The sequence below is a fragment of the Agrobacterium sp. NPDC090283 genome (genome assembly GCF_044769685.1).
Classification (GTDB): Bacteria; Pseudomonadota; Alphaproteobacteria; order Rhizobiales; family Rhizobiaceae; genus Agrobacterium.
The window spans coordinates 56,372-113,023 of the sequence record NZ_JBIVYG010000017.1 but is presented as its reverse complement, the minus strand read 5'-3'; the positions used below and the strand labels follow the sequence as shown (position 1 = coordinate 113,023).

55 protein-coding genes (2 of these 55 only partly in view) are annotated in these 56,652 nt (G+C 59.6%); 40 read left to right on the top strand and 15 right to left on the bottom strand.

From position 1 onward, the window contains the following. From ACIQUH_RS21805 to ACIQUH_RS21780, 6 genes are all read left to right on the top strand, one after another. Nucleotides 1-165, top strand: the 3' end of a protein-coding gene (locus ACIQUH_RS21805) for a sugar ABC transporter permease (protein WP_400818845.1). The gene continues 804 nt to the left of window position 1, outside the view; 165 of the gene's 969 nt are visible here — the last part of the coding sequence; its start codon lies off the left edge, out of view; its stop codon occupies nucleotides 163-165. Nucleotides 166-176: 11 nt separating this feature from the next. Next, on the top strand, nucleotides 177-1,019 hold the full coding sequence (ugpE, locus tag ACIQUH_RS21800) for a sn-glycerol-3-phosphate ABC transporter permease UgpE (RefSeq protein WP_400818842.1): 843 nt from the start codon (nucleotides 177-179) through the stop codon (nucleotides 1,017-1,019). A 10-nt stretch (nucleotides 1,020-1,029) separates the two neighbouring features. After that, nucleotides 1,030-2,130, top strand: a complete 1,101-nt coding sequence (locus ACIQUH_RS21795) for a sn-glycerol-3-phosphate import ATP-binding protein UgpC (protein ID WP_400818839.1) — start codon at nucleotides 1,030-1,032, stop codon at nucleotides 2,128-2,130. A gap of 109 nt (nucleotides 2,131-2,239) precedes the next feature. Further along, entirely contained in the window at nucleotides 2,240-2,752 is a 513-nt protein-coding gene (locus tag ACIQUH_RS21790; RefSeq protein WP_400818836.1) for a cupin domain-containing protein, read from the top strand. 241 nt (nucleotides 2,753-2,993) lie between these two features. Further along, the gene (gshB, locus tag ACIQUH_RS21785; RefSeq protein WP_003520105.1) at nucleotides 2,994-3,953 is read left to right on the top strand and encodes a glutathione synthase; all 960 of its coding nucleotides are present in this window, start codon (nucleotides 2,994-2,996) and stop codon (nucleotides 3,951-3,953) included. 183 nt (nucleotides 3,954-4,136) lie between these two features. Further along, entirely contained in the window at nucleotides 4,137-5,669 is a 1,533-nt protein-coding gene (locus tag ACIQUH_RS21780) for a YifB family Mg chelatase-like AAA ATPase (RefSeq protein ID WP_400818833.1), read from the top strand. A 198-nt stretch (nucleotides 5,670-5,867) separates the two neighbouring features. Here the strand turns inward: ACIQUH_RS21780 and cysK are convergent, their stop codons facing one another. The 3 genes from cysK to dut form a co-directional block, all read right to left on the bottom strand. Beyond that, nucleotides 5,868-6,836, bottom strand: a complete 969-nt coding sequence (cysK, locus tag ACIQUH_RS21775) for a cysteine synthase A (protein ID WP_400818830.1) — start codon at nucleotides 6,834-6,836, stop codon at nucleotides 5,868-5,870. 141 nt (nucleotides 6,837-6,977) lie between these two features. Beyond that, a complete protein-coding gene (locus tag ACIQUH_RS21770) occupies nucleotides 6,978-7,595 on the bottom strand; it encodes a LysE family translocator (protein ID WP_003520102.1) in 618 nt (205 codons plus the stop codon). A gap of 152 nt (nucleotides 7,596-7,747) precedes the next feature. Next, nucleotides 7,748-8,218 carry a dUTP diphosphatase gene (dut, locus tag ACIQUH_RS21765; protein WP_400818826.1) on the bottom strand — a complete coding sequence of 157 codons (471 nt, stop codon included), beginning with the start codon at nucleotides 8,216-8,218 and terminating at the stop codon, nucleotides 7,748-7,750. A 90-nt stretch (nucleotides 8,219-8,308) separates the two neighbouring features. Here dut and ACIQUH_RS21760 point away from each other — a divergent pair, with 90 nt between their 5' ends. From ACIQUH_RS21760 to ACIQUH_RS21750, 3 genes are read left to right on the top strand one after another with little or no spacing between them, the layout of a single operon-like run. Continuing rightward, nucleotides 8,309-9,892 (top strand): peptide chain release factor 3, encoded by a 1,584-nt coding sequence (locus ACIQUH_RS21760; protein ID WP_400818823.1) that lies wholly within the window; start codon nucleotides 8,309-8,311, stop codon nucleotides 9,890-9,892. A gap of 59 nt (nucleotides 9,893-9,951) precedes the next feature. Next, a complete protein-coding gene (gene coaBC / locus ACIQUH_RS21755) occupies nucleotides 9,952-11,157 on the top strand; it encodes a bifunctional phosphopantothenoylcysteine decarboxylase/phosphopantothenate--cysteine ligase CoaBC (RefSeq protein WP_400818820.1) in 1,206 nt (401 codons plus the stop codon). Then, nucleotides 11,154-11,528 carry an MmcQ/YjbR family DNA-binding protein gene (locus ACIQUH_RS21750; protein WP_400818817.1) on the top strand — a complete coding sequence of 125 codons (375 nt, stop codon included), beginning with the start codon at nucleotides 11,154-11,156 and terminating at the stop codon, nucleotides 11,526-11,528. Before coaBC ends, ACIQUH_RS21750 begins: the two co-directional genes overlap by 4 nt. A 7-nt stretch (nucleotides 11,529-11,535) precedes the next feature. On the opposite strand, the gene ACIQUH_RS21745 is transcribed toward ACIQUH_RS21750, so the two are convergent. The 3 genes from ACIQUH_RS21745 to ubiE form a co-directional block, all read right to left on the bottom strand. After that, entirely contained in the window at nucleotides 11,536-12,450 is a 915-nt protein-coding gene (locus tag ACIQUH_RS21745) for a sterol desaturase family protein (RefSeq protein ID WP_400818814.1), read from the bottom strand. A gap of 164 nt (nucleotides 12,451-12,614) precedes the next feature. Then, complete coding sequence (gene ubiB / locus ACIQUH_RS21740) at nucleotides 12,615-14,189, bottom strand: 2-polyprenylphenol 6-hydroxylase (RefSeq protein ID WP_400818812.1); 1,575 nt, start codon at nucleotides 14,187-14,189, stop codon at nucleotides 12,615-12,617. Between the two features lie 36 nt (nucleotides 14,190-14,225). Further along, a complete protein-coding gene (gene ubiE / locus ACIQUH_RS21735; RefSeq protein ID WP_400818810.1) occupies nucleotides 14,226-15,002 on the bottom strand; it encodes a bifunctional demethylmenaquinone methyltransferase/2-methoxy-6-polyprenyl-1,4-benzoquinol methylase UbiE in 777 nt (258 codons plus the stop codon). Nucleotides 15,003-15,145: 143 nt separating this feature from the next. On the opposite strand from ubiE, the gene mutM reads away from it, so the two are divergent. The 4 genes from mutM to dnaA all read left to right on the top strand — a co-directional run bounded on the left by mutM (nucleotide 15,146) and on the right by dnaA (nucleotide 19,640). Then, a complete protein-coding gene (gene mutM / locus ACIQUH_RS21730; protein ID WP_400818807.1) occupies nucleotides 15,146-16,042 on the top strand; it encodes a bifunctional DNA-formamidopyrimidine glycosylase/DNA-(apurinic or apyrimidinic site) lyase in 897 nt (298 codons plus the stop codon). 43 nt (nucleotides 16,043-16,085) lie between these two features. Then, the gene (locus ACIQUH_RS21725; protein ID WP_400818922.1) at nucleotides 16,086-16,847 is read left to right on the top strand and encodes an enoyl-CoA hydratase; all 762 of its coding nucleotides are present in this window, start codon (nucleotides 16,086-16,088) and stop codon (nucleotides 16,845-16,847) included. A 195-nt stretch (nucleotides 16,848-17,042) separates the two neighbouring features. Beyond that, nucleotides 17,043-17,309: a 30S ribosomal protein S20 gene (gene rpsT / locus ACIQUH_RS21720; protein ID WP_269341670.1), complete on the top strand. Its 267-nt coding sequence runs from the start codon at nucleotides 17,043-17,045 to the stop codon at nucleotides 17,307-17,309. 870 nt (nucleotides 17,310-18,179) lie between these two features. Beyond that, a complete protein-coding gene (gene dnaA / locus ACIQUH_RS21715) occupies nucleotides 18,180-19,640 on the top strand; it encodes a chromosomal replication initiator protein DnaA (protein ID WP_400818805.1) in 1,461 nt (486 codons plus the stop codon). A gap of 70 nt (nucleotides 19,641-19,710) precedes the next feature. On the opposite strand, the gene hemW is transcribed toward dnaA, so the two are convergent. Genes hemW through rph form a run of 3 tightly spaced genes read right to left on the bottom strand, consistent with a single transcriptional unit; the run spans nucleotide 19,711 to nucleotide 22,294 of the window. After that, nucleotides 19,711-20,910: a radical SAM family heme chaperone HemW gene (hemW, locus tag ACIQUH_RS21710; protein ID WP_006310172.1), complete on the bottom strand. Its 1,200-nt coding sequence runs from the start codon at nucleotides 20,908-20,910 to the stop codon at nucleotides 19,711-19,713. A gap of 5 nt (nucleotides 20,911-20,915) precedes the next feature. Next, nucleotides 20,916-21,560, bottom strand: a complete 645-nt coding sequence (gene rdgB / locus ACIQUH_RS21705) for an RdgB/HAM1 family non-canonical purine NTP pyrophosphatase (RefSeq protein ID WP_400818802.1) — start codon at nucleotides 21,558-21,560, stop codon at nucleotides 20,916-20,918. A gap of 17 nt (nucleotides 21,561-21,577) precedes the next feature. Continuing rightward, nucleotides 21,578-22,294, bottom strand: a complete 717-nt coding sequence (gene rph, locus ACIQUH_RS21700; RefSeq protein ID WP_065114696.1) for a ribonuclease PH — start codon at nucleotides 22,292-22,294, stop codon at nucleotides 21,578-21,580. Between the two features lie 135 nt (nucleotides 22,295-22,429). Here rph and hrcA point away from each other — a divergent pair, with 135 nt between their 5' ends. Both hrcA and grpE read left to right on the top strand, forming a co-directional pair. Next, nucleotides 22,430-23,521 (top strand): heat-inducible transcriptional repressor HrcA, encoded by a 1,092-nt coding sequence (gene hrcA / locus ACIQUH_RS21695; protein ID WP_400818800.1) that lies wholly within the window; start codon nucleotides 22,430-22,432, stop codon nucleotides 23,519-23,521. Between the two features lie 113 nt (nucleotides 23,522-23,634). Further along, nucleotides 23,635-24,270, top strand: a complete 636-nt coding sequence (gene grpE, locus ACIQUH_RS21690; protein ID WP_400818798.1) for a nucleotide exchange factor GrpE — start codon at nucleotides 23,635-23,637, stop codon at nucleotides 24,268-24,270. Between the two features lie 82 nt (nucleotides 24,271-24,352). Here the strand turns inward: grpE and ptsN are convergent, their stop codons facing one another. The 6 genes from ptsN to lptC form a co-directional block, all read right to left on the bottom strand. Next, complete coding sequence (gene ptsN, locus ACIQUH_RS21685; RefSeq protein ID WP_003503792.1) at nucleotides 24,353-24,814, bottom strand: PTS IIA-like nitrogen regulatory protein PtsN; 462 nt, start codon at nucleotides 24,812-24,814, stop codon at nucleotides 24,353-24,355. An 82-nt stretch (nucleotides 24,815-24,896) separates the two neighbouring features. Continuing rightward, nucleotides 24,897-25,469: a ribosome hibernation-promoting factor, HPF/YfiA family gene (gene hpf, locus ACIQUH_RS21680; RefSeq protein WP_026363803.1), complete on the bottom strand. Its 573-nt coding sequence runs from the start codon at nucleotides 25,467-25,469 to the stop codon at nucleotides 24,897-24,899. A gap of 234 nt (nucleotides 25,470-25,703) precedes the next feature. After that, nucleotides 25,704-27,254: an RNA polymerase factor sigma-54 gene (gene rpoN, locus ACIQUH_RS21675; protein ID WP_400818793.1), complete on the bottom strand. Its 1,551-nt coding sequence runs from the start codon at nucleotides 27,252-27,254 to the stop codon at nucleotides 25,704-25,706. A 153-nt stretch (nucleotides 27,255-27,407) separates the two neighbouring features. After that, nucleotides 27,408-28,217 (bottom strand): LPS export ABC transporter ATP-binding protein, encoded by an 810-nt coding sequence (gene lptB, locus ACIQUH_RS21670; RefSeq protein WP_003520083.1) that lies wholly within the window; start codon nucleotides 28,215-28,217, stop codon nucleotides 27,408-27,410. Between the two features lie 9 nt (nucleotides 28,218-28,226). Beyond that, the gene (locus ACIQUH_RS21665; RefSeq protein ID WP_400818791.1) at nucleotides 28,227-28,790 is read right to left on the bottom strand and encodes an LptA/OstA family protein; all 564 of its coding nucleotides are present in this window, start codon (nucleotides 28,788-28,790) and stop codon (nucleotides 28,227-28,229) included. 13 nt (nucleotides 28,791-28,803) lie between these two features. Further along, nucleotides 28,804-29,469, bottom strand: a complete 666-nt coding sequence (gene lptC / locus ACIQUH_RS21660; RefSeq protein WP_400818918.1) for an LPS export ABC transporter periplasmic protein LptC — start codon at nucleotides 29,467-29,469, stop codon at nucleotides 28,804-28,806. Between the two features lie 234 nt (nucleotides 29,470-29,703). Here lptC and sppA point away from each other — a divergent pair, with 234 nt between their 5' ends. The 25 genes from sppA to ACIQUH_RS21535 form a co-directional block, all read left to right on the top strand. After that, nucleotides 29,704-30,657, top strand: coding sequence for a signal peptide peptidase SppA (gene sppA, locus ACIQUH_RS21655; protein WP_400818916.1), 954 nt, complete (start codon nucleotides 29,704-29,706; stop codon nucleotides 30,655-30,657). A 2-nt stretch (nucleotides 30,658-30,659) separates the two neighbouring features. Then, nucleotides 30,660-30,986 (top strand): integration host factor subunit beta, encoded by a 327-nt coding sequence (locus ACIQUH_RS21650; protein WP_219256707.1) that lies wholly within the window; start codon nucleotides 30,660-30,662, stop codon nucleotides 30,984-30,986. Between the two features lie 66 nt (nucleotides 30,987-31,052). Beyond that, nucleotides 31,053-31,394: a LapA family protein gene (locus ACIQUH_RS21645; protein WP_269341688.1), complete on the top strand. Its 342-nt coding sequence runs from the start codon at nucleotides 31,053-31,055 to the stop codon at nucleotides 31,392-31,394. A gap of 91 nt (nucleotides 31,395-31,485) precedes the next feature. Beyond that, nucleotides 31,486-32,619 (top strand): class I SAM-dependent methyltransferase, encoded by a 1,134-nt coding sequence (locus ACIQUH_RS21640; protein ID WP_400818788.1) that lies wholly within the window; start codon nucleotides 31,486-31,488, stop codon nucleotides 32,617-32,619. Continuing rightward, a complete protein-coding gene (locus ACIQUH_RS21635; RefSeq protein WP_080810964.1) occupies nucleotides 32,616-33,476 on the top strand; it encodes an RNA methyltransferase in 861 nt (286 codons plus the stop codon). The genes ACIQUH_RS21640 and ACIQUH_RS21635 overlap by 4 nt, the downstream gene beginning before the upstream one ends. Continuing rightward, nucleotides 33,476-33,964 (top strand): signal peptidase II, encoded by a 489-nt coding sequence (gene lspA / locus ACIQUH_RS21630; RefSeq protein WP_400818785.1) that lies wholly within the window; start codon nucleotides 33,476-33,478, stop codon nucleotides 33,962-33,964. Before ACIQUH_RS21635 ends, lspA begins: the two co-directional genes overlap by 1 nt. A gap of 55 nt (nucleotides 33,965-34,019) precedes the next feature. Then, the gene (locus ACIQUH_RS21625) at nucleotides 34,020-36,260 is read left to right on the top strand and encodes a hybrid sensor histidine kinase/response regulator (RefSeq protein WP_400818782.1); all 2,241 of its coding nucleotides are present in this window, start codon (nucleotides 34,020-34,022) and stop codon (nucleotides 36,258-36,260) included. Nucleotides 36,261-36,354: 94 nt separating this feature from the next. Next, nucleotides 36,355-37,236 (top strand): GNAT family N-acetyltransferase, encoded by an 882-nt coding sequence (locus tag ACIQUH_RS21620; RefSeq protein WP_400818914.1) that lies wholly within the window; start codon nucleotides 36,355-36,357, stop codon nucleotides 37,234-37,236. A gap of 126 nt (nucleotides 37,237-37,362) precedes the next feature. Further along, nucleotides 37,363-40,077, top strand: a complete 2,715-nt coding sequence (gene mutS, locus ACIQUH_RS21615; RefSeq protein ID WP_400818781.1) for a DNA mismatch repair protein MutS — start codon at nucleotides 37,363-37,365, stop codon at nucleotides 40,075-40,077. Between the two features lie 96 nt (nucleotides 40,078-40,173). Then, on the top strand, nucleotides 40,174-43,002 hold the full coding sequence (locus tag ACIQUH_RS21610) for a [protein-PII] uridylyltransferase (protein ID WP_400818779.1): 2,829 nt from the start codon (nucleotides 40,174-40,176) through the stop codon (nucleotides 43,000-43,002). 7 nt (nucleotides 43,003-43,009) lie between these two features. Beyond that, nucleotides 43,010-44,599, top strand: a complete 1,590-nt coding sequence (gene murJ, locus ACIQUH_RS21605; RefSeq protein WP_400818777.1) for a murein biosynthesis integral membrane protein MurJ — start codon at nucleotides 43,010-43,012, stop codon at nucleotides 44,597-44,599. Further along, a complete protein-coding gene (locus ACIQUH_RS21600; RefSeq protein WP_400818775.1) occupies nucleotides 44,599-45,003 on the top strand; it encodes a VOC family protein in 405 nt (134 codons plus the stop codon). Before murJ ends, ACIQUH_RS21600 begins: the two co-directional genes overlap by 1 nt. A gap of 103 nt (nucleotides 45,004-45,106) precedes the next feature. Further along, nucleotides 45,107-46,171: a tryptophan--tRNA ligase gene (gene trpS / locus ACIQUH_RS21595; protein ID WP_400818772.1), complete on the top strand. Its 1,065-nt coding sequence runs from the start codon at nucleotides 45,107-45,109 to the stop codon at nucleotides 46,169-46,171. Nucleotides 46,172-46,285: 114 nt separating this feature from the next. Beyond that, nucleotides 46,286-46,777: a universal stress protein gene (locus tag ACIQUH_RS21590; protein WP_003503758.1), complete on the top strand. Its 492-nt coding sequence runs from the start codon at nucleotides 46,286-46,288 to the stop codon at nucleotides 46,775-46,777. 145 nt (nucleotides 46,778-46,922) lie between these two features. Then, entirely contained in the window at nucleotides 46,923-47,486 is a 564-nt protein-coding gene (locus ACIQUH_RS21585) for a NifU family protein (RefSeq protein WP_400818768.1), read from the top strand. Nucleotides 47,487-47,507: 21 nt separating this feature from the next. Next, nucleotides 47,508-48,176, top strand: a complete 669-nt coding sequence (gene tsaB / locus ACIQUH_RS21580) for a tRNA (adenosine(37)-N6)-threonylcarbamoyltransferase complex dimerization subunit type 1 TsaB (RefSeq protein ID WP_400818766.1) — start codon at nucleotides 47,508-47,510, stop codon at nucleotides 48,174-48,176. Nucleotides 48,177-48,236: 60 nt separating this feature from the next. Continuing rightward, nucleotides 48,237-48,731, top strand: a complete 495-nt coding sequence (locus ACIQUH_RS21575; RefSeq protein ID WP_400818764.1) for a GNAT family N-acetyltransferase — start codon at nucleotides 48,237-48,239, stop codon at nucleotides 48,729-48,731. 64 nt (nucleotides 48,732-48,795) lie between these two features. Next, entirely contained in the window at nucleotides 48,796-49,224 is a 429-nt protein-coding gene (locus ACIQUH_RS21570) for a Fur family transcriptional regulator (protein WP_003503749.1), read from the top strand. A gap of 30 nt (nucleotides 49,225-49,254) precedes the next feature. Then, complete coding sequence (locus tag ACIQUH_RS21565) at nucleotides 49,255-50,049, top strand: lysophospholipid acyltransferase family protein (RefSeq protein ID WP_400818762.1); 795 nt, start codon at nucleotides 49,255-49,257, stop codon at nucleotides 50,047-50,049. Nucleotides 50,050-50,199: 150 nt separating this feature from the next. Beyond that, a complete protein-coding gene (miaB, locus tag ACIQUH_RS21560) occupies nucleotides 50,200-51,603 on the top strand; it encodes a tRNA (N6-isopentenyl adenosine(37)-C2)-methylthiotransferase MiaB (RefSeq protein WP_400818760.1) in 1,404 nt (467 codons plus the stop codon). Between the two features lie 40 nt (nucleotides 51,604-51,643). Further along, nucleotides 51,644-52,699, top strand: coding sequence for a PhoH family protein (locus ACIQUH_RS21555; protein ID WP_400818757.1), 1,056 nt, complete (start codon nucleotides 51,644-51,646; stop codon nucleotides 52,697-52,699). 9 nt (nucleotides 52,700-52,708) lie between these two features. Further along, entirely contained in the window at nucleotides 52,709-53,215 is a 507-nt protein-coding gene (gene ybeY / locus ACIQUH_RS21550) for an rRNA maturation RNase YbeY (protein ID WP_400818754.1), read from the top strand. A 15-nt stretch (nucleotides 53,216-53,230) separates the two neighbouring features. After that, the gene (locus ACIQUH_RS21545) at nucleotides 53,231-54,376 is read left to right on the top strand and encodes a hemolysin family protein (protein ID WP_400818753.1); all 1,146 of its coding nucleotides are present in this window, start codon (nucleotides 53,231-53,233) and stop codon (nucleotides 54,374-54,376) included. Nucleotides 54,377-54,597: 221 nt separating this feature from the next. Beyond that, nucleotides 54,598-56,187 carry an apolipoprotein N-acyltransferase gene (gene lnt / locus ACIQUH_RS21540; RefSeq protein ID WP_400818752.1) on the top strand — a complete coding sequence of 530 codons (1,590 nt, stop codon included), beginning with the start codon at nucleotides 54,598-54,600 and terminating at the stop codon, nucleotides 56,185-56,187. Between the two features lie 133 nt (nucleotides 56,188-56,320). Beyond that, nucleotides 56,321-56,652: the 5' portion of a helix-turn-helix domain-containing protein gene (locus tag ACIQUH_RS21535; protein WP_400818750.1), read on the top strand. It continues 88 nt past the right edge of the window; the window shows 332 of its 420 coding nt (coding positions 1-332); it begins with the start codon at nucleotides 56,321-56,323; the stop codon falls past the right edge of the window.

The following is a 56,652-nucleotide window of genomic DNA, read 5'->3' as shown; positions in this document are numbered from 1 at the left end:
GCGGCCAACAACCCGATCACGCTGGTCTACAAGGTGTTTCTGGATGGTTTCCGCGGCAATGACATCGGTGGTTCTTCGGCCCAGTCCGTCATCCTGATGCTGGTCGTCTTCGTCCTCACCATCATCCAGTTCCGCTTCATCGAGAAGCGCATCCATTACAATTGAGGGAAAAGACGATGTACAAGACAAAACCCCTCGATCATCTGGTGCTGATAATAGGCGCGTTGTTCCTGATATTGCCTGTCGTCGTGGCTTTCATGACCTCCACGCATACGGCGGCGGAAATCCACCGCAGCGGTCTAGCCATCATTCCCGGCGACAATTTCGTCGAGACCTATGAAAAGGTTTTGACGCAGAAAGGTGGTTTCACCGGTCAGATCACCGGTCTCAACATGGTGATCAACTCGCTGATCCTCGGCATTGGCTTTGCCGTTGGCAAGATCGTCCTGTCGATGACGGCGGCCTATGCCATTGTCTATTTCCGCTTCCGCTTTGCGACGCTGGCCTTCTGGATCATTTTCACGACGCTGCTCCTGCCGCTCGAAGTGCGCATCATGCCCTCCTATGAGGTGATGAGCAAACTCGGCCTGTTGAACTCCTATACCGGGTTGATCGTGCCGCTTCTCGCCTCCGCGACGGGCACCTTCTATTTCCGGCAGTTCTTCAAATCCATTCCGGAAGAATTGCTGGAGGCTGCCCGCATCGACGGGGCAGGGCCGTTCAAATTCTTCATCGACGTGATCATCCCGCTGTCGCGCACCATGATGGCGGCGATCTTCATCATCATGTTCGTGTATGGCTGGAACCAGTATCTCTGGCCCATGCTGATGACGACGGATGAAAGTTTCTTCACCCTGATGCGCGGCATCAAGTCGATCCTGCAGGTCTGGGTCGGTTCGCAAATTCCCGATTATAACGAAGCTTTCGCGCTTGCCGTTCTGGCCATGCTGCCGCCGGTGCTGATCGTCGTCATTTTCCAGCGCTGGTTCATCAAGGGCCTCACCGAGAGCGATAAATAAGGAGACCGAAATGGCCGCGATAGAAATCAGTCAGGTCTGCAAGGATTATCATGGCGGCGTGCGCGCCGTGCATCACGTCGATATCGACATCAGGGACGGCGAGTTCATCGTTCTCGTCGGCCCTTCCGGGTGCGGCAAGTCCACGCTTCTGCGTATGGTGGCCGGACTGGAGGACATATCCGAAGGCACGGTGAAAATCGGCGACCGGGTGGTCAATCAGGCCGACCCCGCTGACCGCGATATCGCCATGGTGTTCCAGAATTACGCGCTTTATCCGCATATGTCGGTGCGCCAGAACCTCGAATACGGGTTGAAGAACCGCAAGACACCAAAGACGGAGATCGATGCGCGTGTGGCCGAAGCCGCCCGCATGCTGCAGCTCGAACCCTATCTGGACCGCAAGCCGCGCGCGCTTTCCGGCGGTCAGCGGCAACGTGTCGCCATGGGCCGCGCCATCGTGCGTAAGCCTGCGGCCTTTCTGTTCGATGAACCCCTGTCCAATCTCGATGCCAAGCTGCGTGTTTCCATGCGCGGTGAGATCAAGCGTCTGCAGAAGCGCCTCGGCACCACGTCGATCTACGTCACCCACGATCAGCTGGAGGCCATGACGCTGGCCGATCGTCTGGTGGTGCTGAACGGCGGCCGTATCGAGCAGATCGGCGCGCCGCTCGATGTCTATCACACGCCCGCCTCCACCTTCGTCGCGAGCTTCATCGGCTCTCCCGCCATGAACCTTCTGAATGGCGAATTGCATGGTGACAGCCTCGCGATTGGTCCGTCGCTGTTTGGGCTGAATGGTTTTGCGCCTGCCTCCGGGACGGTGACGGTAGGCATGCGCGCGGAAGATTTCCGCCTCGCTGCGGCAGGTGAGCAGGGTTTCACGCTCCGCGTCGACTATATCGAGGAGCTGGGTTCCCAGCGCCTGGTGCACGGGGCGATCGGCGACCAGACCTTGACGGTGGCTTTCCCGCCGGATGTCGACATTCCCGCCGTTCTCTCGGTCACGATCGCGCCGGAAAAGCTGCACTTCTTTTCCAGCGAAACCGGCAAGCGTATTGCCGGCAAGACGGAACAGGTTGGCGCGCAGTCCGCTCAGTTGGCTACGGCCTGAGCGCATCGCAGAAATCGGCGCGATGACTAAAATTGCGCCGATTGTCAAAACCGCTTTGTTACGATCCTGATGATAGAAGACCTCCAATATTTCACGGGGGTTTTCTAATATGTCCTTCAAAATGATGTTTGCCGCCGCGGCAACCATGGCGATCCGCACGGTACCGATTTTGCCGGCCTATCTGCGCCGGTCAAAAGACGAGGCCGTCGTCAGCGCCTCCTGCACCGATCTGCGGCTTCAACCGGCCCCCATCAATCCGGACTGGATCATTTCCGGCAACCCCCAGGCGCGCGCGGCGGATCATTCCCGAAGCGGCGACCGCGCTTCCAGCACCGCCATGTGGGATTGCACGGCAGGTGAGTTTCGCTGGTTCTTCGGCTGGGATGAAACCGTCTATATTCTCGAAGGCGAAGTGCATGTAACGGCGGAAGACGGTTCGATCAGCATCCTTCGGGTCGGTGATGTCGCTTATTTCCCGGCGGGAACATGGGCCACCTGGCGGGTGGATGACTATGTCCGCAAGGTCGCTTTCATGCGCCGTCCGTTCCCCAAGGCGCTGGCTCTGGCCTACCGCGTCAAGAACAAGCTGTTTGCCGGCCGTTCCTATAAGCTGGCGGCCTGAACCGATAAAACATTCCGGTTGGCGGGGCCTGCACGGCTCCGTCCATGGAATTGTGAAGGTTCAATAAAACTCACACAAACCACCGCTTGCAGCAGTTGCCTTTGAATGGTCGCTGCCCTACATCTTCAGGGTTTTCTGCAGCATTTACGGGTTTCTCCCGGTCCTGCAGGAAACTTGAAAAGGCGAAGCAATGGGCATGGCGGGCCGGAAAGCGTCCGCATGCTGCAAGAGGAACATGCGCATGGCGAAGATCAAGAACGTCGCGATCCAGATGGATCATGTCTCCGGCATCAATATCGCCGGCGACTCCACCTTCGCCATGAGCCTTGAGGCGCAGGCACGCGGATACCGGCTGTTCCATTATACGCCCGAACGTCTTTCCATGCGCGATGGCAAGATTTACGCCACTGTCGAACAGATGGAGTTGCGCGACATCAAGGGCGACCATTTCTCCCTGTCCGAACCGGAGCGCGTCGATCTCTCCACGATGGATGTCATCCATCTGCGTCAGGATCCGCCCTTCGACATGGCTTACATTACCTCCACCCATCTGCTGGAACGCATTCATCCGAAAACGCTTGTCGTCAACGATCCCGCCTGGGTGCGCAATTCGCCTGAGAAGATTTTCGTCACCGAATTCGCCGATCTGATGCCGAAGACGCTGATTACCAAGGACGTGGCCGAAATCGCCCGTTTCCGCAACGAAATGGGCGATATCATCCTCAAGCCGCTTTATGGCAATGGTGGTGCGGGCGTCTTCCATTCCGCGCGCGACGACCGCAATTTCTCCTCGCTGCTGGAAATGTTCGGCCAGATGTTCCGCGAGCCTTACATCGCCCAGCAATATCTGCCTGACGTCCGCAAGGGCGACAAGCGCATCCTGCTCGTGGATGGCGAGCCGGTCGGCGCCATCAACCGTGTACCGGCGGAAAACGACGCCCGCTCCAACATGCATGCCGGCGGCCGGCCGGAACCGACGGAACTGACGGCGCGCGAGAAAGAAATCTGCCGCCGCATCGGTCCGGCATTGCGCGAACGCGGTTTCCTGTTCGTCGGCATCGATGTGATCGGCGACTATATGACGGAAATCAACGTCACCTCGCCGACGGGCATTCGCGAAGTGCGGAAATTCGGCGGCGCCGATGTCGCAAGCCTGTTGTGGGACGCGATAGAGAAAAAGCGGGAAGCTCAGGATTTCTGACGCGGCCTTTCGCCGATCCAGCTTTGTTCCGCGAGCACAACTAGATACAACTAAAATACATCGCCAGCGAGAAATTGTTCGCTGAATGTTCTTGTTTTATTCTTTGCGCTGTGGCACGTTGCTTGCGGGTGGCCGCCGGAGCATGAAGCTCCTGTTGGCGCGGCCGGTTTGCGGGGGCAGGCCATGGTGGCAAAGGTCAATACGGTTGCATTTCAGGGCATAGAGGGCGTGCCCGTCGAAGTGCAGGTCATGGTCGCACCGGGAAAGGTGGGCATCCAGATTGTCGGCTTGCCCGACAAGGCGGTGGCCGAAAGCCGTGAGCGGGTGCAGGCCGCCCTGCATGCCTCCGGTCTGGCGCTGCCGGCAAAAAAAGTCACCGTCAATCTCGCGCCTGCCGATCTGCCCAAGGAAGGATCGCATTTTGATCTTCCCATTGCGCTTGGCCTCATGGCCGCTCTGGGGGCGATACCGGCAGAAATGCTGGGACGTTATGTGGTTCTCGGCGAACTCAATCTTGATGGCACCATTGGTATGGTTTCGGGCGCCTTGCCGGCGGCCATCGGCGCCAATGCGCTCGGCAAGGGGCTGATCTGCCCGGCTGAAAGCGGGCCTGAAGCGGCCTGGGCCGGAGCCGGTATCGATATTCTCGCCCCGCGCAGCCTGATTGCGCTTGCCAATCATTTTCGCGGCACCCAGCTTTTGTCGCGCCCCACACCCGCCATCCGCGCCAATCCGGTCAATCTGCCGGATTTGGCTGACATCAAAGGACAGGAGAGTGCCCGGCGCGCGCTGGAGGTGGCAGCGGCCGGCGGCCACAATCTGCTCATGGTTGGTCCGCCCGGCTCGGGCAAGTCCATGCTCGCAGCCCGCCTGCCTTCCATCCTGCCGCCACTGGAGGCGGCGGAATTGCTGGAGGTGTCGATGGTTCATTCCATCGCTGGCCAATTGTCCGGCGGCAAGCTGTCGGATCGCAGGCCGTTCCGCACCCCGCACCATTCCGCCACCATGGCGGCGCTGATCGGAGGGGGGCTCCGCGCCAAACCGGGTGAAGCCTCGCTTGCCCATCACGGCGTTCTTTTCCTGGATGAGTTCCCGGAATTTTCGCCGCCGGTGCTGGATGCGCTTCGCCAGCCGCTGGAAACGGGTGAATGCATCATTGCGCGGGCCAATCATCGCGTCAGCTATCCGGCGGAAATCCAGCTCGTTGCGGCCATGAACCCCTGCCGTTGCGGCATGGCGGGAGAGCCGGGTTTCACCTGCGCTCGAGGCCAGCGGTGCGTGACCGATTATCAGGCCCGCATTTCCGGACCGCTGCTGGACCGTATTGATATCCGTATTGACGTGCCCGCTGTTTCCGCGGCCGATCTCATTCGCCCCGTCGCGGCCGAGCCGAGTGCAGTGGTGGCCGCCCGTGTTGCCCGGGCGCGCCTTGCGCAGCAGGAGCGTTATGCCGCGGCCGGGTTTCCTGCTATTCGCACGAATGCCCGCTGTACGACCACCCTGATAGAAAAATATGCCGAGCCGGATGCGTCCGGGCTGCAATTACTGCGCGATGCGGCCGAGCGGCTGAAGTTTTCCGCCCGGGGTTATCATCGCATACTCAAGGTCGCCCGCACCCTGGCCGATCTGGATGGCAAGCAGACGGTCGGCCGCATCCATGTGGCGGAAGCCGTATCCTATCGTATCGCAGGCGAAAGGCTGACAGCGGCGGCATAGACCATATCTGGCTGTGTCCGCTTGGAAAGAAAGTACATGCCGCATGCGATTTGGCGCAAAGCGAGCAAAGCTATTTCAAAGGCTTGTGATGCAAGTGCGGCATGCCAGACATCGTAAAACCGACATGCCGCCAGCTAGGCCGGCGGCGTATCAAATAGTCGTTTATTGCTCTACAACTGCGCAGAGCAGAGGGCATCGTTAAAGCCCAAGGCCTTCGAAAAGCGCCGTCGAAAGGTAGCGTTCCGCAAAGGAAGGAATGATGACGACGATGTTCTTGCCGGCATTTTCCTCACGCGCACCGACTTTGATCGCGGCCGCCAGCGCAGCGCCTGAGGAGATGCCGACCGGCACGCCTTCCAGCCTTGCCGCCAGACGCGCGGTTTCGAAAGCCTCGTCATTGGTCACGGTGACGATCTCGTCATAGATACCGGTATCGAGGATGGCGGGCGCAAAACCGGCGCCGATGCCCTGAATCTTGTGCGGGCCGGGGTTGCCGCCGGAAAGCACCGGGCTGTCGGCGGGCTCGACCGCAATGACCTTCACCTCGGGTTTGCGGGATTTTAGCACCTGACCCGTGCCGGTAATCGTGCCGCCGGTACCGATACCGGAGACGAGAATATCGACCGTGCCTTCAGTGTCGTTCCAGATTTCTTCCGCCGTCGTCTTTCGGTGAATATCGGGATTGGCGGGGTTTTCGAACTGCTGCGGAATGATGGCGTCAGGCAGGGTCTCGGCCAGTTCCTGTGCCTTGGCGATCGCACCCTTCATGCCCTTCGGGCCTTCGGTCAACACCAGTTCGGCGCCCAGGAGGGCCAGCATTTTCCGGCGTTCAACCGACATGGTTTCAGGCATGGTCAGGATCAGCTTGTAACCCTTCGCAGCGGCGGCGAAGGCAAGCGCAATGCCAGTGTTACCGGAGGTCGGCTCCACCAGTGTGGTCTTGCCGGGGGTGATCTTGCCCTGTTCTTCCAGGGCTTCGATCATGGCTACGCCGATGCGGTCCTTCACGGAAGCGATGGGATTGAAAAATTCGAGCTTGGCGAGAAGGTTGGCCTTCACGCCCTTCTCCTTCGCCAGCTTGTCGAGCCGCACGATCGGCGTGTCGCCGATTGTTTCCGTAATCGAGGAATAGACGCGTCCGCGTCCGGGCTTTCTGGCTTCGGGCATGATGTTCTCCTGTGTAAAGACCGCAAGATTTGAGCGGCAGAATAGGAGCAATAGCTTTCGCAAGCTAGCGAACGTTCGTCCTAATATCTCTGAATTACAGGAATAATTTCACGATAAATCGCGCAAATGCACGAATTTGTTTTACGTGCTGCGGATGGCGATCATGGTCGCCGTTCCAGCCAGAATACCCGCCGCCGTGCGGTTGAGGATCGTCAAGGCGCTTGGCCTTTTCAGAAGGTTGCGCGCCTTGGCCGCAAGCAGGATGTAAGGCAGGAGAACCGCCATCAGCACAACGAAGGTGATGGCCAGAAGTGTCGCATATTCCGAAGGGCCGATCATGCGGATATCGATCAGCGTTGGCACCAGCGCCACATAAAACAGCATGGTTTTCGGATTGCCGAGTGTGATCAGCAAACCGGACAGGAAGGACATGGGCATGCTGGTGCTTTTCTTGGCCTTCAGCTCCTGTGGCAGCAGGCCGGCGGTCCAAAGCTTCCAGGCAATATAAAGGAGATAGGCCGCGCCCGCGAATTTCAGGACCATGAAGGCTTCCTGAAAGGTCTGCGCGACGAAGGCCAGCCCCAATATCACTGCGGTCAGGTAGATCATGTCGCCCAGCACCAGCCCGAGACCCATGAAGAAGGTTTCCCGGAAGCCCGAACCCAGCGCCCGCGCCACGATCGCCGTCATGCCGGGACCGGGAATGGCGGCGGCGATGAAGAGGGCTGTGGCATAGGCAAAAAGGGTCGTCAGCGTCATGATGGTGTTTCCCGGAAAATCCGCTCAATCCATAGCGAAATTGCCCGGCAAAGACAATCAGTCCGCTCGCCCGTCCTGCCGGAACGGCAAAACATGAAACGCCCAGAAAAAGCGGAACGAGGGTCGCGCAGTGTGGCGGGCAGGCGGTATCGCTAAACGCCCGTCGAGCCGAAGCCGCCGGCACCCCGTGCCGTCACGGAGGTCTCAGTCACCTCGCTCACAGTAACCTGGGTTACCGGCGCGATCACCATCTGCGCAATGCGCATGCCGCGTTCGATGACAAAAACCTCCTGACCCAGATTGGCGAGGATGACCTTCACTTCGCCGCGATAATCGCTGTCTACCGTACCGGGGGAATTGAGGCAGGTGATGCCGTTCTTGATGGCGAGGCCGGAGCGAGGGCGGATTTGTGCCTCGTACCCCTGCGGAACCTCGAAGATGAACCCGGTCGGCACCAGCGCGCGTTCGCCCGGTTGTAGGGTCAGCGGTTCACCGGCAGGCACGGCAGCGCGCAGGTCCATGCCAGCGGCGCCACGGGTTTCGTAGGACGGCAATTCGAGGTCTGCGCCATTGGCGAGGCGGACGAGCCGGAGAGGGGGACGATTGTCGTTTTGAAGGGTCATGCGGCATTAGTTTGCCGAGATCGCGGCAAGGTCAATTGCAAATGCGGGCCTGAAACGCTAGATAGCCCGCAATTCCACAGGATTTGTCAGATGGCCGAAACACTTGCCGAGGCGGTCTCCCGCCGCCGCACCTTTGCTATTATCGCGCACCCGGACGCGGGTAAGACCACGCTTACCGAAAAATTGCTGCTGTTCGGCGGAGCGATCCAGCTTGCCGGTGAGGTGAAGGCGAAGAAGGATCGTATCCAGACCCGCTCGGACTGGATGAAGATCGAGCGTGAGCGCGGCATTTCGGTCGTCACCTCGGTCATGACCTTCGAATATAACGATCGTGTCTTCAACATTCTCGATACGCCCGGCCACGAAGACTTCGCCGACGATACCTACCGCACCCTGACGGCGGTGGACGCGGCAATCATGGTCATCGACGCCGCCAAGGGTATCGAGCCGCGCACGCTGAAGCTCTTCGAAGTCTGCCGCATGCGCGATATTCCGATCATCACCTTCATCAACAAGATGGACCGCGAAAGCCGCGATCCCTTCGAGATTCTGGATGAGGTGGAAGAGAAGCTGGCGCTCGATACCGCGCCGATCACCTGGCCGGTCGGCCGGGCAAAGACGTTCTGCGGCGCCTATAATCTTGCCGACAGCACCTTCCGTGGCGTCGATACGCAGGTGGAAGCCATGCCGGTCAACGGTCCGCAGGCGGTTGCAGATCGTTTGCCGGAAAATGAGCGCCAGCTTTTTGTCGAGGAAACGGAGCTTGCGCTGGAAGCCTGCCGCCCCTTTGACCGCGAGGCCTTTCTCGAAGGTCATATGACACCGGTGTTCTTCGGTTCGGCGCTGCGCAATTTCGGCGTGCGGGACCTCATCAATGCGCTCGGCGATTTCGCCCCGCCGCCGCGCGATCAGGTGGCCGATACCCGCACCGTCCATGCGGCCGAAGAAAAAATGACGGCCTTCGTCTTCAAGATTCAGGCCAATATGGACCCGAACCATCGTGACCGCATCGCTTTCGCCCGCATCTGCTCCGGCAAGCTGGAGCGTGGCATGAAGGCGCGGCTTGCCCGCACCGGCAAGCAGATGGGGCTTACCGCGCCGCAGTTCTTCTTCGCCTCGCAGCGCCAGCTGGCTGACACCGCCTTTGCGGGCGACGTGGTGGGCATCCCGAACCATGGCACGTTGCGCATCGGCGATACGCTGACCGAGGGTGAAAACCTCGTCTTCCAGGGTGTACCGAACTTCTCGCCGGAAATCCTGCGCCGCGTGCGGCTGGAAGACGCCATGAAGGCGAAAAAGCTGAAGGAAGCCCTGCAGCAGATGGCGGAAGAGGGCGTCGTGCAGCTCTTTTCGCCGGAAGACGGCTCGCCGGCCATTGTCGGTGTCGTCGGCGCGCTGCAGCTCGACGTGTTGAAGGAGCGTCTGATGGGCGAATACGGCCTGCCGGTCTCCTTTGAAATGTCACGCTTTTCCGTCTGCCGCTGGATTTCCTCCGATCAGCCGGCGGAAATGGACAAGTTCCTCAACGTCAAGCGTGGCGATATCGCCCGCGATCTGGATGGCGATCCGGTGTTTCTGGCGCAGGATGCGTTTTCGCTGCGTTATGAATCCGAGCGTTTCCCGGCTATCAAGATGGTCGCGATCAAGGAATATCATGTCGCCAAGGCGGCGTGATTGCACTTTGAATGCCAAGGGCTTAGTTTCCCGATGAAACGGGAAACTGGTCCGGCATCATGACGCTTTCAGGCAAACATATTCTCCTCATCATCTCCGGCGGCATCGCGGCCTATAAGAGCCTCGACCTCATCCGCCGGCTGAAAGAGCGCGGCGCGAAGGTGACGCCTGTGATGACCAAGGGCGCGCAGGAATTCGTCACTCCGCTTGCTGTCGGGGCTCTGTCCGCAACCCATGTTTTCACCGAACTCTTTTCCCGCCAGGATGAGCAGGATGTTGGCCATATCAGGCTGGCGCGCGACTGCGATCTCGTGCTGGTGGCACCCGCCACCGCCGATCTGATGGCGAAGATGGCGCATGGCCTCGCCGATGATCTCGCCTCAACGGTCCTTCTTGCGACCGACCGCAAGGTGCTCGTCGCACCGGCGATGAACCCCAAGATGTGGTCGGCAAAACCGACGCTGCGCAATGTCGACAGGCTGAAAGAAGACGGTGTGGTTTTTGTCGGCCCGATGGCGGGTGAGATGGCGGAAAAAGGCGAGACCGGTCTCGGTCGCATGGCGGAGCCTTTGCAGATCGTTGAAGCCGTCGAGGCACTGCTGGAAAGCGGCCCGAAGCCGTTGCGGGGCAGAACGGCAATCGTTACCTCCGGTCCCACGCACGAGCCGATCGATCCCGTGCGCTATATCGCCAACCGCTCCTCCGGCAAGCAGGGCCATGCCATTGCGGCGGCTCTCGCAGCGTTGGGCGCAAAGGTCACGCTGGTCTCGGGGCCCGTCACCATTGCCGATCCGGCGGGTGTTGAAACGGTTCATGTCGAGCGCGCCGAGGAGATGCGCGATGCGGTGATCTCGAGACTGCCGGCGGATATCGCCGTCATGGTCGCTGCGGTGGCCGACTGGCGGGTGACGGGCTCATCGGAACAGAAGATCAAGAAGCAGCCGGGGGATGCGCCGCCGGCGCTGCAACTCACGGAAAATCCCGATATTCTCAAAACCGTCGGCCACCATGAAAAGCGCCCGACGCTGGTGGTGGGTTTCGCCGCCGAAACGCAGGATGTCGAGAAAAACGGCCGTGCGAAGCTGGAGCGCAAGGGGGCGGATTACATCGTCGCCAATGACGTATCGGCGGAAACCGGCATCATGGGCGGGGACCGCAACAGCGTGAAGATCATTTCCGCAGATGGCATCGACGTCTGGCCGGATCTCGACAAGGCCGAGGTTGCAAAACGTCTGGCGGCCCTGATCGCGGAGAAACTCGCATGACGCTGTTCGATCGCAAGACATTCGACAGGGTGCTCGGTCAATGGCCGGGCGTGCGTTTCGTCGATCAATGGGATTCCCATGTCGCCAAGGTGGGCGACAAGGTTTTTGCCGTGCTAGGTGAGCGGGAAGACTGGCGGCTGGTGGTGAAATGCTCGGAAGAAAGCTTCGAAATACTCACCTCGCTGGAAGGCATAGGGCAGGCGCCCTATTTCGCCAAACGCAAATGGGTCTCGATTGCCGATCATTCCCCGCTCGAACAGGAAGAGCTGGAGCATTATGTGCGCCGTTCCTACGAACTCGTCGCTGCCGGTCTGACCAAAAAACTGCGAGGCGAGCTGGGCATCGTGATCGATACCGGACCTCGCCTGTAATTCTCCGTCAGTTGATCTTCTTGTCCTTGCCGATGATCTGGCGCACGCCTTCCTTGGTGAAGGGCTGCAGGAGTTGCGGCAGAAATCCTTTTGCGATCTCACCCTTGATGCCAATATCGGTGGAAGAGGGCCGATCGGGGTTATGATAGGAGCCGAAGATCAGATCGAAGATGACGAGATTTTCGCCGTAATTGGTGTTGCCTTCCGGAAGCTGTTTCGAATGGTGCCAGCGGTGCAGGCGTGGGGTGCTGAACACGTAATCGAGCGGCCCCGTTTTCATATCGACATTGCAATGGGTCAAAATGCCGATGAAGGCGGTCACGGCGCCCAGCCACCAGAAAACCTGTAGCGGCGCACCCATGAAATAGAGCGGAATCTGGCTGAGCGCGATCTTGAACAGCGAGTCAGCCACATGGAACCGACCCGTATTGACGACCCAAAGCCGCACGACGCTGTGATGCAGGGCGTGGAAGCGCCAGAAAAACACGGTCTCATGCGCGATGCGGTGGGCCCAGTAGAGACCGAATTCGGCAATCGTCACCGCAAGCGCGACCTGGACGATGACAAGCAGATGAGACGGCCACAGGTCGAAGCGCATCGCCGCCAGCGGCTGCAGAACATTGGCGGCCACCATCGGGAAGATTGCCGCCGCAGCGGCAGCGAGTTGCACGAGCCCCTTCGTCAAAAGCGTGTGGCCGATGCTGTTGATAGTCTCGCCGTCACCCTCAAGCCATTCGACTTCATAGGGAATATAGCGCTCAAGAAGAAACAGGCTCAGAACCGCACCCGCATAAACGGCCAGAAAGGCCGCGATCGGATGGCTGCTGGTGAACGCGAAATAGGACCCCACGAGGCCGCCAACGAACACCAGTGGCCAGGAAGAATAGGAAAGGACTTCCTTCAGTACTTGCGCTTTTGCCATCAAAATCAAATCCCGTCCGGCATCATTCGTCTCTACCGCCGGCGCAATTCCGCGCAGGCATCAAAGCAGCCCTTACCCGCATCGATGACCTGTCTTGATTAAAGATCAGGCCCTTATCGCTTCAATACGTTACACCAACATGGCACAGGGCGGCGCCGAGATGCTCAGCTGACCCTGATTGCGATATAGAGAAGCGTCAGCGCAATAACCCAGAGAGCGATCCGTCCCCATTTGGTATGGCGCGCTTCCGCCTTGCCGATGGCTTCCGCCGTCTGCGCGTCGAAACGCAGGCCGTTTTCGCTCATATACATCAACTCGGAATGCAGCTTCTCCGTCTTGGCGGCAATCTCCGGTGCGGCTTCGGCAAGCTTGAGGGCCGCCTTCAACCCGTCCTTCAGATCCGTGGCGATGCGTTTGGGACCGAGATTGTCACGGATCCAGCCGCCGACAACCGGGTCGGCCGCCTTCCACATGTTGAAGCGCGGGTTGAGCATGCGCGACACGCCTTCCACCACCACCATCGTTTTTTGCAGCATGACAAGTTCCGGGCGCGTTTCCATGTCGAAAAGCTCGGTCACTTCAAACAGCAGGGTCAGAAGCTTGCCCATGGAGATCGTCTCGGCCGGCTGGCCGTGGATCGGTTCGCCAATGGCGCGGATCGCCTGGGCGAAGCTGGCTTTGTCGTGGTGGCTCGGCACGTAACCGGCCTCGAAATGCACTTCCGCCACGCGCATGTAATCGCGGGTAATGAAGCCGTAGAGAATTTCGGCAAGGAAGCGGCGCTCCTTTTTGCCGAGACGTCCGGCAATGCCCATATCCACGGCGACGATCTCGCCCTGAGCGTCAACGAAGAGATTGCCGGGATGCATGTCGGCATGGAAAAAACCGTCGCGCAGCGTGTGCCGCAGGAAGGACTGGATCAGCGTGTCGGCCAGCTTGTTCAGGTCGTGGCCCGCCGCCTTCAGCCCCTCGATATCCGACATCTTGACGCCGTCGATCCACTCCATGGTGACGACATCGCGGCCGGTGCGTTCCCAATCCACCTCCGGAACTCGGAATCCGGGATCGTCCTTGGTGTTCTCCGCGAGTTCGGAAAGCGCGGCGGCCTCGAGCCGCAGATCCATCTCGATCTTGGTCGTCTGCTCCAGCGTGCGTGTCACCTCGACGGGGCGCAGCCGGCGCGCGGAGCGGACGAAACGCTGCTGCAGGTCGGCGATCAGATACATCGCCTCAAGATCGTTCTGGAAACGCTGGCGCACGCCGGGGCGAATGACCTTGACGGCCACCTTGCGCGGTCCCTTCGGCGTATCCACCATGGCCGGATGCACCTGGGCGATGGAGGCGGCGGCGATCGGATCGCCGAATTCCCTGTAGAGATCGGACACCGACCGTCCGAGCGAGCCCTCGATATTGGCCTTCGCCGCGGCCGCCGGGAAAAAGGCCATGCGGTCCTGAAGGCTCGCGAGATCGTCGGCGAAGTCGGCACCCACCACATCCGGACGGGTGGCAAGAAACTGGCCCATTTTCACATAAGAAGGCCCAAGCCGCTCGACAGCCACGGCCAGCCGGTCGCTGCGCTGCGCCCGTTTCGCCTTGCTGCGGGCGAAGGGCTTCAGCGCCGCTTTCAATAATTGGGCGGGAGCAGGCAGGTCATCGGACGGCAGGGCCAGCACGACGCCTTCGCGCACGAGAACCCAGCCAACCCTTGCGAGGCGGAAATATGCGCCCAAAGTACTCATGCTTATGCTTGTCTCCTGCGTCTGCCGGCCATGGTCTTAGAGCTTCCAGCCGGAATGCAGGGCGGCGATGCCGCCGGTGTAATTGGTATAGGTCACGCGGGAGAAGCCGGCCGAGCGGATCATCGTCGCGAAGTCTTCCTGATTGGGGAATTTGCGGATCGATTCGACCAGATATTGATAGGGCTCGGCGTCACCCGTGATCATCTTGCCGAATTGCGGAATGGCATTGAACGACCAGGCGTCATAAACGCGGTCAAGTAGCGGCATTTCGACCTCGGAAAATTCCAGCACCAGCAGCCGTCCGCCACGCTTCAACACACGGTGCGCCTCCTTCAGCGCAACATCGATGCGCGGCACGTTGCGAATGCCGAATGCGATCGTATAGGCATCGAAACTGTTTGCCTCGAAAGGCAGTTCCTCGGCATTGGCCTCCACGAAGGTCAGATTGTCGGAGAGCTTCTTTTTTGCCGCACGTTCTTCGCCGACGGCCAGCATCGAGCCGTTAATGTCGAGAACGGTGGCATGCGCCAGACGGTTGGACGCTTCGATGATGCGGAAGGCGATATCGCCGGTGCCGCCCGCAACGTCCAGAACCTTATAGGACGCGTCCTTGCGTGGCGAAAGCGAAGAGACCATGGCGTCTTTCCACAGCCGGTGCAGGCCGGCCGACATCACGTCATTCATGATGTCGTAGCGTTTGGCCACTTTGTGGAAGACTTCGTTGACCAGCCCCTGCTTCTTGCCTTCGTCCACCTTGTGAAAGCCATAGGACGTTTCCATGCCGCCTTGGGCGGTCGTACGGGCGTCGGTCATCGTCTGTCTCCATATTTATTGCGTGGCGGACCATAGCGGAAACGCCATGGCAACGCTATCTGTTGCCGCATCGCCTGGGCGCGACATTTCGCGTGCACTGTATAGACCACATGGTCCTAACGATAAACTGCCGGATAAGCCAGATGCCAGAATTGCCAGAAGTCGAAACCGTCAGACGCGGCCTCGCACCCGCCATGGAAGGTGCAAGGGTCCGCAAGCTCCATCTCGGCCGCCCCGATCTGCGTTTTCCGTTTCCTGCGGATTTCGCAGGGCTCATTGAGGGAAAGACGATCATATCGCTCGGGCGCAGGGCGAAATATCTTCTCATCGAGCTGGAGGGCGGGCTGACGATCGTGTCCCATCTCGGCATGTCCGGCTCGTTCCGCATCGAGGCGGAAAAGGGCGAGGGCGGCGAAGCGCCCGGCGCGTTTCATTATGCCCGCTCGAAAGACGGCAAGCATGACCATGTCGTCTTTCATCTGGATAAGGGAGAGGAACGCGTCTGCGTCATCTATAACGATCCGCGCCGCTTCGGTTTCATGCATCTGGTGGAGCGCAACAAGCTCGATCTTTACCCCGCTTTCGCGGAGCTTGGACCGGAGCCGACGGGTAATGCGCTGAGCGCAGATTATCTGGCAAGCCGGTTTGAGGGCAAAAGCCAGCCCCTGAAATCCACGCTTCTGGACCAGAAGGTCATTGCCGGCCTCGGCAATATCTATGTCTGCGAGGCGCTGTGGCGCGCCCATCTTTCGCCCTTGCGGGCGGCGGGGACGCTGGTGACGAAAGGCGGCAAGCCCAAAGCGCAGCTCAGCGATCTGACGGAGAGAATCCGCGACGTGATTGCCGATGCCATCGCTGCCGGCGGCTCCTCCCTGCGCGACCATATACAGACGGATGGAACGCTCGGTTATTTCCAGCATTCCTTTTCGGTCTACGATCAGGAAGGCCAGCCTTGCCGGACACCCGGCTGCGGGGGTACGGTTGAGAGGGTGGTGCAGGCCGGTCGTTCGACCTTTTATTGCGCCGCCTGCCAGAAGTAACGGAGCCGGAGTGCCGGAAGGGGAGATTGCCGTGGACTATGAAATGATACTGGTCGAGAAACGCGATGAGGTGGGCGTCATCACGCTCAACCGCCCCAAGGCGCTCAACGCCCTCAATTCGGTGCTTCTGAAAGAGCTGCGGCACATTCTGTCTTCATTCTCCGCCGATGATTCCATTGGCGCCATCATCATCACCGGTTCGGAAAAGGCATTTGCCGCAGGCGCTGACATCAAGGAAATGCAGGGGCTGGATTTTGTCGATGCCTATGTCGGCGACTTTCTCGGCGGCTGGGACGAGGTTGCGGCCACCCGCAAGCCGGTCATAGCTGCCGTTTCCGGCTTTGCGCTCGGCGGCGGCTGTGAACTGGCGATGATGTGTGACTTCATCATCGCTTCGGATACGGCGAAGTTCGGCCAGCCGGAAATCACCCTCGGTGTCATTCCCGGAATGGGCGGTTCACAGCGGCTGACCCGGGCGGTGGGCAAGGCGAAGGCCATGGACCTCGTTCTGACCGGCCGTATGATGGATGCGGCGGAAGCCGAGCGCGCCGGCCTCGTGTCGCGGATCGTGCCGGCTGCAGATCTCATGGAGGTGGCGGTGGAGGCCGCAACCCGCATTGCCTCGTTGTCGCGTGCTTCCGTTCTGATGGCCAAGGAAAGCGTCAATCGCTCCTTTGAGGTGCCGCTTGCGGAAGGACTGAGATATGAAAGACGTGCCTTCCAGTCGCTCTTTGCGACAGTGGATCAAAAGGAGGGCATGGCCGCCTTCGTTGAAAAGCGCAAACCCGCTTTCCGGAATCGCTAAGGATTCGGAATATCGGCGCTTTTAAGCGTTTTGCGCGTTGACGGGGGTGCGCTTTAGCGGTATATGCCCGCCCACGGTTAAGGAAAGCCATCCGGCTTGTCCGAAATTACTCCCGCATTCTTGGGTTACGTGAGGTCTTCGAACGACCCGATCCTATGGTTGCGGAATTTGGTTTGAATTCGAAGAGAGGCATACATGGCCAATACAACTTCGGCGAAAAAGGCGACCCGCAAGATCGCTCGCCGTACCGCAGTCAACAAGGCTCGCCGTTCGCGCGTTCGCGGCTTCATCCGCAAGGTCGAGGAAGCAATCGCTACCGGCGATCTCGCAATCGCCACCGAAGCTCTGAAGGCAGCTCAGCCCGAGATTCAGCGCGCAGCTACCCGCGGCGTTCTGCATGGCAACACCGCATCCCGCAAGGTGTCGCGTCTCGCGCAGCGCGTTAAGGCTCTTTCCGCCTAATCCGGCTAATCACAAATAATTATTCAAAAAGCCTGGTCTTTTGACCGGGCTTTTTGTGATTCTAACTGCCCGTTAACCATTGCTGCCGTAACGTGACAAACGCGTGTCAGATGGACGACAGGAAAATTTCAGTAAAAACAATGACTTGTTGGAGGTCTCTGGAAAACTCGAGGGCTTTCTCTACGGAAGTCGCGGCTAGTTTTGAGTCAAGAAGATTTTTATTTTTTTGCCAAAATCAGCTCTCAAAAATTGCCAAAATTGAATCTCATTGATTCATAAGCGATTCTGCTTCGCACCTCATCGGTGATGCAAAACGGCCTTTGTGAGTCAATGGCCGATCTGAGTTTTTGCAGAAAAAACGCCATTGATCTCTCCCCACGATCCTGCCTAAATGCATTTCAACAAGGGGTGCGGATCTCAGTCCACAGATTATCTCGATGATCGTATCGACGATATTCACCTTCTTGCTGGCGGGTCTTTCGAGGTCCGTTTTTTCAGGTCATGGAGCTTTTTGTGCCGTTTCGGTCTCCGGAACGGGCTGGAGTTTTTTGTCCTCAAGAATGCGCCTTAAGGTTGTAACGAAAGGAGCGTTTTTAGCGTGTCGCAGGCCTCTCCATGAGGGGGAGGGAAATGGGATAACCGACTCGCAAACGAGTAGTCGCCTTTGACGTTCTTTCGAGGGGAACGCTGGGGGCAGAAATAAACGAGGGGGATCCCTGGCGGTCGATCTTTGATCGTCAGGCTATGATTGGCAATTTGAAAGGCGGCAATATGCAATTGAATTTGGCGATGGGTGCGGTGGCTGATGGGGACCGCGCACCAAAGGCATGTGATGCAGCTTGCTCAGATGCGGCAGGGGACAAATCGGCAATGACGCACGATGCGCTGTTTGAACGTTTTAGCGCGCGGCTCAAGGCACAGGTTGGTCCGGAGGTCTATGCAAGCTGGTTCGCACGGCTCAAACTCCATTCCGTTTCGAAAAGCGTCGTCCGTTTTACCGTTCCGACGACCTTTCTGAAGTCCTGGATCAACAACCGTTACATGGACCTGATCACCAACCTCGTCCAGAGCGAGGATCCGGATGTGCTGAAGGTGGAGATTCTTGTCCGCTCGGCGAGCCGCCCGGTTCGTCCGGCGCAGGCTGAGGAACGGGCGCAGCCCGTTCAGGAGATCGGTGCGGCTTCGCGTAACAAGTCCTTCATTCCGTCGCAGCCCGCGACACCTGCCGCGCAGCCTGCGGCTTCGCAGGCGACCCTGCGTCAGGGCGGTTCCGGGCCACTCTTCGGTTCGCCGCTCGACACACGTTTCACCTTCGATACCTTTGTCGAAGGCTCGTCCAACCGCGTCGCGCTTGCGGCCGCAAAGACGATCGCCGAAGCCGGTGCCGGTGCCGTGCGCTTCAACCCGCTGTTCATTCATGCGGGTGTCGGCCTCGGCAAGACGCATCTGCTGCAGGCAATCGCCAATGCTGCCATCGACAGCCCGCGCAATCCGCGCGTGGTCTATCTGACGGCTGAATATTTCATGTGGCGTTTCGCGACTGCGATCCGCGACAATGACGCGCTGACGCTGAAGGACACGCTGCGCAATATCGACCTGCTCGTCATCGACGACATGCAGTTCCTGCAGGGCAAGATGATCCAGCACGAATTCTGCCACCTGCTGAACATGCTGCTCGACAGCGCCAAGCAGGTCGTGGTTGCGGCTGACCGTGCGCCCTGGGAGCTGGAATCGCTCGATCCGCGTGTTCGTTCCCGTCTTCAGGGCGGCATGGCGATCGAGATCGAAGGTCCCGATTACGACATGCGTTATGAAATGCTCAACCGCCGCCTCGGCTCTGCACGTCAGGACGATCCGTCCTTCGAGATTTCCGACGAAATCCTCACCCATGTGGCGAAAAGCGTAACGGCAAGCGGTCGCGAACTCGAAGGTGCCTTCAACCAGCTGATGTTCCGTCGCTCTTTCGAGCCGAACCTCTCGGTGGACCGCGTGGATGAGCTGCTGTCGCATCTTGTTGGGACGGGTGAGGCAAAGCGTGTGCGCATCGAGGATATTCAGCGCATCGTTGCCAAGCACTATAATGTGTCGCGGCAGGAACTGGTGTCCAACCGCCGCACCCGCGTCATCGTCAAGCCGCGCCAGATCGCCATGTATCTGGCCAAGATGCTGACGCCGCGCTCCTTCCCGGAGATCGGTCGCCGTTTCGGTGGTCGCGATCACACCACGGTTCTGCATGCGGTGCGCAAGATCGAGGAACTGATTTCGGGCGATACGAAGCTCGGCCACGAGGTTGAGCTGCTGAAACGCCTGATCAACGAAAACAACGCATGAAAAAAGCGGCCTTCGGGCCGCTTTTTTATTGAATTCTCGTTTATCGGGTTCAAGCCGGGTGGCGCTGGCCTCAGCAGGCGAGATCGGCCACCACGGCATCAAGAATAAGCATGCCGGAAGGGGTGCAGCGCAGGCGGGAATTGCCGAGCCTTTCCACGAAACCGTGCTGGAGGAGAAACTCCTCCTTTTCCGGGTCGAGGTCACGGCCGGAAAGATCGCTCCAGCGGGCGAGATCGATGCCCTCGCGCAGGCGAAGGCCCATCAGCAGCAATTCATCAGCCTGTTCATCGACACCGAGCAATTCCTGATCGACCATGCCATGGCCTTCCCGCTCAACGGTTTCGAGCCAGGTCTCGGGGTGCCGCTCGGTGGCGGTGGCGAGCTTGGAAGCGCCACGTGTCAGGCGTCCATGCGCACCGGGGCCGATGCCGGCGTAATCGCCATACCGCCAGTAGGTGAGGTTATGGCGGCTTTCGGCGCCCGGCCGGGCGTGGTTGGAAACCTCATAGGCCGGCATGCCGTAACGCTCGGTGATTTCCTGCGTCGCTTCATAGAGCACGGCCGAGTGTTCGCCATCCGGCACGATGAGCTTGCCGGCCTTGTGCAGCCCGTAAAAGGGCGTGCCCTCTTCGATGGTCAGCTGATAGAGCGACAGATGGTCGACAGCATAAGAGACAGCCTCCTTCAGTTCGGCGTCCCATTCGGCCACCGTCTGGTTCGGACGGGCATAGATGAGATCGAAGGACATGCGCGGAAAAATCTCCCGCGCCAGCCGGATGGCTTTCAGGGCGTCGGCAACATCATGCAGGCGGCCGAGGAATTTCAGGTCCCGGTCGTTCAGAGCCTGCACGCCGAGCGAGACACGATTGACGCCTGCCGCCCGGTAACCGCGAAACCGTTCGGCCTCGACGCTGGAAGGATTGGCTTCCATGGTGATCTCGATGCCATCAGGCACATGCCAGAAGCGCGAGATGCCATCCAGCAGCGCGCCAACCGTCTGCGGGTCCATCAGCGATGGCGTGCCGCCGCCCATGAAGATGCTGGTGACCACGCGCGGGCCGCTCAGCGTCCGCATATGTTCCATTTCACGGAGAAAGGCCGCGGTAAACCGTTCCTGATCCACCGGCCGGTGGCGGACATGGCTGTTGAAATCGCAATAGGGGCATTTGGCCGCGCAAAAGGGCCAGTGCAGATAGATCCCGAAACCGGGATCGCCCGTATCCGGCAGAAGCGATGCGCCGGGGGCAGAAAGTTGGTGCTCCCCGACCATCGGGTTCATGCCTCCAGGCAGGTTTCTACGAATTTTTTGAACGCCCGGGCGCGGTGCGACAGTGCGAAGGCGTCGCCATGTTTCCAGCCGTGTTTTTCATCCGCGCTCATTTCGCCGAATGTGGTGTCGTATCCCTCGGGTTTAAAGACGGGATCATAACCGAAACCGCTCGTTCCGCGCGGCGGCCATACCACCGTGCCTTCCACCTCGCCACGGAAATATTCGACATGCCCATCCGGCCAGGCCAGGCACAGCACGCTGACGAAGCGACCGGTACGATCTTCCGGCTTCGATGCGCCACGCTCGGCCAGCGCATCCTCGACCTTCTGCATCGCCATGGCGAAATCGCGCGTACCGTCGGCCGTCTCCGCCCAATTGGCGGTATAGACGCCAGGCGCACCGTCAAGCGCATCGATGACCAGACCGGAATCGTCGGACAAAGCCGGAAGACCCGATGCCTTCGCGGAGGCGAGCGCCTTGATGGCGGCATTTTCCTCGAAGGTGGTGCCCGTCTCATCCGGCTCCGAGAAGTTCAGCTCCGCCGCCGATTTGGCGGAGAAACCGAAAGGCCCGATCAGATCGGCGATTTCGGCGATCTTGCCCTTGTTATGGCTGGCGACGACGATCGTTCTGGTATCGAGCTTGCGCATGGTACTTTCCTGTCGGCTCAGGCAATCGCCTGTTTCTGAAGGGCAACCAGTTCGCTGCATCCGGCCTTGGCAAGACCGAGCAGCGTCAGGAATTCTTCCTCGGAGAAGGGCGCGCCTTCCGCCGTTCCCTGCACCTCGACGATGCCGCCGGAGCCGGTGATGACGAAATTCGCGTCGGTTTCGGCGGAAGAGTCTTCCAGATAATCGAGATCGATCACCGGCTGGTTGGCGAAGATACCGCAGGAGATCGCGGCGATATGGTCCTTCAGAACCTTCTCGACCTTGATCATGTTGCGGGTTTCCATCCATTTCAGGCAATCGTGGAGCGCAATCCATGCGCCGGTGATGGAGGCCGTGCGGGTGCCGCCATCGGCCTGGATGACATCGCAGTCGATGCTGATCTGGCGTTCGCCAAGTGCCTGAAGGTCGACAACGGCGCGCAGCGAGCGGCCGATGAGGCGCTGGATTTCCTGGGTGCGGCCACCCTGCTTGCCGGCGGCGGCTTCGCGCTTCATGCGCTCATGGGTGGAGCGCGGCAGCATGCCGTATTCGGCGGTGACCCAGCCCTTGCCGCTGTTGCGCAGCCATGGCGGCGTCTTTTCCTCAAGGCTGGCGGTGACGAGCACATGCGTGTCGCCGAATTTCACGAGACAGGAGCCTTCGGCATGTTTCGAGAAATTGCGCTCGAAGGAAACCTTGCGCATCTGGTCGGTTTTTCTGCCTGAAGGCCGCATATGATCCACTCTCCATGTTGGTTCCTGCCTTCTAAGGTGCGCTCCGGGCTTTTGCAAAGCCAATTTCCATTTTGCCGCGGCGTTGCAACGCATTATATTGATGCGAGCTGGTTTGAACGACAAAGAACGGACGAAATGGGTTTTTCCGCACCGCTATCAAAAGATCAGGCATCATTGCTGGATGAACGGTCTCGGGAAATTTTCCGGCGCATCGTTGAGGGTTATCTCGATACGGGCGAGCCGCTCGGATCGCGCAGCCTGTCGCGGCTTTTACCGATGTCGCTTTCCCCGGCCTCCGTCCGCAACGTCATGAGCGACCTTGAGGAACTCGGTCTCATCTATTCGCCGCATATCAGCGCCGGGCGCCTGCCCACGCAGACGGGGCTGCGCTTCTTCGTTGATGCCTTCATGCAGGTGGGCGATCTGCCGGCGGAGGAAAGAGCGACTATCGACCGGCAGATCGGGCCGGTCGCCGGCCACGAACAATCGCTGGAAGGCTTGTTGACGGAAGCGAGCCGCATGCTTTCAGGCATGTCGCGCGGCGCTGGCCTCGTGCTGACGGCCAAGAATGATGTCATCCTCAAACATGTCGAATTCATCAGGCTGGAGCCTACCAAGGCGCTCGCCGTGCTGGTTGGCGACCACAATCAGGTCGAAAACCGCATCATCGAATTGCCTTCAGGCATTTCCTCCTCGCAATTGACCGAGGCTGCGAATTTCATCAACGCCCATCTCTCCGGCCAGACGCTGCAGGAGCTGCGCGGTCAGTTTCAGACGCAACGTGCGGAGCTGCAATCGGAACTCGGCATGCTGGCGCAGGATCTCGTGGAACGTGGTCTCGCGGTATGGGCCGGCGACAATGAGGAAGGCAAGCTCGGCCGGCTTATCGTGCGCGGCCGCTCCAACCTGCTCGAGGGCCTGGCCGGTGAGGAAGATATCGATCGGGTACGCATGCTGTTCGACGATCTCGAGCGCAAGGAAAATCTGATCGAGATCCTCAATCTCGCCGAAACCGGATCGGGGGTCAGGATTTTCATCGGCTCTGAAAACAAGCTGTTTTCGCTCTCCGGTTCCTCTCTCATCGTCGCGCCCTATCGCGATGAGGACAATCGTGTCGTGGGTGCCGTGGGTGTCATCGGGCCGACCAGGCTGAACTATGCCCGTATCGTGCCGATGGTGGATTACACCGCGCAGATCATGGCGCGCCTTTCCCGCAAACAGAGATAGGACACACCTGCAAGGTCAGAGAATGCGGCAAGCTTTTCACCGCAAGCCTTGATTTTTGCCCGTCAAAGCTCGATATCGGGCGCAACCAACAACATTCAAATCTGGAGAACGTCATGACCGACGATACAAAAAAGCCCGGACCTGACGCGGACGTCGCCGAAGAGTTTGTCGAACCCGCGCTTGCCGGGGAAGAGCCGATCGATGCTGCCGAACCCGATCCGGTCGAACTGCTGAAAGCCGAAAATGCCGATCTGCGCGACAAATTCCTGCGCCTTGCGGCCGAGATGGACAATCTTCGCCGTCGCACGGAACGTGATGTCAAGGACGCCAAGGCCTATTCGCTGGCCGGTTTCGCGCGCGACATGCTCGCCGTTTCCGATAATCTTCGCCGCGCGCTGGAAGCCATTCCGGACGAACTCAAGACCAATGGCGAAGCCGGTCTCAACGGCCTGATCGAGGGTGTCGAGATGACCGAGCGCTCGATGCTGTCGACACTGGAACGCCATGGCGTGAGGAAGATCGACGCCGAGGGCCAGAAATTCGACCCGAATTTCCATCAGGCCATGTTTGAAATTCCGAACACGGCGGTTCCCAACAATACCGTGCTGCAGGTGGTTCAGGCCGGCTTCACCATTGGTGACCGCGTTCTGCGTCCCGCCATGGTCGGTGTAGCCAAGGGCGGCCCGAAGGCGGAGACCGCGGCATCGGCCGAGCCGGGCACATCGTCTCTCAATGAAAAGGATGCGTGACGCATCTATCCCTACGACATAAAAAACGCGCCTTCCGGGCGCGTTTTTTATTGCCGTTAAACTGAAGGGAGTTACACCGCGATCAAGCCGCCGTCGCCTGCTCCTGATTGAGGAAAGCGTAGATTGCGGTGTCGGAATCGGTGGCGCGCAGCTTGGCCACCAGCTCGGGGTCGCGTAGCGCCCGCGCAATGCGCGACAGCGCCTTCAGGTGATCCGCGCCGGCGCCTTCTGGCGCGAGCAGCAGGAAAACCAGATCGACCGGCTGGTCGTCCAGGGCTTCGAAATCGACCGGCGTTTCAAGGCGCGCGAAAACACCGGTGATCTGATGAATGCTGTTGAGCTTGCCATGCGGAATGGCAATGCCATGGCCCACACCGGTGGAGCCGAGTTTCTCACGCTGGAGGATGACGTCGAAAACTTCCCGTTCCGAGACTCCGGTAATTCTGGCTGCCTTTGCGGCCAGCTCCTGAAGCAACTGCTTTTTGGAATTCACCTTGAGGGCGGGAATAATCGCATCTTGTTGCAGCAAATCTGCCAACGCCATTCTCTTTTTCCTTCATGCCATCGAGACGATGCAGGAGGCAGATGCGCTTTTGCGCCCTGCCTCCCACGTCTTGTCAGACTGTTCAGCTCTTGATCGTTTCCGCGTCGATCCAGCCAATATTGCCGTCATGACGCCGATAGACGATGTTGAGATATTCCTTGCCGGGGCTGCGGAACAGCAGAACCGGCTCGTCGGTCATGTCGAGCGCCATCACGGCGCTGGCGACTGACATGGTTTTAATCTGTTTCGAACTCTCCGCCACAATGGTGGGTGCGTAGTCCTCGGGGACCTCGTGGTCCTCATCGGGAATAGCATCCATCACCGTATAGGCGATTTCCTGCGACACGCCATTCGAACCATTGTGGTGGTCCTTGAGCTTGCGCTTGTAACGACGCAGGCGCTTCTCGATCCGCTCTGCGGCAGCGTCGAAGCTGGCTTGCGGATCATTCGCCTGACCCGCCGCATGCAATACAACGCCCGTATCGAGATGCAGCTTGCAATCGGCGGCAAAACGCGATCCGGACTTCTCCACGGTTACCTGGCCTGAATACCCCCCATCGAAGTATTTGGTAACTGCCAGACCTATATTGTCCTCGATCCGCTGACGGAAAGATTCACCGATCTCCATATGTTTACCAGATACACGCACACTCATGGAAATTTTCCTTTTTGTAGTGATTTGCGAGTACCAGCTTACGTCAAGCCGCGCGCGCATCCAAGCGTTTCGAAGACCTTAAAAAGCCCTCATTCGAATTTTACGCCCATGGACGGTGGAGGTGAATCCGTTACAAATGACCTTGCTTACGTGTGCGGCGGGCTTCTAGCCCTTGGCGTGGCAAGAGTCAATGGTGCGGCAAAAAACCGCTATAAACGTGATCGGGTTCATTGCTCAGAAGGCGGAAAGCTTGGCCAGTGCCTTCTTTTCCCGGCGCCTCTGAACGGAAGAGGGAATGTTCATCGCCTCGCGATATTTGGCGACGGTGCGGCGGGCGATATCGATGCCGCCCTTTTTCAGATTGTCGACGATATCGTCGTCCGAAAGGACCGCCTCGGCGGCCTCCTGCGCGATCATGGCCTTGATGCGGTGGCGCACCGCTTCCGCCGAATGGCTGTCGCCGCCTTCAACGGCGCTGATCGACACGCTGAAGAAATATTTGAGCTCGAACAGCCCCCGCGGCGTCAGCATGTATTTCTTCGACGTCACCCGGCTGACGGTGGATTCATGCATCTTGATGGCGTCGGCCACCGTCTTCAGGTTCAGCGGGCGCAATTGATCAACGCCGTTGACGAGGAAGGCATCCTGCTGGCGCACGATTTCGCTCGCCACCTTCATGATCGTCCGGGCGCGCTGGTCGAGGCTGCGGGTCAGCCAATGGGCCGTCTGCATGCATTCGGACAGAAAATCCTGATCCTCTCCTGCACGCGCCTTGTGTTTTGAAACCTCCGCAAAGTAGCTCTGGTTGATGAGCACGCGCGGCAGGGTGTCGGGATTGATCTCCACCAGCCAGCCACCGGCGGAGGAGGGGCGGACGATGATGTCAGGGACGATGGTTTCCGAAACCATCGAGTCGTAACCGGCACCAGGGCGTGGGTTGAGCGTGCGGATTTCCGCCAGCATGTCGAGAAGGTCTTCCTCATCGACGCCGCAGAGTTTTTTTAAGGAGGCGAAATCGCGTTTCGCCAGAAGCTCGAGATTATCGACAAAAACCCGCATGGCCGGGTCGAGCCGGTCCTTCTGCGCGAGCTGGATCGCCAGACATTCGCTCAAGGAACGGGAAAAGATGCCCGGCGGATCAAAACCCTGAAGCGTCTTCAGAACGTGCTCGACCACCGATGGGGCCGCACCCAGCCGTTCGGCGACGTCGTCGACGGCATCGGCGGCGATATAACCGGTCTCATCGAGCTGGCCGATCAGCGCATCGGCAATCATCCTGTCCTCGGCTGCGGATATGGCGAGCGGCAGTTGCTGATAGAGATGATCGCTAAGGCTCTGTCTGGCCGCGACGAAGTCGTCGAGATCGTAGCTTTCCCCCGACTCCTGTCCCGGCATGGATTTCCATTGGCCGGCCAGTTCGGGCGCATCGGCTTTTCTCGGCTCGCCATCATCCGGAAAGACGTTTTCGAAGCTGGTGTCCAGTTGCTCGCCGAGATTTGCGGCGCGGTCGCCATACCAGTCGTCGCTGTCGGACGTCACCGTGGCGGATCTTTCCGAGCCTTCGCCATCCGCGTCGCCGAAACTCTCCGTCTCCACCGGGGCATCGCTGCTCAAATCGCCATCGTTTGCCGCAATTTCCAGCAACGGGTTACGCTCCACCTCCTGCGCGATGAACTGCGTCAGCTCGAAATGCGTCATCTGAAGCAGCTGGATGGACTGCATCAGTTGCGGTGTCATCACGAGAGACTGGTTTTGACGCAGCAAAAGGCTGGCAGACAATGCCATGGCGGACGCGAAACTCCCCTTAAAGCTTCTCTGCCGCCTGATTTTCCAGAAATTTTGCTGAGACGGCAGAACTTGGCCCAAAAATTGCTTTTTTATCTTGTTTGGTCAAGCGTCAGGGTGGGGCGCGATGAAGAATCTTTCGCGCCCTATACTTCAAAGGCTGAAATTATTGCCGAGATAGAGACGGCGTACGTCCGGATTGTTGACGATGTCGTCAGGACGTCCATGCGTCAGCACTTCGCCGGCATGGATGATATAGGCGCGGTCGATGAGGCCGAGCGTTTCACGGACATTATGGTCAGTTACGAGAACGCCAATGCCACGCGCCGTCAGGTGCCTGACAAGATTCTGAATATCGCTGACCGAAATCGGATCGACGCCCGCGAAGGGTTCATCCAGCAGCATGAACGTCGGATCGGTCGCCAGCGCGCGCGCAATTTCCAGACGACGCCGCTCGCCACCCGAAAGCGCCACGGCAGGCGATTTGCGCAGCTGCGCGATGTGGAACTCTTCCAGAAGCTCATCGAGCTTGCGGTTGCGCTTGGCTGCGTCCGGCTCATGTACTTCCAGCACGGCGCGGATGTTTTCCTCAACCGTCAGTCCGCGGAAAATCGAAGCTTCCTGCGGCAGGTAGCCGACGCCGAGACGGGCACGCCTGTACATCGGCATGGTCGTCACATCATTGCCGTTGATGGCGATCTTGCCGGTATCGACGGGCACCAGCCCCGTGATCATGTAAAAACAGGTGGTCTTGCCGGCGCCGTTCGGGCCAAGCAGCCCAACGGCTTCTCCACGGCGTACGACCAGCGAGACGCCATTGACGACACGACGGGTATTATACGTCTTCGTCAGGCCATGCGCGATCAGCGTGCCCTGATAGGGGGTCTTGTCCGCCGGCGAGGCCGCGTCCGCGGATCGGCTGCGCCCGCCGCCGAATATCTTTGAGATCGAGGGTATCTTCACGAGGAAAGACTACTGTTTTTTCTGCGATTTCGGATCGAGCATGATCCGGACAGGGCCGCCGCAGCTTTCGAGCTTGGCCTGCCCCGTATTCATCAGAACGGTGAGCTTGCAGCCGGTGAAGACATTCGTGCCCTCGGACAGCACAACCTGCTTGCCGGTGAGAATGAAGGTCTGCGCCGCCATGTCGAATTCGCCGTGATCGGCCGTCGCCTTCTGGGTCTCGGACGTCAGGTAGACATTATTGTCGACGAAGATTTTTTCGATATTGGCGTCGCCACTGGTGAGCGAGGAACCTTCGCCCTTGTAGTTCACCGTCATCTTGCCGGCCTGAAGGGTGGTCGTACCCTGCACAACCTTCACATTACCGGTGAAATAGGCCTTGCGCTCCTGATCGCGAATCTCGAGCTGATCGCTTTCAATCGCGATCGGCTGGTCGCCGGAGAGCTTGACGCCCTGCATGTTGCTGGTGGTGTTCTGGGCGAAAGCCACAGTTGCAAGACAAGAAAACACAAGACCTGCGGCTGCACGGCCTGCGGATTTGCCAAGGGAAATGGGACGGGAAATTTGCATCATCTGGACCGGGCTCTCACTTGCCTTCATTCTTGATATTGGATGCAGCGATACGTGCCCGTACCTGCCCCGAAAATGTAATTGTCTTGCCATTATCGGCGATGTCAATCGATTGCGCAACAATCGAGCCGTCGTTTGTTTTGATTGAAACCGGCTCTTTGCTGCTCATTTTTCCGGCCTTCAGATCGACATCCGCAGACTGGAACTTCGCTTGTATGCCATTGCTGAGATTGATGTCAAAAGGTGCGGTCATCTTCAGCGTGTTGGTCGCCCGGTCGAAAATGCCTTCCTGGGCGATCACCTGCGCGACGCTGTCATTGACAGGCACTGCCGCCAGAACTTTCTCAAGCGTCATGAGATTGGGGTTGGCGATGTCCTGCAACGCACGGTCGGCGTTCATGGAATAATCGATCCCCTTCTCGTTGCGGCCGGCAACGGCAGGTTTTTCCATCACAATCTTGCCGTCTTCAATTCGCGCGCTTTCAAGCGAGACCTCGTCGGGCGCCCAGGTTCGGATGACGGAAACAGCGATGAAGGCGAGCGAAATGATCGCCGCGCTGAGCGGCAGAATGATTTTGAGCCGCTTCACGCGCGCAGAATGCCTCAGCGCGGTGTCATAGGCGCCGTTCTGGTCATTGGGCAGCGAAAATGCTGGCGCGGGTTCGCGGAGTCTTTCGAGCATAAGAGTGGGTCCGGAATGCTTCCCCGGCGCCATTCTGGCGCGCAATCGAAGCTTGTGTATCTATCTAAATGTGTTTGGCACGAGTGCTTTGTCCTGCCAATATGGTTTTTGTCTGGAGAGGTGCAAGGGAAATGCGAATTTTATCGTAATTCTGGTTTCCTTATTGTTTCCTTGCGGCTTCGCGTTAGAAGAACCATATGGCCTGAAGCGCAAGAGCGGATGACAGAGGTTTCTATGGACAATATGGCGATAGCGGATCGCAGGCGGTTGCGCCGCAAGCTGACTTTCTGGCGGATTGCCGCCGTTCTCCTGCTCGTCGCCGGCGCCTTCGGCCTTTACCGGTTTTTATGGGATGGACCGCAGCAAAGTGCGAAGCCCCATATTGCCCGCATCGAGATCTCCGGCCTGATCACCGACAATACCGAACTTCTTGAGCGGCTCGACAAGATCGCCAAGAGCGACAATGTCAAAGGCCTGATCGTTTCGATTTCCTCGCCGGGCGGCACCACCTATGGCGGTGAGCGCATCTTCAAGGCCATCAGAGGCGTCGCGGAAAAGAAGCCGGTTGTCTCGGATGTACGCACGCTCGCCGCTTCCGCAGGTTATATGATCGCGTCGGCAGGCGATGTCATTGTCGCCGGCGAAACCTCCATCACCGGCTCGATCGGCGTTATCTTCCAGTACCCCCAGCTTGGCCAGCTTATGGAAAAGCTCGGCGTCTCGCTGCAGGAAATCAAGTCGTCACCGATGAAGGCGGAGCCTTCGCCTTTCCACGAGGCGCCGGAGGAGGCGAAGACGATGATCCGTGCCATGGTGATGGATAGCTACGGCTGGTTCGTCGATCTTGTGGCAGATCGCCGCAAGTTGCCGCGCGAAGACGTGCTGAAACTGGCGGATGGGTCGATTTTCACCGGCAGGCAGGCGCTCGCCAACAAGCTGGTCGACACGCTCGGCGGCGAAAAGGAAGTTCGCAGCTATTTCGAAACCCGTGGTGTGGCCAAGGATTTGCCGATCGTCGAATGGCGTGCGCCGTCGTCCCGTTCGCCTTTTGCGCTTTTCAGTGTTGCGCAAATAGCGAAACTTCTGGGATATGACGATTTAATTCCCTTCGCAGGCCCCAGCCAGCTCGGTGCGGACAAGTTGTTTCTTGACGGTCTTGTTTCCGTTTGGCAGGTTGAGCCGCGTTAAAAATCCAATTCTTTCAGGGGGCAACCGTGATCAAGTCTGAACTGGTGCAGATCGTTGCTGCGCGTAACCCGCACCTTTATCACCGCGACGTGGAAAACATCGTCAATGCGGTGCTGGATGAAATCACCGATGCCCTGGCGGCGGGAAATCGTGTCGAGCTTCGCGGTTTCGGCGCATTTTCGGTGAAGAACCGTCCGTCCCGCTCGGGCCGGAACCCGCGCACGGGTGAGTCGGTTTTCGTCGAGGAAAAATGGGTGCCTTTCTTCAAGACGGGCAAGGAACTGCGCGAGCGGCTGAACCCGGGTATGGGCGACGAAGAGGACGATTGATCGTTCTTGACGCCGGGCGACTGAAAAGGAGCCGGCGGAACGCCCGCAGCGATGGAGTATTGTCGGATGTCGAAAAAAATCATCAACCTCATCATCCTGCTTCCGCTGGCGATCATCCTCGTCATCCTGTGCGTGGCCAATCGTCAGTCCGTGACGCTGGCGCTCAATCCGTTCCGACCGGAAGATGGCGTGCTGTCCTTCACCGCGCCATTTTTCGTCTTCCTGTTTCTGGCGGTCATTTCTGGTGTTCTGCTGGGGTCGGCGGCCACCTGGTTCGCCCAGGGCAAACATCGCAAACGCGCCCGTATCGAAGCGAAAGAGGCCGTCCGCTGGCACGAGGAAGCGAACCGCCAGAAAGCCGCCGCTACCGGACAGCCGCCGCATGCGGGACAGCTCCCGGCAAAGTGATGGCGCCGACATTTGTTCCGGCTCTAGGCGAGTGCCGCGTGTAATGCTATTTGCTGCGCAATAACACGCGGGCAGAAGCGGAAAGATTCCATTGAAGAAAAAAGACAGCCGGCCGGGCAATCGCGCGCGCGCCGGGAGCGAAAAAAAACAGGTTCATGCCGCAAAGCCGGCACGCCGTGCGGATGCCGCGCCGAAAAAGCGCGAGCCCGATGCGGTGCGTAGCGTGCCGAAAGCCACGCCGAAGGAAAAGGTTACCGCAGCGCCCGCCCTTGAGCAGGTGCCTCCGCGTCCCCTCAAGCAGCGCACCGGAGAATTGCCCGCAGAACAGGTTCCCGTCATTCTGGAATCGAGTGGCGCGGGTGATTTTCACCTCATCGACAGCGGCAACGGCCTGAAGCTCGAACAATATGGCGATTACCGTATCGTCCGTCCGGAGGCGCAGGCTCTCTGGCAGCCTTCCGTTCCCGACCGCGTGTGGCAGAATGCCGATGCCATCTTTACCGGCGATACGGATGAAGACGGTATGGGCCGCTGGCGCTTTCCAAAGGCGGCGCTGGGCGAAACCTGGCCATTGTCCCTGCTGGGTGTTGATTTTCTTGGACGCTTCACGGCGTTTCGGCATGTCGGGGTCTTTCCGGAACAGATCGTGCATTGGGAATGGCTGAAACATGCCGTCGAGACGGCCGACCGGCCGCTGAAAGTGCTCAACCTGTTCGGTTACACCGGCGTCGCCTCGCTGGTTGCGGCGGCGGCTGGTGCCGAAGTCACCCATGTCGACGCCTCCAAGAAGGCGATCGGCTGGGCGAAGGAAAATCAGGCGCTCGCCGGGCTCGAACAGGCGCCGATCCGCTGGATTTGCGAAGACGCGATGAAGTTCATCCAGCGGGAAGAACGCCGCGGCAATACCTACGACATCATCCTCACCGACCCGCCGAAATTCGGCCGCGGCACCCATGGTGAAGTCTGGCAATTGTTCGACCATCTGCCGCTGATGCTCGATATCTGCCGGGAAATCCTCTCACCCAAGGCGCTCGGTCTGGTGCTGACGGCCTATTCCATCCGGGCCAGCTTCTATTCGATGCATGAGCTGATGCGCGAAACCATGCGCGGTGCCGGCGGTGTCGTCGCATCCGGCGAACTGGTCATTCGCGAGGCCGGGCTTGACGGCAAGACGCCGGGCCGCGTGCTTTCCACATCGCTGTTCAGCCGCTGGGAGCCGAAATGACGAAGGACATGCGCGAAAACACCACGCGCCGGGTCGGCCAGGTCAAGGAAGTGACGAGCCTTGCCAATCCCATCATCAAGGACATCAAGGCGCTCACCCAGAAAAAGGGCAGGGAAGAGACCGGCACCTTCATGGCTGAGGGTCTGAAGCTGGTCATCGACGCGCTCGAACTCGGCTGGACGATCAAGACGCTGGTTTATGCCAAGGCCGCCAAGGGCAAGCCGCTGGTGGAGCAGGCGGCGGTAAAGACCGTCGCATCGGGCGGTCTGGTGCTCGAAGTCAGCGAAAAGGTCATCGCCTCGATCACCCGCCGCGACAATCCGCAGATGGTCGTCGGTATTTTCGAACAGAAATGGAAGCCGCTGAAGGATATCCGGCCGGAAAAGGGCGAGACCTATATCGCGCTCGACCGTGTGCGCGATCCCGGCAATCTCGGCACCATCATCCGCACGGCGGATGCAGCAGGCGCCTCGGGCGTCATTCTGGTGGGCGATTGCACGGATCCCTTCTCGCTGGAAACGGTGCGTGCCACCATGGGCTCGGTCTTTGCCACGCCCGTCGCCCGCGCTTCGGTCGAGGAATTCCTCTCGTGGAAAAAATCGGCTCATGTCAGCGTCGTTGCCACACATCTTGCCGGTTCCGTGGATTATCGGAAGATCGACTATGCCGGCAAACCGGTGGTGATCTTGATGGGCAACGAGCAATCCGGCCTGCCGCCGGAACTGGCCGGCAAGGCGGACCAGCTGGCGCGCATTCCCCAGCAGGGCCGTGCCGATAGTCTCAACCTCGCCATCGCAACCGCCGTCATGCTGTTTGAAGCACGGCGACATCTCCTCGAACTTGCACCGGTGACGTAATGGCCAAAGCGGCGTTGTTCTCGAAATTCGGCCCGGCCTTTGCGCTGATCGTTGCCGCACTGGTGCTGGACCAGATCGTCAAGCAGCTGGTCGAGGCCTATCTGCCGCTGCAGGAGATGGTTCCGGTAATGCCGTTTCTGGCGCTTTACCGCACATACAATCTCGGTGTGGCCTTTTCGATGCTGGAGGACATGCACGGCTGGTTCATCGTCAGCATGCGCCTCGTCATCGTGGTCTTCGTTCTGTGGCTCTGGCGCAAGACGGCGGCTGACCGCACCTTCGCTCATCTCGGTTTTGCCTTCATCATCGCGGGTGCTGCCGGCAATCTTCTCGACCGCTTTTTTTACGGTCACGTCATCGACTATATCCTGTTCCACACGCAGACATGGTCGTTCGCGGTGTTCAATCTGGCTGACAGTTTCATAACCATCGGTGCAGCCTGCGTCATTCTCGACGAGTTTCTGCACGCCCGGGCGGCTAAAAAGTAAAATTTTAGCGTTTCAGCCAAACATATCAAAACCGCTGCCGTGGTAGCGGTTGTGTATGAGCGAACTGGCACGACTTCGGCAAAAAGTTTCAGATGGTCTCGGCCTGCCCGCCCCAGCGGCGGATATTGCCGATAAGACAGTGCGCCTTGCGGAAGAGGAACATGCGAGTGATGCCCGGGCGGTTGCGCTTTACGTCGCCGTTTCGCTATCGGTGGGGGCCTTCACTGCCGCCCTGATCGCACTTGCAGTGCCCTATGCCGTCACCGCCGCGCTCGCTTGCTTTTTTGGCGCCGTGCTCGTCGGCGTCCTGTTTTATGCGCTCTTTGGCAAATCTTTCCCGATTGCCGGTACGCTGCCAGCAGATTATTCGGATGTCCGGCTGCGGCAAACGCAAAACCGTTCGCTGATTGCCGAAATGCAGGAGTCCATGGGCGATATCGTCGTGATCCGCAACATGAACCGGCGCATTGTCGAGGCGAACCGCGTCTTTCGTGAAATGACCGGTTGCACGGCGCCTGAAGGCATGAGCTGCGAGGAGATCGGCATTGCTTTCCGCCCAGGTGACAAGGTTCATGCCTATGATGTGGAGATTGCGACCCCGTTCGGTCAGCGCATCTTCTCCTGGCACGATGTGGTAACCCGCGATCTCGCAAGCAGCCGTCTTATGATCAGCAGTATCGCAAGAGACGTGACAGAAGAACGGCTTGCGCTGGCCGAACGGGAAGATGCCCGCCTGCGCGCCGAAAAGGCCGATGCTGAAAAGGCGAGGCTGCTTGCCACGGTCAGTCATGAAATCCGCCTGCCGCTTTCCGGCATGCTTGGCATGAACCACCTTCTGTCGCAGACGAAGCTCAATCAGGAACAGCGCAATTATCTCGACGGCATGAAACAGTCCGGCCAGTCGCTGGTACAGCTTGTCGAGGATTTGCTGGATTATTCGACCATGGAGGCTGGCCGCTTCAGGCTCAATCCGCGCGCGGAAAACCTGCGGCGGCTGATCGAAAGCATCGTCGAGATGCTGGCCCACCGCGCCCATGAAAAGGGCATCGAAATCGCCTCCTTCGTCACGCCTGACGTGCCCGATTATCTCGATTTCGATCCGGCAAGGCTGCGCCAGGTCCTGTTCAATCTCATCGGCAATGCTGTGAAATTCACGCAGGTGGGCGGGGTCGTCATCCGGGCGCGGATGGTCGACGGCGAATTGCAGATCACCGTCGAAGATACCGGCCCTGGCATGAGTGAGGCGGAACTGGCCCGCATCTTCGGGGAATTCGAGCAGGCTGGCCCGCTGTCGCAACGAAGCGCCGGCACGGGTCTCGGCCTTGCGATCTCCGCCCGCATCGTGCGGGAGTTCGGCGGCAACCTCACGGTTTCGAGCCGCAGGGGGGAGGGCAGCACCTTCAAGCTGGTGTTCCGCCCGGGCGCGGCACCGGCCGAGACGCCGGATTCCGGCAGGAGCCATTGTCTGCAGCACACCAATGTCCTGCTGATTGCGCCGCAGGGTGTCGCGGCGGCGGTGACGGTGGAAGCCATCGAAGCTTTCGGCGGCAAATGTATTCTCATCCATCAGCCCGAGGACTTGGACAGGCTGAGGAGTGGGCCCGCCGGCCAGACCGCCGATCTCACCGACATCATCGTCGATCTGCGTATTTCGGCGCTGTTCAGGGATGCCCTGCGGGATTGGCCGCAGCAGACGATCCGCCGCACGCTGCTTGTCAGTCCCGAAGAGCGGGCTTCGACCACCCATGCATCCTTCGACGCCTGGCTGATCCGGCCCCTGCGCGAAAAATCCCTGATCGACGTGCTGTGTGGCCGCCTGCGCGGCATAGAGCGGCGCGACGCGATCAACGATAACCACCCGGATGTGGGGTTTTCGTCAAGGGTGGTGGAAGGAGTGAGCGGCATCGAGATACTCGTGGCCGAAGACGATGCGGTCAATGCGCGCATCATCCGCGCTGTTCTGGAAAAAAGCGGCTATATCGTCCGCACGGTCGACAATTTTCAGGCCCTGCTGCAATCGGTGGCGTCCGGCGAGCCCCGCCTGCCAAATCTCATCATCTCCGATCTCAACATGCCGGGTGGTGAGGGCCTTGATGTGTTGCCGGACCTCCTCGGCACGCTGAAAGAGGAAGGAAATATTCCTGTCATCATTCTCAGCGGGGACGCCGGTGCCGGGACTACCGAGATATTGCTGAAGGCTGGTGCAGGCGCGGTTTTGACCAAGCCCGCTGACCCACGCCGGCTGGTTGAGGAAATCCGTCGCCTGCTGGAGGCGAAACGCCTGTTGTCATCATAACTTGACAGACTCGCGCTGGTGGCATTTTGTCACTATTCTGTCGTCAATTAGTGATTTATGACAGGAAAATTCTTTGGTGGCGGAGCGATTCCCCATGGTTGCCGAAATCCTCAATCACGACATTTGTGAAAACAATGTTGTCATTACTCCTCGTCCCGAGACAGCTCAGGACAATGAGGGTCTTTTCGGCCGTATCGGCACGCTGGAAACACGGCTTGCCAGAAATGAACGCGAGATCGATGCCGCGCAATCCGTGCGCTACCGGGTCTTTGTCGAGGAAATGAAGGCGCGCCTTCCCGCCGAAGCGATGCGCCGCAAGCGCGACATCGATGCCTGGGACAGCGTCTGCGACCACCTTCTCGTGCTCGACAAGGCGATTGAAGGCGACAGTGAAGACCAGATCGTCGGCACCTATCGTCTGCTGCGCCAGGAAACGGCGCTTGCCAATAATGGCTTCTATTCCGCCAGCGAGTTCGATATTGCCGGGCTCGTCGCGCGCCATCCGGGCAAGCGTTTCATGGAGCTTGGCCGCTCCTGCGTGCTGCCGGAATATCGCACCAAACGTACCGTCGAGCTTCTGTGGCAGGGCAACTGGGCCTATGCCGTGAAACACCGCATGGACGCCATGATCGGCTGCGCTTCCTTCCCCGGCGTGCAGCCGGAAGCGCATGCGCTGGCTCTGTCCTTCCTGCACCATAATTGCCTTGCAAAGGGAGAGTGGGAAGCGGTCGCTTTGCCCGAACTCTATCATGAAATGGACCTCGTGCCCGTCGAGGCGCTGAATGCCCGCAAGGCATTGAATGCCATGCCGCCGCTGATCAAGGGTTATATGCGTCTCGGCGCCATGTTCGGCTCCGGCGCGGTCGTAGACCATGCTTTCAACACCACCGACGTCCTGGTGGTTCTGCCGGTATCGTCCATCGCTGGCCGCTATATCAGCTACTATGGCGGCGAGGCCGAACGCATCAATGGCTGACCGGTTTTGATCGAGACCATCAGGATGTTCCTGTGGGCAGCGGTGCCGTGTGTGTTGTGTTGGGGCGGGCAATGCCGCTAGTGTCGGCGCTCCTTTTCCGCAACACGATATGACATCGGCAGGCCATTGACGGACGTTCTGACAACCGCTTCCCTGATCTCGGAAGAGAGCCGCGCGACGGCCACTCCGATGATGGAGCAATATATCGAGATCAAGGCGAACAATCCCGGTTCGCTGCTGTTTTACCGCATGGGCGATTTTTACGAATTGTTCTTTGACGATGCGGTCGAAGCCTCCCGCGCTCTCGGTATCACGCTGACGAAACGCGGCCAGCATATGGGGCACGATATTCCCATGTGCGGCGTTCCCGTTCACGCGGCGGATGACTATCTGCAGAAGCTCATCCTGCGCGGCTACCGTGTCGCGGTTTGCGAACAGGTCGAAGACCCGGCGGAGGCGAAGAAGCGCGGCTCGAAATCCGTGGTCAAGCGTGATGTGGTGCGGCTCGTCACGCCCGGCACGCTGACCGAAGAAAAGCTGCTGTCGCCGACGGAATCCAACTATCTGATGGCGCTTGCCCGTATTCGCGGCAGTGCCGAGGCGCAGTTCGCGCTTGCCTGGATCGATATTTCCACCGGCGTCTTCCGTCTGGCGGAAACAACGCTGACGCGGCTCCTTGCCGATATCTGGCGCATCGATCCGCGTGAACTGATCGTTGCCGACAGCCTGTTCCACGACGAGGAATTGCGGCCGGTTTTCGATGTGCTGGGTCGCGTCGCGGTGCCGCAGCCGGCCATCCTCTTCGACAGCGCCACGGCGGAAGGGCGCATCGCGCGTTATTTCAACGTCTCGACGCTGGATGGTTTTGGCACGTTTTCGCGGGTGGAAATGGCTGCCGCCGCTGCGGCCGTTGCCTATGTCGAAAAGACCCAGATTGCCGAGCGCCCGCCGCTCGGCGCGCCGGAACGCGAAAGTGCGGCCTCCACGCTCTTTATCGATCCCGCTACCCGCGCCAATCTGGAACTGGTCAAGACGCTGTCGGGCGAAAGGGACGGATCGCTGCTGCATGCGCTTAACCGCACGGTCACGGGCGGCGGAGCGCGGCTTCTGGCCGAGCGGCTGATGTCGCCCTTGACCGATCCCGAAAAGATCAATGCCCGCCTTGATGCCGTGGCCTATCTCATCGATGACGTCGCCCTCTGCGATGGCCTGCGCGACGCGTTGAAACAGGTTGCTGACATGCCGCGTGCGCTCTCCCGTCTTGCGCTGGAGCGCGGCGGCCCGCGCGATCTCGGCGCCATCCGGGAGGGTTTGGTTTCGGCCGAAAAAATTGCGATCATTCTCGATGGCGGGCTGCTGCCGGAGGAGCTGGCGGCGGCTCTCAAGGATTTGAATGCCCTGCCGAGCGGGCTGGAGGCCATGCTCGGATCGATGCTGGCCGATGATCTGCCACTTTTGAAACGCGACGGCGGTTTCCTGCGCGAGGGCGCCAATCCCGAACTCGATGAGGTGCGGGCGCTGCGCGATCAGTCGCGCCGGGTGATTGCCGGACTGCAGCTGCAATATGCCGATGAGACCGGCATCAAGTCGCTCAAGATCAAGCACAACAACGTGCTGGGTTATTTCATCGAGGTGACGGCCGGCAATGCCGATGTGATGACGGCGACCGACGAGGCCAAGGCGCGCTTCATCCACCGCCAGACCATGGCGGGCGCCATGCGCTTCACCACCACCGAGCTTGCCGATCTCGAAAGCCGCATCGCCAATGCCGCGGCCGAGACTCTGACCATGGAGCTGGAGGCCTTCGAGCGGATGGTCAAGGCCGTGGTGCAGCAGGCAGAGGCGATCAAGGCCGGTGCGCTGGCGCTTGCGGTGATCGATGTCGCCTCGAGCCTTGCCCATCTCGCCACCGAACAGGCCTATTGCCGCCCGATCGTCGATGCCTCCATGACCTTCGCGATCACAGGCGGGCGCCACCCGGTGGTCGAACAGGCTTTGCGGCGGCAGTCGGCAGGGCCGTTCATCGCCAATAATTGCGATCTGTCGGCAATTGATGGTGGCAAGAACGGGGCGATCTGGCTTCTCACTGGTCCCAACATGGGTGGTAAATCGACCTTCCTGCGCCAGAATGCGCTGATCGCCATCCTCGCGCAGATCGGCTCCTTCGTTCCGGCGGAGGCCGCCCATATCGGCGTCGTTGATCGGCTGTTTTCCCGCGTTGGCGCATCCGACGATCTGGCGCGCGGCCGCTCCACCTTTATGGTGGAGATGGTGGAAACCGCCGCCATCCTCAATCAGGCGACGGATCGCTCGCTGGTCATTCTGGACGAGATCGGCCGTGGCACGGCGACCTTTGACGGTCTTTCGATCGCCTGGGCGGCGGTTGAGCATCTGCACGAGGTTAATCGTTGCCGCGGCCTCTTCGCCACGCATTTCCACGAACTGACGGTACTTTCGGAAAAACTCGGCCGCCTTTCCAATGCCACGATGCGGGTGAAGGAGTGGGAAGGTGATGTCATCTTCCTGCATGAGGTCGGACCGGGTGCCGCGGATCGTTCTTACGGTATTCAGGTCGCGCGGCTTGCGGGCCTGCCGGCATCGGTGGTGGAGCGCGCCCGTGAGGTACTGACGAAGCTCGAAGATGCCGATCGCAAGAACCCGGCGAGCCAGCTGATCGACGACCTGCCGTTGTTCCAGATTGCCGTGCGCCGCGAGGAAACCCGCAAAGCCGGGCCATCGAAGGTGGAGGAGGCTTTGAAGAGCTTTAACCCGGACGAAATGACACCGCGTGAGGCATTGGACGCGCTCTATGCGTTGAAGAAAGAACTTGGCAAGGCGTGAAGAGATAGAGTGCCTGTCCATCGCCTTTAAAACTCGCTATAGGACACTCCCATCGCAAGCGGTGGGGTCTCCCACAGGACATGGATACCGGCATAGATGGCCATCAAGGACCTGGATTTTTCCGAAATTCTCGATGTCTCGGCGCTGAAGCGCGATTGTGACGTCATCTTCAAGGAAGACGGCAAGCGCATCGCCGATATCAGGTCCGACCTGCTGCCGCTCTTCCGCAAGGCCAGCACGGAAGGCCGGGAAAAGGCGCGGGAACTGCTGAAAACCGATGGCAGCGGCATTGATTGCGCCCGGCGCATCTCCTGGCTTCAGGACCGGCTGATCGAGACGCTTTACGATCTCACCTGCCAATATGTCTATCCGAAGGACGCGCCGCAGATCGCGGTTGCGGCGGTCGGCGGTTACGGCCGCGGCACGCTGGCGCCGGGATCGGATATCGACCTCCTGTTCCTTCTGCCGGCCAAGAACTCGCCTGACATGCACAAGGCCGTGGAGTTCGTGCTCTATCTCCTCTGGGATCTCGGCTTCAAGGTCGGCCACGCCACCCGCACGGTAGATGAATCTATCCGCCTCTCCAAATCCGATATGACGATCCGCACCGCCATTCTGGAAGTGCGGGCGATCTGCGGCAAAAAATCCCTGACTGACGATCTCGAAAAACGCTTCGAGTCGGAAGTCGTCACCGGCACCGGCCCGGAATTCATTGCCGCCAAGCTCGCCGAGCGCGACCAGCGCCACCGCAAGGCCGGCGATACGCGTTATCTGGTGGAGCCGAATGTCAAGGAAGGCAAGGGCGGGTTGCGTGACCTGCATACGCTGTTCTGGATCGCCAAATATTATTACCACGTTCGCGATACCGCCGATCTGGTCAAACTCGGCGTTTTGTCGAGATCGGAACTGAAGCTGTTCGAAAAGGCCGATGATTTTCTCTGGGCTGTCCGCTGCCAGATGCATTTCATCACCGGCAAGGCCGAAGAACGCCTCTCTTTCGACATTCAGCGTGAAATCGCCGATGCGCTGAACTATCAGCCGCGCCCGGGCCTCTCCGCCGTCGAACGTTTCATGAAGCACTATTTCCTCGTTGCGAAGGATGTCGGTGATCTGACCCGCATCGTCTGCGCAGCACTTGAGGACCGTCAGGCGAAGGACGTACCCGGCCTTTCCGGTGTGCTGAGCCGCTTTGCGCACCGTGTCCGCAAGATTCCGGGTTCGGTGGAGTTCGTCGAGGATCGCGGCCGCATCGCGCTCGCCAAACCCGATGTCTTCAAGAATGACCCGGTCAATCTGATCCGGCTCTTTCACATCGCCGATATCAACAATCTCGAACTGCATCCGGATGCGCTGCGTGTCGTCACCCGCTCGCTGTCGCTCATTAATGACGAGCTTCGGGAAAACGAGGAAGCAAACCGGCTTTTCCTGTCGATCCTCACCTCCCGGCGCGATCCGGCGCTGACGCTGCGGCGGATGAACGAGGCCGGGGTACTGGGTAAATTCATTCCCGAATTCGGCAAGATCGTCGCGATGATGCAGTTCAACATGTATCATCACTATACGGTCGACGAGCATCTTATCCGCTCCGTCGGGGTGTTGTCGGAAGTGGACAAGGGAACCGCGGTGGATGCCCATCCGCTCGCCAACCAGCTGATGCCCAGCGTCGAGGAACGCGAGGCGCTTTATGTCGCCGTTCTGTTGCATGATGTGGCAAAGGGTCGGCAGGAGGATCATTCGATTGCCGGTGCGCGGGTTGCCCGCAAGCTCTGCCAGCGTTTCCGTCTCACCGGCAAGCAGACCGAAACGGTCGTTTGGCTGATCGAGCAGCATCTCTTGATGTCCATGGTCGCCCAGACGCGTGACCTGCATGACCGCAAGACCATCACCGATTTCGCCGACAAGGTGCAGTCCATGGAGCGGCTGAAGATGCTGCTGATCCTGACGGTCTGCGATATCCGCGCCGTCGGTCCGGGTGTGTGGAATGGCTGGAAGGGGCAGTTGCTGCGCTCGCTTTATTACGAGACGGAACTGCTTCTGTCAGGCGGCTTTTCGGAAGTCTCCCGCAAGGAACGCGCGCAGATCGCCCGGCAGGCGCTTTACGATGCCCTTGATGACTGGGGCCAGAAGGCGCGGCGCAAATACACCAAGCTGCATTACGAGCCCTATCTGCTGACGGTGGCGCTGGAAGACCAGGTGCGCCACACCCGCTTCATGCGTGAGGCTGACAAGCAGGAAAAGGCGCTGTCGACCATGGTGCGCACCCATTCCTTCCACGCCATCACGGAAATCACCGTTCTGGCGCCCGACCATCCGCGCCTGTTGTCGATCATAACAGGCGCCTGTGCGGCGGCCGGCGCGAATATTGCCGACGCGCAGATTTTCACCACGTCAGATGGGCGGGCGCTGGATACGATCCTGATCAACCGCGAATTCCCGATTGACGAAGATGAGATGCGGCGCGGCAACAATGTCGGCAAGCTCATCGAGGAGGTTCTTTCCGGCAAGCAGCGCCTTCCGGAAATGATCGCCACGCGCACCAAGAGCCGCAAGAAAAAGAGCGCCTTCACCATTCCGCCTTCCGTCACCATCTCCAATGGTCTGTCGAACAAGTTCACCGTCATCGAAGTCGAGTGCCTCGACCGGCCGGGGCTTCTGGCGGATATGACGGCTGTCATCGCCGACCTGTCGCTCGATATTCACTCCGCCCGCATCACCACCTTCGGCGAGAAGGTCATCGACACTTTCTACGTAACGGATCTGTTCGGCCAGAAGGTGACGAATGACAACCGGCAGGCCAGCATTGCGCAGCGCCTGAAGGCCGTGATGAGCGAGCAGGAAGACGAATTGCGTGACCGTATGCCGAACGGCATCATCGCCCACCCAGACGTGGCGGCGCTGCCGGCCGCGCGCACGGCAAAGGCTTGATATCCCCATGAGTCTGATCGGCAAGTTCGCCACCGTTGGCACCGCCACGCTCGGCAGCCGCATCTTCGGCTTTCTGCGCGAGACCCTGATGGCCGCTGCCGTCGGCACCGGGCCGGTGGCCGATGCCTTCAACGCCGCGTTCCGATTTCCCAACACCTTCCGGCGGCTCTTTGCCGAGGGTGCCTTCAATTCGGCTTTCGTGCCGCTTTTCGCCAAGGAAATTGAGGCGAACGGCATGGAGGGCGCAAGGCGTTTTTCCGAAGAGGTCTTCGGCGTCCTCTTCACCGTGCTTCTGGCCCTGACAATCCTGATGGAATTGTCGATGCCGTTCATCGTGCGCACGGTTATTGCACCGGGCTTTCTGGAAGACCCGGTGAAGTTCGAAAACACCGTTCATCTCGCCACCATCATGTTTCCTTATCTCGCCTGCATGTCGCTGGCGGCGATGATGGGCGGCATGCTGAACTCGCTGCATCGTTATTTCGCAGCCGCGATCGCACCTGTCTTCCTCAACATCATCCTCATCGGCGTGCTCGCTTTGGCATGGTGGAAGAATTACGATCCTTTGCAGGTGGGTTATGCCCTTTCCTGGGGGGTGATGGCGGCGGGTCTGGTGCAGCTCGCCATCGTCTGGATCGCCGTGCGCAATGCCGGCATGCGGATCGGTTTCCGCAGGCCGCGGCTGACAAAAAACGTGCAGCGGCTTCTGGTCCTTGCCCTGCCGGCGGCAATCACCGGCGGCATCACCCAGATCAACCTTCTGATCAACACCAATATCGCCTCTGCCGGCGAGGGCGTGATCTCCTCGCTTGCCTATGCCGACCGGATTTACCAGCTGCCGCTCGGCGTCGTTGGCATTGCCGTGGCTACCGTGCTTCTGCCGGAACTCGCGCGCGCTTTGCGCGGTGGGCACATGGTGGAGGCGGGAAGCCTGCAGAACCGCTCGGTCGAATTTGTATTGTTCCTGACCTTGCCTGCGGCGGCCGCCCTTCTTGTCATGGCGGAGCCCATCGTTCGTTTTCTCTATGAGCGCGGCAACTTCTCACCTTCGGCCACCATCACCGTCGCGCAAATCCTCGGCATCTATGGTCTCGGCCTGCCGGCTTTCGTGCTGATCAAGGCCTTCATTCCGGGGTTTTTCGCCCGTGAGGACACGCGCACGCCGATGATTTTCGCGGCGATTTCCGTGGTTGTGAATGTTTCTCTGGCGCTGACGCTATTTCCGCGTCTCGGCGGTCCGGGCATTGCGATTGCCGAAATCACTGCCGGTTGGGTCAATGCAGCTTTGCTGTTCGGCATGCTTTTGTGGCGTGGTCACTGGCATGTGGATATTCCGCTGCTGACGCGCATCCCGCGTTTGCTCCTGGCTGCGGCCCTGATGGCCGGTTTTGTGCATTATGCGTTGACCTGGCTGAGTTTCGAGCTGTCGTCGGCCTCGTCCATCTTCGTCCGGGCAGGGACCATCATGGGCCTCGTCTTCGCGGCCATGCTGGTTTATTTCGTGCTGGCTTTCGTTTCTGGCGGTGCCGATATCGGCATGGTGAAGAGAGCCGTCCGCAAGCGTGGCAAAAAGACCGCCGAGACGGAGGCTAGTTGATGTTCTTTTCTGAAAACCGCCGCATCGCGCTGGTCACGCTTGTCGTGGATGATTACGACAGGGCAAAGGCGTTTTATTGCGATGTTCTCGGCTTCGAGTGCCTCTCCGATCAGCCGCTTGACGACGGCAAAAGGTGGCTGGTGGTCAAGCCGCAAGGCGCCGAGGGTGGTGCCCTGCTGCTCGCCGAGGCGGATGGCGAACAGCAACGGCTTGCCATCGGCAACCAGACCGGCGGGCGTGTCGGATTTTTCCTGCATACCGACGATTTTGCCCGCGACTATGAAACGATGATCGCGCGCGGTGTGCGCTTTCTGGAGGAGCCGCGCCATGAGGTTTACGGTTCCGTCGCGGTCTTCACCGACCCTTACGGAAATCGCTGGGACCTTCTTCAGCCGTGCGGTTGACAGCCCTTGAAACCGCTTGATTGCGAGGGGCTGCGGGTGCATAAGCGCGCGTGCAATTCCAATCACGGGGCGGGGCCCTCCACAAGCCTTTTCGAGGACGACAATGAACGCATTCAAGCCGCTGGTTTTCTCGGGCGTCCAGCCGACCGGCAATCTGCATCTCGGCAATTATCTCGGCGCGATCCGCAAATTCGTGGCGCTGCAGGAAGATAACGACTGCATCTATTGCGTCGTCGATATGCATGCCATCACCGCCCAGCTCGTTCACTCGGACCTGAAGGCGCAGACCCGCTCCATCGCGGCCGCCTTCATCGCAGCCGGCATCGACCCCGTGAAGCATATCGTCTTCAACCAGTCTGCCGTGCCGCAGCATGCGGAACTGGCATGGGTGTTCAACTGCGTGGCGCGCATCGGCTGGATGGAGCGCATGACCCAGTTCAAGGACAAGTCCGGCAAGAATGCCGAACAGGTCTCGCTCGGCCTGCTCGCCTATCCGAGCCTGATGGCCGCCGACATTCTCGTCTACCGCGCCACCCACGTGCCCGTTGGCGATGATCAGAAGCAGCACCTTGAACTCGCCCGCGATATCGCTCAGAAATTCAACATCGATTTCGGCGACCATATCCGCAAGGCGGGCCTCGGGCTCGACATTACGGTGGGCGATGAGCCGGTGCATGCCTATTTCCCGATGGTGGAGCCGTTGATCGGCGGACCGGCGCCGCGCGTCATGTCGCTGAAGGACGGCACCAAGAAAATGTCGAAGTCCGATCCTTCCGACCTGTCACGCATCAACCTCATGGACGATGTCGACGCGATCTCGAAGAAGATCAAGAAGGCAAAGACCGATCCGGATGCGCTGCCGAGCGAAGTTGAAGGCCTGAAGGGTCGTCCCGAAGCCGAAAACCTCGTTGGCATCTATGCTGCCCTTTCCGACAGGACCAAGGCGGACGTTCTTTCCGAGTTCGGCGGACAGCAATTCTCGGCCTTCAAGCCGGCCCTCGTCGAGCTTGCCGTCAATGTGCTGGCACCGGTCAACAACGAGATGCGCCGTCTTCTCGATGATCCGACCCATATCGACGCCATCCTCAGCCAAGGCGGTGAGCGGGCGCGTGCCATTGCCGAAAATACGATGAACGAGGTGCGCGATATCATCGGCTTCCTGCGCTGACAGGTCGCTGCCGCGCGGATGCGGCGGGCGGTTTGCGCCTGCCGTGATTTGATATAATCTCCGCCCGAACCGTCGGGCGGTTTTGCGGATCACGGCGGACTTAGGGAGTGCGGAATGGTTTCAAAACGGCTGTCGCGTCTGGAAGGACATCGCCGCAAGTTTCTTGCTGTTATCGATGATACACCGGAATGCGAAAGGGCCGTGCATTATGCCGGTCGTCGCGCCAAGAACTCCAATGGCGGACTGGTGCTGCTTTACATGATCCCGGAAGGCGATTTCCAGCAATGGCTGGGCGTCGAGCAGATCATGCGGGCCGAAGCGCGCGAGGAGGCGGAAGCCACCCTCGCCAAGATCGCCCAGAAAGTGCGCGAAACCATCGGCATCGAGCCGGAAGCGGTGATCCGCGAAGGCAGCGCCACCGAGCAGATCCACGGGCTGATCGAGGAAGACCGCGATATAGCAATTCTCGTTCTGGCGGCAGGCTCGACGAAGGAAGGACCGGGACCGCTCGTTTCTTCCATCGCCGGACGCGGCGCCGCATTCCCCATTCCCGTCACCGTGCTGCCGGATACGTTGTCGGACGAGGAAATCGACGCGCTCTGCTGATCCGGGTCTCGGACAAGATTTAGGGGCTGACGATTTCTTGAATGTAATTATCATGTCAGGGCTTGAAGTGAAGCTTCGCCGGGCGTATTTTTTGGAAGAATTCTAAATTGCGGGGCGTGAACGGCGACCTCGAAGGAGACAGACGATGTTCATTCAGACGGAAGCCACGCCGAACCCCACGACGCTGAAGTTCCTGCCGGGCAAGGTGGTGCTGGAAAGTGGGACAGTGGAGTTTCTCAACCCTTCGCAGGCACAGGCCTCGCCGCTGGCGGAGCGCCTCTTCACGATTCCGGGCGTTACCGGCGTCTATTTCGGTTTCGATTTCATCACCGTCACCAAGGACGGTGCGGAATGGCAGCATCTGAAGCCCGCCATTCTCGGCTCGATCATGGAGCACTTCATGTCCGGTCGCCCGATCATGGGCACCGCAATCGCGGCGGAAGTGTCGGATGAGGAGGGCGAGTTCTTCGAAGAAGGTGACGAAACCATCGTCGCCACCATCAAGGAATTGCTGGATACCCGCGTTCGCCCCGCTGTGGCGCAGGATGGCGGCGACATCACCTTCCGCGGTTTCCGCGACGGCACGGTGTTCCTGAACATGAAGGGCGCCTGCTCGGGTTGCCCGTCCTCCACCGCCACGCTGAAGCACGGCGTTCAGAATCTGCTTCGCCATTTCGTGCCGGAAGTGCGCGAAGTCGAAGCGGTATGACGTTTTAAGCCAGGCCCCGCCATGATTGTTCTCGCACTCGACACGTCAGGCGTGGATTGTTCCGCCTGCGTTTATGACAGCGCCTCTGACAGGGTGCTCGGTGAGGTCTGTGAAACGATCGGCAAGGGCCATGCCGAAAGGCTGATGGCGGTGATCGACGGTGCCCTGCAGCAGGCGCAATTGCCGCTGCAGGAAATCGAGCGCATCGCGGTGACCATTGGTCCGGGATCCTTCACCGGCATCCGCGTCGGCGTTGCCGCTGCGCGCGGTTTTGCCCTGTCGCTCGGTGTCGAGGCCGTCGGTGTTACCACGTTCGAGACGCTCGCCTTGCATCATCTGCTCGAAAATTCCGGCCGGCCGGTGGCCGTCGGGCTCGATGCGAAACGCGGCGAAACCTATCTCCAGATATTCGGCGCGGATGGATCGCCGCTCAACGAGGCGGCGCTTCTGTCTCTGGAGGACGCCAAAGGTGTTCTCTCCGGCTTTGACGGTGCCGTCATAGGCTCTGCCGCACCGCTGTTTGCAGGAGAGGAAAGCGGGTCCGGGCCGGACCATTTCCCGATTTCCTCCGTCGCCCGTGCTGGCGCGCGCAAGCCGGCAGGCCAACGGAAACCAGCGCCGCTTTATCTGCGCGGGCCGGATGCCCGGCCACAGACCGGTTTTGCGCTGGCACGCCAGGACGTTGCCTGATACGGCATGGCATGAGTGCCTGCGACTGATTCCCGATACCCATGATGCCCGATACCCGCGATGTTTGACGATTACCTGAGCTGGAAACCCTATTTCGAGATCGTCCCGATGCAGCATGAGGATTGCGCCGCGGTGGCGGACCTGCATGCCCTGCGCTTTCCGCGTCCGTGGAATGACGGCGAGTTTTCGGGCCTGCTCACGCAAGGATCGGTTTTTGGCGCCGTCGCCCGCCAGACCAACGCCTTTTTCAGCAAGCCCCTCGGCGGTTTCGTGCTGGCGCGGGAAGTGGCGGGCGAAGCGGAAATCCTCACCGTCGCCGTGGCCGACAAATTCGCGCGCGCCGGTCTCGGCTGGCGCCTGATGCAGTCGGCCATTCGCGAGGCGATGATGCGCGGGGCCGAAACCATGTTCCTCGAGGTCGACAATAACAATACCTCTGCACTGGGGCTCTATAAGAAGCTTGGCTTCAAGACGGTTGCGGAGCGCAAGGCCTATTACACAGCCAAGGATGGAACAAAGTCGACGGCGCTTGTCATGCGCCGCGATCTTCGCTAGTTCCCTGCGACAGGCATTTTTTCGGCGAAAGCCGCAAACCGGAATTCTCAAAAGGCCAGAAGACGTGACAGACCTTTCGAAAACGCTGGAGGAGCTTTGTGCCGAACGCGGCATGCGGATGACGGATCAGCGCCGTGTCATCGCCCGCGTCCTTCAGGAATCAGCCGATCATCCCGATGTCGAGGAGCTTTACCGTCGCTCTTCCGCCGTGGATCCGCGCATCTCGATTTCCACCGTCTATAGAACGGTGAAGCTGTTCGAGGATGCCGGCATCATTGAGCGCCACGATTTTCGCGATGGCCGCTCGCGTTATGAAACCGTGCCCGAGGAACATCACGATCACCTGATCGATCTGAAGAACGGCGTGGTCATCGAATTCCATTCGGCCGAGATCGAGGCCCTTCAGGAAAAGATCGCCCGGGAACATGGCTTCAAGCTCGTGGATCACCGGCTGGAACTATACGGCGTGCCGTTGAAGCCCGGCGAACACTGAGACGCCGGTGAACAAGCGGGCGTTCCCATCATGATGTGGCTGCGGACAGCCTATATTGCGGTCGTTCTTTTGATCGTCACGCTCGTTTTGCTGCCGCTGCAACTCCTGGGGCTCGCCTTCGACTGGCGGCTGCGTCGCCGCATTCCGCGCATTTGGCATCGCATCGCCTGCCATGTGCTCGGCATCCGCGTGCATGTGCATGGGGACGTGGAGCGGGCAAAACCGCTGATGCTGGCGGTCAATCACGCCTCGTGGAAGGATATCCTCGTTCTCGGCAGCATTGCCGACGTGGTGTTCATTGCCAAGACCGAGGTGCGTGACTGGCCGGTTTTCGGCTGGCTCGCCCGGCTGCAGAAAAGCATCTTCGTCCAGCGTGAACAGAAGCGCAGCACGGGCCAGCAGGTGGGTGAGATCGCCAGCCGCATGGCCGATGGCGAGATCGTCGTCCTTTTCCCCGAAGGCACGACCTCGGACGGCAATCGCATGCTGGCCGTCAAATCCTCTCTGTTCGGCGCCGCCTCCACCGCCGCCGAGCAGGTTCCGGGCAAGCTGGTCTACGTGCAGCCGGTCGCCATCGCCTATACGCGGGTGCAGGGCATGGCCATGGGCCGTTACCACCGGATCATTGCCGCCTGGCCGGGCAGCATCACGCTCGTGCCGCATCTGCTCGGTGTCATCAAGGCAGGCGCAATTGACGTCGACGTCACGTTTGGAGAAAGCGTTCCGTTTCACAGCGCTGACAACCGCAAACGCCTTGCGACCGATATTGCCGCTGCCATCCGCTCGATGCTGGCCTTCAGCCTGCGCGGCGGCTGGCGGAAATAGAGCATCGGACCGAAATGTGTGCGCGGTTTTCGAGAAATCCGGTGCGTAAGCTAAACTCAAGAGCAACGTAATTACTCAGTTGCTCTGACATCCTCGCTTTTCCGGCATTTTTCTGTTTAATCTGGCTGTGAAAAACACTAGATAGCCGCCATGACCCAGGAAACGCTTGGCCTCGACGCCCCCCAGATGATCGCCCATGAGGGCTCGAACAGTCGAAAAGTCTTCATCAAGACCTACGGCTGTCAGATGAACGTCTATGATTCCGTCCGCATGAGCGATGCGTTGGCGAAGGATGGTTACGTTCAGACCGAGGACATGGGCGAAGCGGATCTGGTTCTCTTGAACACCTGTCACATCCGCGAAAAGGCGGCGGAAAAGGTTTATTCCGCGCTTGGCCGCCTGCGGGATATGAAGAAGTCACGCGAAGAGCAGGGCCGTGAATTCATGATCGGCGTCGCCGGCTGCGTGGCGCAGGCGGAAGGCGAGGAAATCCTGCGCCGTGCGCCCGCCGTCGATGTCGTCATTGGCCCGCAGACCTATCACCGCCTGCCGGATGCGCTGAAGCGCGTGCGCGGCGGCGAGCGCGTCATCGAGACCGAATATGCGGTCGAGGACAAGTTCGAGCACCTGCCGGTCGCGGAGAAAGCGACACTGCGTTCGCGCGGTGTCACGGCGTTTTTGACGGTGCAGGAAGGCTGCGACAAGTTCTGTACCTTCTGTGTCGTGCCCTATACGCGCGGCTCGGAAGTGTCGCGTCCCGTGCGCCAGATCGTCGACGAAGCGATGAAACTGGTGGATGCCGGCGTGCGCGAGATCACGCTGCTCGGCCAGAACGTCAATGCCTGGCAGGGCGAAGGTCCGAAGGGCGAAAAATGGGGTCTCGCCGAACTGCTCTACAGGCTGGCGGAAATTCCGGGCCTTGCGCGGCTCCGCTACACCACCAGCCACCCGCGCGACATGGACGAGCGCCTGATCGGCGCCCATCGCGATCTGCGCATTCTTATGCCCTATCTGCACCTGCCGGTGCAGTCCGGCTCGGATCGTATTCTGAAAGCGATGAACCGCCGTCATACGGGTGAGGAATATATCCAGCTCATCGAAAAAATCCGCAGCGCCCGCCCTGATATTGCCATGTCGGGGGACTTTATTGTCGGTTTCCCCGGTGAGACCGATCGCGATTTCGAAGATACGATGGCGATGGTCGAGACGGTGAAATACGCGCAGGCCTTCTCGTTCAAATATTCCACCCGCCCCGGCACCCCGGGCGCCGATCTGACCGATCAGGTGGAGGAAGATGTGAAGGCCGAGCGGCTGGAACGATTGCAGGCCCTGTTGCTGCGGCAGCAGAAGGAATTTGCGGAATCGCTGGTCGGAAAAACCATGGATGTGCTGCTGGAAAAGCCTGGCCGCATGCCTGAGCAGTTGATAGGTCGCTCTCCTTGGCTGCAATCCGTGAATCTTGATGCAAAGACGTTGAAAATCGGTGACATTGTTAATGTACGAATCACCGCAACGGGTCCAAACAGCTTGTTTGCCGAGGTGGCAGGGAGTTAGAGTGAGGAGCCGACACTGATTGGGACAGGAGCCTGACCGCTTGAACGCACACGAATTGGTATCAAATTCATCGCGCCAGCCACGCCAAGCCGCGACCGACGCCAATCACTTCGTCCTCACGTTCGAGAATAACAGGATAGCGGGAGAGCTATTCGGTCAGTTCGATCAGAACCTGAAGCTCCTGGAGCAGCGCCTCAATATCGACGCCCGCCCGCGCGGCAATTCCGTCGCCATCACCGGCGATGTCGTGGCTACCAATCAGGCACGCCGCGCGCTGGATTTCCTCTACGAACGTCTGCTCAAGGGCGGAACCGCCGAGGTCTCCGACGTGGAAGGCGCGATCCGCATGGCGATGGCGGCTGATGACCAGCTGACCTTGCCGACGATGGAGCGCAAGGCGAAGATTTCCATGGCGCAGATTTCCACCCGCAAGAAGACCATCGCTGCTCGCACGCCGACGCAGGATGTCTACATGCGGGCGCTGGAGCAGTCCGAACTGGTTTTCGGCGTCGGCCCCGCCGGCACCGGCAAGACCTATCTGGCCGTGGCGCATGCCGCACAGCTTCTGGAACGTGGCGCGGTCGACCGCATCATCCTCTCGCGCCCCGCCGTCGAAGCGGGCGAGCGTCTGGGCTTCCTGCCGGGCGACATGAAGGAAAAGGTCGATCCTTACCTTCGTCCGCTCTACGATGCGCTTTATGACATGATGCCGGGCGACAAGGTGGAGCGCGCCATTCAGGCGGGCGTCATCGAAATCGCGCCGCTGGCCTTCATGCGCGGTCGTACCCTTGCCAACGCCGCCGTCATTCTGGACGAAGCCCAGAATACCACGACCATGCAGATGAAGATGTTCCTCACCCGTCTTGGTGAGAATGGCCGCATGATCGTGACCGGTGACCCGAGCCAGGTGGACCTGCCGCGTGGCGTGAAATCCGGTCTTGTCGAAGCCCTGCAAATCCTTACCGATGTCGAAGGCGTATCCGTCGTGCGCTTCAAGGATGTCGATGTCGTCCGCCATCCAATGGTGGCGCGCATCGTCCGGGCTTACGAATCCCACACGGCCGTGCCGGATGAAAGCCTCGTGAAGGGCAACTGACGTAAGAAAATGACAGCTCTGGATATTCAAATCAGCGTCGAGGCCGAAGGCTGGTCCTCGGAAGAGGACTTGGCTGCCTTTGCCACAAAGGTCTTGGATGCGGCGGTGGATTTTCTGAAGCGGGAAGAGGAACAACCCTTTCCGAAAATGCCGGTCGAACTGTCGCTGGTCTTCACCGATGACGAAAATATCCGGGAAATCAATGCCGAATGGCGCGACAAGGACAAGGCGACCAATGTCTTGTCTTTCCCCGCTTTTCCGCTGGAACCGGGCGGAATGCCGGGCCCGATGCTGGGCGATATCGTCATCGCCCGCGAGACGGTTGAACGCGAGGCCCTTGAACTTGAGAAGAGTTTCGGGGATCATCTGACCCATCTTCTCGTTCATGGGTTCCTGCATTTGTTTGGTTATGACCACATGGACGAGGAAGAAGCGGAAGAAATGGAGTCGCTTGAGACTCGCATTTTGGCGGTGCTTGGCCTATCTGATCCCTACGCGGGTCAGGAACCGCTTTAAATATTGTCTGGAGCCATGAACGAACATTCTGCACGACCTGCCAATGAGGGCAGAGAAAACGGCGAGCAGTCCTCTTCGGAGGAGGGCAGTAGTCACTTACGCCAGGACTACAATGCCAAACCGAAATCGACCATCTGGTCGCGTATCGCACGGTTGCTGAAACCATCCCAGGGCGAACGCCTGCGCGAGGATCTGACCGACGCGCTGATGGCCGACACCGAAATCGGTGCCGCCTTTTCGCCCGAAGAACGGGCGATGCTGAACAATATCCTGCGTTTCCGCGAGGTCCGGGTCGAAGATATCATGATCCCGCGGGTCGATATCGACGGCCTTGATGAGAATATGACGATCGGCGATGCGCTGATCCTCTTCGAGGAAACCGGGCGTTCCCGTATGCCGGTTTATGACGAGACGCTGGATAATCCGAAGGGCATGATCCACATTCGCGATCTTCTGGCCTATGTCGCCAAGCAGGCGCGTAACAAACGCCGGGCGGGATCGCGCAGCGTTGCTTATGGCGAGGCGAAAGCGCCCCGTTCGCCACGGCCGAATTTTGATCTGGCGCGGGTGGATCTTGAGCAGACGGTCGCCGCTGCCGGGCTGGTGCGTAAAATTCTCTTCGCACCGCCCTCCATGCTGGCCTCCGACCTGTTGAAGACCATGCAGGCCCAGAGAACCCAGCTTGCGCTGGTGATTGACGAATATGGCGGCACCGACGGTCTCGTCAGCCACGAGGATATCGTCGAGATGGTCGTGGGCGATATCGATGACGAGCATGACAAGGACGAGGCGATGTTCTCCCGTCTTTCCGCCGATGTGCTCATGGCGGATGCGCGCGCGGAACTCACCGAACTTGCCGAGGCGATCGGGCCGGAATTCGATGTTCGTGAACATCTGGAGGAAATCGATACGCTCGGCGGTCTCATCTTCTTTGCGCTCGGCCGCATTCCGGCCAAGGGCGAGGTGGTTCGGGCCGTACCCGGTTTCGAGTTCCAAATCCTCGATGCGGATAGCCGGCGCATCAAGGGCGTCCGTATCGTCCGGGATCATGGCTCCGAAGGCGAAGATGATCGCGCTCCGGGCGAGGCGGGTGGTAATGAAGTGATTGCGCTGCCCGCGCCGGATGTGCGCCTTCTCACGCACCAGCAGAACGCCGACTAAGGAAGGGCGACGGGGTTTCCCCCGTCGCGTCCACCTTTTGGCATATCAATCCAGCAGTGATGAATGCCGTGTTCGGCGTCGAAAAGAACACATGGCGCTTCGGTGGCCATGCCTCCTGTGGACTGCGAATCTTTTTTCCTTTACGTCGGGTCTGAGGGGAAATTCCGTGGCGCGGCCTTGCCGGGAGCGGGCTTTTCCGGTCGCGCATAAACGGAGATGGCATGGAGCGTCTTGCAGGCAGGGTAATGCTGGCCGGCGGCATGAGCCGCGCAGTGATGGCGATTGCTGCGGGTGCGGTCGGAGCACTCGCTTTGCCTCCTTTCGGCTTTTTTGCAGCGCTGTTTTTCTCTTTCACACTGCTTGTCTGGCTCGTGGATGGCTGCACGGGAAAGCCCGGTGGCGGTCTCTTCAGCCGCATCCTGCCGGCTTTCGGCATCGGCTGGTGCTTCGGGCTCGGTTATTTCGTCGCGGGCCTGTGGTGGCTCGGCAATGCTCTCCTGCTGGAAGCGGATGAATTTGCCTGGGCGCTGCCGCTTGCCATCCTCGGCCTGCCCGCCTTCCTGGCGCTGTTTTACGGCTTCGCCGTCGCTGCCGCCAATCTTCTCTGGTCGGATGGCCTTGGCCGCATAGCGGCGCTTGCTGCGGCCTTCGGCTTTTCGGAATGGCTGCGCAGTTTCCTCGCGACCGGCTTTCCCTGGAACGCCATTGGTTATGGCATCATGCCCATCCCGATCATGATGCAGTCGGCGCATCTGCTCGGTCTTTTCAGCATTACGACGCTCGCAGTTTTCATCTTCGCCTCGCCGGCGCTGATCGGTACGAAAAAAGGCATGGCACCGGGGCTGGCGCTGGCGGGTCTGCTGCTGGCCGCCCACTTCGGTTATGGCTTCTACCGCCTGCAGACACCAGCGGAGATACCGGCTGACGCCCTGACCGTCCGCATTGTGCAGCCCTCCATCGATCAATCCCGCAAGATGCTGAATGCCGACCGCACGGAGATTTTCGCAGAGCATCTGCGGTTGTCGGCCCTGCCGCCGGGCGAAGGGAAAAAACGCCCCGACATTATCGTCTGGCCGGAAACCTCCGTACCGTTCATCCTGACGCAGAACCCGGATGCGCTCGCGGAAATCGCCAGAACACTCGAGGATGGCCAGGTGCTGTTCACCGGCGCCGTCAGGATGGAGGATCAGGGAGCCGGCCGGCCGCCGCGTTATTACAATTCCGTCTATGCGATCGACAGCCAGGGCGAGATCATCGGTGCGACTGACAAGGTGCATCTCACTCCCTTTGGCGAATATGTCCCCTTTGAAGGCATCCTGCGGGAATTCGGCATCGACAATGTCATTGCCCTGCCGGGCGGGTTTTCCGCCGCCTCGTCGCGCACGCCGCTCACGCTTCCTTCGGGCAAGACCTTTTATCCCCTGATCTGTTACGAGATCATTTTCCCGGGCGAGATGACGCCGGGTCTTCAGGGATCGGCGGCGATCCTCAATGTGACGAATGACGGCTGGTTTGGCGATACCCCCGGTCCCTACCAGCATTTTCTGCAGGCGAGGGTGCGCGCCGTCGAGACGGGCGTGCCGGTGATTCGCGGTGCCAATACCGGAATTTCCGCCGTCATAGACCCCTATGGCCGCATTATTGCCGGGCTGGACTATGGTCGGGTGGGAATTGTTGACGCCACTTTGAGTGGTGGGTCTAATGACGCATTTACTTACGACACACATCGGACGTATTTCTGGTTGATTTTTTCAATCTTGATGATCGTTGCGGTATTTCCCGCCTTGAGTTTCGCTCGGCGCCAGAATTGACCGGGAACCCCTGTAATTGCATAGTGAATACGTCAGTCGTAAAACAAGTTTAGACGCTGTCGAATTGCCGACTCATTTCTTCGAATAGTAATGAAGCGAGATATCAACCCTTTCCGAGTGTCAGGACCGCATGATGACCGAGAATAAGAAAAAGCCTAACCCCATCGACATTCATGTCGGAAGCCGAATTCGCCTTCGTAGAACCATGCTCGGAATGAGCCAGGAGAAGCTGGGTGAAAGCCTCGGAATTACCTTTCAGCAAATCCAGAAATATGAAAAAGGCACGAACCGCGTCGGCGCCAGCCGCCTCCAGAATATTTCCGCGATCCTCAATGTGCCCGTTTCCTTTTTTTTCGAAGATGCGCCCGGCGATCAGGCTGGCGGCACAACCGGCATGGCCGAAGCTTCGAGTTCCAACTACGTGGTCGATTTTCTGTCCTCGGCTGAAGGTTTGCAGCTGAACCG

Bases quoted from the DNA above. Each gene is read 5' to 3' on its own strand.
- hrcA (WP_400818800.1), top strand. From the start codon at position 22,430: ATGGGTTTTTCCGCACCGCTATCAAAAGATCAGGCATCATTGCTGGAT.
- ACIQUH_RS21665 (WP_400818791.1), bottom strand. From the start codon at position 28,790: ATGATGCAAATTTCCCGTCCCATTTCCCTTGGCAAATCCGCAGGCCGT.
- ACIQUH_RS21565 (WP_400818762.1), top strand. From the start codon at position 49,255: ATGATGTGGCTGCGGACAGCCTATATTGCGGTCGTTCTTTTGATCGTC.
- dut (WP_400818826.1), bottom strand. From the start codon at position 8,218: ATGACCCTTCAAAACGACAATCGTCCCCCTCTCCGGCTCGTCCGCCTC.
- ubiE (WP_400818810.1), bottom strand. From the start codon at position 15,002: ATGACCGACGCCCGTACGACCGCCCAAGGCGGCATGGAAACGTCCTAT.
- ACIQUH_RS21760 (WP_400818823.1), top strand. From the start codon at position 8,309: ATGGCCGAAACACTTGCCGAGGCGGTCTCCCGCCGCCGCACCTTTGCT.
- ACIQUH_RS21545 (WP_400818753.1), top strand. From the start codon at position 53,231: ATGAACGAACATTCTGCACGACCTGCCAATGAGGGCAGAGAAAACGGC.
- ACIQUH_RS21600 (WP_400818775.1), top strand. From the start codon at position 44,599: ATGTTCTTTTCTGAAAACCGCCGCATCGCGCTGGTCACGCTTGTCGTG.
- miaB (WP_400818760.1), top strand. From the start codon at position 50,200: ATGACCCAGGAAACGCTTGGCCTCGACGCCCCCCAGATGATCGCCCAT.
- ACIQUH_RS21725 (WP_400818922.1), top strand. From the start codon at position 16,086: ATGATACTGGTCGAGAAACGCGATGAGGTGGGCGTCATCACGCTCAAC.
- cysK (WP_400818830.1), bottom strand. From the start codon at position 6,836: ATGCCCGAAGCCAGAAAGCCCGGACGCGGACGCGTCTATTCCTCGATT.
- ybeY (WP_400818754.1), top strand. From the start codon at position 52,709: ATGACAGCTCTGGATATTCAAATCAGCGTCGAGGCCGAAGGCTGGTCC.
- trpS (WP_400818772.1), top strand. From the start codon at position 45,107: ATGAACGCATTCAAGCCGCTGGTTTTCTCGGGCGTCCAGCCGACCGGC.
- mutM (WP_400818807.1), top strand. From the start codon at position 15,146: ATGCCAGAATTGCCAGAAGTCGAAACCGTCAGACGCGGCCTCGCACCC.
- ACIQUH_RS21585 (WP_400818768.1), top strand. From the start codon at position 46,923: ATGTTCATTCAGACGGAAGCCACGCCGAACCCCACGACGCTGAAGTTC.
- ACIQUH_RS21750 (WP_400818817.1), top strand. From the start codon at position 11,154: ATGACGCTGTTCGATCGCAAGACATTCGACAGGGTGCTCGGTCAATGG.
- lspA (WP_400818785.1), top strand. From the start codon at position 33,476: ATGGCCAAAGCGGCGTTGTTCTCGAAATTCGGCCCGGCCTTTGCGCTG.
- ACIQUH_RS21780 (WP_400818833.1), top strand. From the start codon at position 4,137: ATGGTGGCAAAGGTCAATACGGTTGCATTTCAGGGCATAGAGGGCGTG.
- ubiB (WP_400818812.1), bottom strand. From the start codon at position 14,189: ATGAGTACTTTGGGCGCATATTTCCGCCTCGCAAGGGTTGGCTGGGTT.
- ptsN (WP_003503792.1), bottom strand. From the start codon at position 24,814: ATGGCGTTGGCAGATTTGCTGCAACAAGATGCGATTATTCCCGCCCTC.
- ACIQUH_RS21745 (WP_400818814.1), bottom strand. From the start codon at position 12,450: ATGGCAAAAGCGCAAGTACTGAAGGAAGTCCTTTCCTATTCTTCCTGG.
- grpE (WP_400818798.1), top strand. From the start codon at position 23,635: ATGACCGACGATACAAAAAAGCCCGGACCTGACGCGGACGTCGCCGAA.
- rpoN (WP_400818793.1), bottom strand. From the start codon at position 27,254: ATGGCATTGTCTGCCAGCCTTTTGCTGCGTCAAAACCAGTCTCTCGTG.
- lptC (WP_400818918.1), bottom strand. From the start codon at position 29,469: ATGCTCGAAAGACTCCGCGAACCCGCGCCAGCATTTTCGCTGCCCAAT.
- lnt (WP_400818752.1), top strand. From the start codon at position 54,598: ATGGAGCGTCTTGCAGGCAGGGTAATGCTGGCCGGCGGCATGAGCCGC.
- rph (WP_065114696.1), bottom strand. From the start codon at position 22,294: ATGCGGCCTTCAGGCAGAAAAACCGACCAGATGCGCAAGGTTTCCTTC.
- hemW (WP_006310172.1), bottom strand. From the start codon at position 20,910: ATGGTCGGGGAGCACCAACTTTCTGCCCCCGGCGCATCGCTTCTGCCG.
- ACIQUH_RS21635 (WP_080810964.1), top strand. From the start codon at position 32,616: ATGACGAAGGACATGCGCGAAAACACCACGCGCCGGGTCGGCCAGGTC.
- ACIQUH_RS21575 (WP_400818764.1), top strand. From the start codon at position 48,237: ATGTTTGACGATTACCTGAGCTGGAAACCCTATTTCGAGATCGTCCCG.
- gshB (WP_003520105.1), top strand. From the start codon at position 2,994: ATGGCGAAGATCAAGAACGTCGCGATCCAGATGGATCATGTCTCCGGC.
- ACIQUH_RS21790 (WP_400818836.1), top strand. From the start codon at position 2,240: ATGTCCTTCAAAATGATGTTTGCCGCCGCGGCAACCATGGCGATCCGC.
- ACIQUH_RS21620 (WP_400818914.1), top strand. From the start codon at position 36,355: ATGGTTGCCGAAATCCTCAATCACGACATTTGTGAAAACAATGTTGTC.
- ugpE (WP_400818842.1), top strand. From the start codon at position 177: ATGTACAAGACAAAACCCCTCGATCATCTGGTGCTGATAATAGGCGCG.
- murJ (WP_400818777.1), top strand. From the start codon at position 43,010: ATGAGTCTGATCGGCAAGTTCGCCACCGTTGGCACCGCCACGCTCGGC.
- ACIQUH_RS21770 (WP_003520102.1), bottom strand. From the start codon at position 7,595: ATGACGCTGACGACCCTTTTTGCCTATGCCACAGCCCTCTTCATCGCC.
- coaBC (WP_400818820.1), top strand. From the start codon at position 9,952: ATGACGCTTTCAGGCAAACATATTCTCCTCATCATCTCCGGCGGCATC.
- hpf (WP_026363803.1), bottom strand. From the start codon at position 25,469: ATGAGTGTGCGTGTATCTGGTAAACATATGGAGATCGGTGAATCTTTC.
- dnaA (WP_400818805.1), top strand. From the start codon at position 18,180: ATGACGCACGATGCGCTGTTTGAACGTTTTAGCGCGCGGCTCAAGGCA.
- rdgB (WP_400818802.1), bottom strand. From the start codon at position 21,560: ATGCGCAAGCTCGATACCAGAACGATCGTCGTCGCCAGCCATAACAAG.
- ACIQUH_RS21610 (WP_400818779.1), top strand. From the start codon at position 40,174: ATGGCCATCAAGGACCTGGATTTTTCCGAAATTCTCGATGTCTCGGCG.
- ACIQUH_RS21590 (WP_003503758.1), top strand. From the start codon at position 46,286: ATGGTTTCAAAACGGCTGTCGCGTCTGGAAGGACATCGCCGCAAGTTT.
- sppA (WP_400818916.1), top strand. From the start codon at position 29,704: ATGGACAATATGGCGATAGCGGATCGCAGGCGGTTGCGCCGCAAGCTG.
- ACIQUH_RS21645 (WP_269341688.1), top strand. From the start codon at position 31,053: ATGTCGAAAAAAATCATCAACCTCATCATCCTGCTTCCGCTGGCGATC.
- ACIQUH_RS21625 (WP_400818782.1), top strand. From the start codon at position 34,020: ATGAGCGAACTGGCACGACTTCGGCAAAAAGTTTCAGATGGTCTCGGC.
- tsaB (WP_400818766.1), top strand. From the start codon at position 47,508: ATGATTGTTCTCGCACTCGACACGTCAGGCGTGGATTGTTCCGCCTGC.
- rpsT (WP_269341670.1), top strand. From the start codon at position 17,043: ATGGCCAATACAACTTCGGCGAAAAAGGCGACCCGCAAGATCGCTCGC.
- ACIQUH_RS21795 (WP_400818839.1), top strand. From the start codon at position 1,030: ATGGCCGCGATAGAAATCAGTCAGGTCTGCAAGGATTATCATGGCGGC.